The 55,505-nt window shown below is 68.0% G+C and carries 51 protein-coding genes (2 of these 51 only partly in view); 27 read left to right on the top strand and 24 right to left on the bottom strand.

Annotated elements, in window-relative coordinates; all coding sequences use genetic code 11:
• Positions 1–867, bottom strand: the 5' portion of a protein-coding gene (locus tag MLJ35_RS06280; protein ID WP_243383611.1) for a site-specific tyrosine recombinase XerD. Its footprint begins 69 nt before the window's first position; the window shows 867 of its 936 coding nt (coding positions 1–867); the start codon lies at positions 865–867; its stop codon lies off the left edge, out of view.
• Between the two features lie 138 nt (positions 868–1,005).
• On the opposite strand from MLJ35_RS06280, the gene acpP reads away from it, so the two are divergent.
• From acpP to uvrB, 3 genes are all read left to right on the top strand, one after another.
• Positions 1,006–1,245, top strand: coding sequence for an acyl carrier protein (gene acpP / locus MLJ35_RS06275; protein WP_243288255.1), 240 nt, complete (start codon positions 1,006–1,008; stop codon positions 1,243–1,245).
• A 77-nt stretch (positions 1,246–1,322) separates the two neighbouring features.
• On the top strand, positions 1,323–2,576 hold the full coding sequence (gene fabF / locus MLJ35_RS06270; protein ID WP_243383610.1) for a beta-ketoacyl-ACP synthase II: 1,254 nt from the start codon (positions 1,323–1,325) through the stop codon (positions 2,574–2,576).
• 92 nt (positions 2,577–2,668) lie between these two features.
• Entirely contained in the window at positions 2,669–4,720 is a 2,052-nt protein-coding gene (gene uvrB, locus MLJ35_RS06265) for an excinuclease ABC subunit UvrB (protein ID WP_243383609.1), read from the top strand.
• A 6-nt stretch (positions 4,721–4,726) separates the two neighbouring features.
• Here uvrB and MLJ35_RS06260 read toward each other — a convergent pair whose 3' ends face one another.
• Positions 4,727–7,273, bottom strand: a complete 2,547-nt coding sequence (locus MLJ35_RS06260) for a serine/threonine-protein kinase (RefSeq protein WP_275976394.1) — start codon at positions 7,271–7,273, stop codon at positions 4,727–4,729.
• A 65-nt stretch (positions 7,274–7,338) separates the two neighbouring features.
• Positions 7,339–8,721, bottom strand: a complete 1,383-nt coding sequence (locus MLJ35_RS06255; RefSeq protein WP_243383607.1) for an IgA Peptidase M64 — start codon at positions 8,719–8,721, stop codon at positions 7,339–7,341.
• A 46-nt stretch (positions 8,722–8,767) separates the two neighbouring features.
• Here MLJ35_RS06255 and MLJ35_RS06250 point away from each other — a divergent pair, with 46 nt between their 5' ends.
• Positions 8,768–9,067: a YhbY family RNA-binding protein gene (locus tag MLJ35_RS06250; protein ID WP_243383606.1), complete on the top strand. Its 300-nt coding sequence runs from the start codon at positions 8,768–8,770 to the stop codon at positions 9,065–9,067.
• A 48-nt stretch (positions 9,068–9,115) separates the two neighbouring features.
• Complete coding sequence (locus MLJ35_RS06245) at positions 9,116–11,221, top strand: FHA domain-containing protein (protein ID WP_243383605.1); 2,106 nt, start codon at positions 9,116–9,118, stop codon at positions 11,219–11,221.
• An 8-nt stretch (positions 11,222–11,229) separates the two neighbouring features.
• Here MLJ35_RS06245 and MLJ35_RS06240 read toward each other — a convergent pair whose 3' ends face one another.
• Positions 11,230–11,787: a 5-formyltetrahydrofolate cyclo-ligase gene (locus MLJ35_RS06240; protein ID WP_243383604.1), complete on the bottom strand. Its 558-nt coding sequence runs from the start codon at positions 11,785–11,787 to the stop codon at positions 11,230–11,232.
• 68 nt (positions 11,788–11,855) lie between these two features.
• On the opposite strand from MLJ35_RS06240, the gene MLJ35_RS06235 reads away from it, so the two are divergent.
• A complete protein-coding gene (locus MLJ35_RS06235) occupies positions 11,856–13,055 on the top strand; it encodes a phospholipase D-like domain-containing protein (protein WP_243383603.1) in 1,200 nt (399 codons plus the stop codon).
• A gap of 224 nt (positions 13,056–13,279) precedes the next feature.
• On the opposite strand, the gene mqnE is transcribed toward MLJ35_RS06235, so the two are convergent.
• The 6 genes from mqnE to MLJ35_RS06205 all read right to left on the bottom strand — a co-directional run bounded on the left by mqnE (position 13,280) and on the right by MLJ35_RS06205 (position 19,787).
• The gene (mqnE, locus tag MLJ35_RS06230) at positions 13,280–14,407 is read right to left on the bottom strand and encodes an aminofutalosine synthase MqnE (protein WP_243383602.1); all 1,128 of its coding nucleotides are present in this window, start codon (positions 14,405–14,407) and stop codon (positions 13,280–13,282) included.
• A 196-nt stretch (positions 14,408–14,603) separates the two neighbouring features.
• Entirely contained in the window at positions 14,604–15,620 is a 1,017-nt protein-coding gene (locus MLJ35_RS06225) for a quinone-dependent dihydroorotate dehydrogenase (RefSeq protein WP_243383601.1), read from the bottom strand.
• The gene (locus MLJ35_RS06220) at positions 15,620–15,976 is read right to left on the bottom strand and encodes a hypothetical protein (RefSeq protein ID WP_243383600.1); all 357 of its coding nucleotides are present in this window, start codon (positions 15,974–15,976) and stop codon (positions 15,620–15,622) included. The genes MLJ35_RS06225 and MLJ35_RS06220 overlap by 1 nt, the downstream gene beginning before the upstream one ends.
• Positions 15,977–15,983: 7 nt before the next feature.
• Positions 15,984–16,646, bottom strand: coding sequence for a CoA transferase subunit B (locus MLJ35_RS06215; RefSeq protein ID WP_243383599.1), 663 nt, complete (start codon positions 16,644–16,646; stop codon positions 15,984–15,986).
• Between the two features lie 46 nt (positions 16,647–16,692).
• Positions 16,693–17,985, bottom strand: coding sequence for a capsule assembly Wzi family protein (locus MLJ35_RS06210; protein WP_243383598.1), 1,293 nt, complete (start codon positions 17,983–17,985; stop codon positions 16,693–16,695).
• Positions 17,982–19,787, bottom strand: a complete 1,806-nt coding sequence (locus tag MLJ35_RS06205; protein ID WP_243383597.1) for a peptidylprolyl isomerase — start codon at positions 19,785–19,787, stop codon at positions 17,982–17,984. The genes MLJ35_RS06210 and MLJ35_RS06205 overlap by 4 nt, the downstream gene beginning before the upstream one ends.
• 135 nt (positions 19,788–19,922) lie before the next feature.
• On the opposite strand from MLJ35_RS06205, the gene MLJ35_RS06200 reads away from it, so the two are divergent.
• Positions 19,923–20,999 (top strand): class I SAM-dependent methyltransferase, encoded by a 1,077-nt coding sequence (locus MLJ35_RS06200; RefSeq protein ID WP_243383596.1) that lies wholly within the window; start codon positions 19,923–19,925, stop codon positions 20,997–20,999.
• Positions 21,000–21,005: 6 nt separating this feature from the next.
• On the opposite strand, the gene gmd is transcribed toward MLJ35_RS06200, so the two are convergent.
• Both gmd and MLJ35_RS06190 read right to left on the bottom strand, forming a co-directional pair.
• Positions 21,006–22,049: a GDP-mannose 4,6-dehydratase gene (gene gmd, locus MLJ35_RS06195; RefSeq protein ID WP_243383595.1), complete on the bottom strand. Its 1,044-nt coding sequence runs from the start codon at positions 22,047–22,049 to the stop codon at positions 21,006–21,008.
• Positions 22,050–22,120: 71 nt separating this feature from the next.
• Positions 22,121–22,990 (bottom strand): NAD-dependent epimerase/dehydratase family protein, encoded by an 870-nt coding sequence (locus MLJ35_RS06190; RefSeq protein ID WP_243383594.1) that lies wholly within the window; start codon positions 22,988–22,990, stop codon positions 22,121–22,123.
• A gap of 137 nt (positions 22,991–23,127) precedes the next feature.
• Here MLJ35_RS06190 and MLJ35_RS06185 point away from each other — a divergent pair, with 137 nt between their 5' ends.
• The 10 genes from MLJ35_RS06185 to MLJ35_RS06140 all read left to right on the top strand — a co-directional run bounded on the left by MLJ35_RS06185 (position 23,128) and on the right by MLJ35_RS06140 (position 33,619).
• The gene (locus MLJ35_RS06185; protein ID WP_243383593.1) at positions 23,128–24,354 is read left to right on the top strand and encodes a glycosyltransferase family 4 protein; all 1,227 of its coding nucleotides are present in this window, start codon (positions 23,128–23,130) and stop codon (positions 24,352–24,354) included.
• A gap of 27 nt (positions 24,355–24,381) precedes the next feature.
• Positions 24,382–25,506 (top strand): chorismate synthase, encoded by a 1,125-nt coding sequence (gene aroC / locus MLJ35_RS06180; RefSeq protein WP_243383592.1) that lies wholly within the window; start codon positions 24,382–24,384, stop codon positions 25,504–25,506.
• A gap of 84 nt (positions 25,507–25,590) precedes the next feature.
• On the top strand, positions 25,591–26,754 hold the full coding sequence (locus tag MLJ35_RS06175; protein ID WP_243383591.1) for an NAD(P)-binding domain-containing protein: 1,164 nt from the start codon (positions 25,591–25,593) through the stop codon (positions 26,752–26,754).
• Positions 26,751–27,629, top strand: a complete 879-nt coding sequence (gene hemC / locus MLJ35_RS06170; RefSeq protein ID WP_243383590.1) for a hydroxymethylbilane synthase — start codon at positions 26,751–26,753, stop codon at positions 27,627–27,629. Before MLJ35_RS06175 ends, hemC begins: the two co-directional genes overlap by 4 nt.
• On the top strand, positions 27,626–28,315 hold the full coding sequence (locus tag MLJ35_RS06165) for a uroporphyrinogen-III synthase (protein WP_243383589.1): 690 nt from the start codon (positions 27,626–27,628) through the stop codon (positions 28,313–28,315). Before hemC ends, MLJ35_RS06165 begins: the two co-directional genes overlap by 4 nt.
• Positions 28,309–29,286, top strand: a complete 978-nt coding sequence (hemB, locus tag MLJ35_RS06160) for a porphobilinogen synthase (protein WP_243383588.1) — start codon at positions 28,309–28,311, stop codon at positions 29,284–29,286. Before MLJ35_RS06165 ends, hemB begins: the two co-directional genes overlap by 7 nt.
• A complete protein-coding gene (gene hemL, locus MLJ35_RS06155; protein WP_243383587.1) occupies positions 29,283–30,539 on the top strand; it encodes a glutamate-1-semialdehyde 2,1-aminomutase in 1,257 nt (418 codons plus the stop codon). Before hemB ends, hemL begins: the two co-directional genes overlap by 4 nt.
• 71 nt (positions 30,540–30,610) lie before the next feature.
• Positions 30,611–31,600: a uroporphyrinogen decarboxylase gene (hemE, locus tag MLJ35_RS06150; RefSeq protein ID WP_243383586.1), complete on the top strand. Its 990-nt coding sequence runs from the start codon at positions 30,611–30,613 to the stop codon at positions 31,598–31,600.
• Positions 31,597–32,967 carry an oxygen-independent coproporphyrinogen III oxidase gene (gene hemN / locus MLJ35_RS06145; protein WP_243383585.1) on the top strand — a complete coding sequence of 457 codons (1,371 nt, stop codon included), beginning with the start codon at positions 31,597–31,599 and terminating at the stop codon, positions 32,965–32,967. The genes hemE and hemN overlap by 4 nt, the downstream gene beginning before the upstream one ends.
• Before the next feature lie 145 nt (positions 32,968–33,112).
• On the top strand, positions 33,113–33,619 hold the full coding sequence (locus tag MLJ35_RS06140; protein ID WP_243321727.1) for a protein-tyrosine phosphatase family protein: 507 nt from the start codon (positions 33,113–33,115) through the stop codon (positions 33,617–33,619).
• Between the two features lie 6 nt (positions 33,620–33,625).
• Here the strand turns inward: MLJ35_RS06140 and MLJ35_RS06135 are convergent, their stop codons facing one another.
• A complete protein-coding gene (locus MLJ35_RS06135) occupies positions 33,626–35,485 on the bottom strand; it encodes an AMP-dependent synthetase/ligase (protein WP_275976393.1) in 1,860 nt (619 codons plus the stop codon).
• Between MLJ35_RS06135 and MLJ35_RS06130 the strand changes: the two genes are divergently transcribed.
• Both MLJ35_RS06130 and MLJ35_RS06125 read left to right on the top strand, forming a co-directional pair.
• The gene (locus tag MLJ35_RS06130; RefSeq protein ID WP_243383583.1) at positions 35,484–36,404 is read left to right on the top strand and encodes a tyrosine-type recombinase/integrase; all 921 of its coding nucleotides are present in this window, start codon (positions 35,484–35,486) and stop codon (positions 36,402–36,404) included. The two genes, MLJ35_RS06135 and MLJ35_RS06130, sit on opposite strands and share 2 nt — an antisense overlap.
• A gap of 10 nt (positions 36,405–36,414) precedes the next feature.
• The gene (locus MLJ35_RS06125) at positions 36,415–37,101 is read left to right on the top strand and encodes a fumarylacetoacetate hydrolase family protein (RefSeq protein WP_243383582.1); all 687 of its coding nucleotides are present in this window, start codon (positions 36,415–36,417) and stop codon (positions 37,099–37,101) included.
• Positions 37,102–37,145: 44 nt separating this feature from the next.
• Here MLJ35_RS06125 and MLJ35_RS06120 read toward each other — a convergent pair whose 3' ends face one another.
• Together MLJ35_RS06120 and MLJ35_RS06115 are read right to left on the bottom strand one after the other, a co-directional pair.
• A complete protein-coding gene (locus MLJ35_RS06120) occupies positions 37,146–37,964 on the bottom strand; it encodes a DUF4388 domain-containing protein (protein ID WP_243383581.1) in 819 nt (272 codons plus the stop codon).
• A complete protein-coding gene (locus MLJ35_RS06115) occupies positions 37,961–38,689 on the bottom strand; it encodes a pyridoxine 5'-phosphate synthase (protein ID WP_243383580.1) in 729 nt (242 codons plus the stop codon). Before MLJ35_RS06115 ends, MLJ35_RS06120 begins: the two co-directional genes overlap by 4 nt.
• 116 nt (positions 38,690–38,805) lie before the next feature.
• Here MLJ35_RS06115 and MLJ35_RS06110 point away from each other — a divergent pair, with 116 nt between their 5' ends.
• Positions 38,806–39,588: a DODA-type extradiol aromatic ring-opening family dioxygenase gene (locus tag MLJ35_RS06110; RefSeq protein ID WP_243383579.1), complete on the top strand. Its 783-nt coding sequence runs from the start codon at positions 38,806–38,808 to the stop codon at positions 39,586–39,588.
• A 15-nt stretch (positions 39,589–39,603) separates the two neighbouring features.
• On the opposite strand, the gene MLJ35_RS06105 is transcribed toward MLJ35_RS06110, so the two are convergent.
• The 7 genes from MLJ35_RS06105 to MLJ35_RS06075 form a co-directional block, all read right to left on the bottom strand.
• A complete protein-coding gene (locus tag MLJ35_RS06105; protein ID WP_243383578.1) occupies positions 39,604–40,734 on the bottom strand; it encodes an ABC transporter permease in 1,131 nt (376 codons plus the stop codon).
• A 9-nt stretch (positions 40,735–40,743) separates the two neighbouring features.
• Complete coding sequence (locus MLJ35_RS06100; RefSeq protein WP_243383577.1) at positions 40,744–41,889, bottom strand: ABC transporter permease; 1,146 nt, start codon at positions 41,887–41,889, stop codon at positions 40,744–40,746.
• Positions 41,886–42,860, bottom strand: coding sequence for an ABC transporter ATP-binding protein (locus MLJ35_RS06095; RefSeq protein ID WP_243383576.1), 975 nt, complete (start codon positions 42,858–42,860; stop codon positions 41,886–41,888). Before MLJ35_RS06095 ends, MLJ35_RS06100 begins: the two co-directional genes overlap by 4 nt.
• Positions 42,857–43,777 (bottom strand): ABC transporter ATP-binding protein, encoded by a 921-nt coding sequence (locus tag MLJ35_RS06090; RefSeq protein WP_243383843.1) that lies wholly within the window; start codon positions 43,775–43,777, stop codon positions 42,857–42,859. The genes MLJ35_RS06095 and MLJ35_RS06090 overlap by 4 nt, the downstream gene beginning before the upstream one ends.
• Positions 43,777–44,769, bottom strand: coding sequence for an HlyD family secretion protein (locus tag MLJ35_RS06085; RefSeq protein WP_243383575.1), 993 nt, complete (start codon positions 44,767–44,769; stop codon positions 43,777–43,779). Before MLJ35_RS06085 ends, MLJ35_RS06090 begins: the two co-directional genes overlap by 1 nt.
• Positions 44,766–45,473 (bottom strand): TetR/AcrR family transcriptional regulator, encoded by a 708-nt coding sequence (locus tag MLJ35_RS06080; RefSeq protein ID WP_243383574.1) that lies wholly within the window; start codon positions 45,471–45,473, stop codon positions 44,766–44,768. Before MLJ35_RS06080 ends, MLJ35_RS06085 begins: the two co-directional genes overlap by 4 nt.
• Positions 45,474–45,613: 140 nt before the next feature.
• A complete protein-coding gene (locus MLJ35_RS06075; protein WP_243315126.1) occupies positions 45,614–45,898 on the bottom strand; it encodes a DNA-directed RNA polymerase subunit omega in 285 nt (94 codons plus the stop codon).
• An 85-nt stretch (positions 45,899–45,983) separates the two neighbouring features.
• On the opposite strand from MLJ35_RS06075, the gene coaBC reads away from it, so the two are divergent.
• The gene (gene coaBC, locus MLJ35_RS06070; RefSeq protein WP_243383573.1) at positions 45,984–47,192 is read left to right on the top strand and encodes a bifunctional phosphopantothenoylcysteine decarboxylase/phosphopantothenate--cysteine ligase CoaBC; all 1,209 of its coding nucleotides are present in this window, start codon (positions 45,984–45,986) and stop codon (positions 47,190–47,192) included.
• Between the two features lie 18 nt (positions 47,193–47,210).
• Here coaBC and MLJ35_RS06065 read toward each other — a convergent pair whose 3' ends face one another.
• A complete protein-coding gene (locus MLJ35_RS06065) occupies positions 47,211–47,540 on the bottom strand; it encodes a hypothetical protein (RefSeq protein WP_243383572.1) in 330 nt (109 codons plus the stop codon).
• A 293-nt stretch (positions 47,541–47,833) separates the two neighbouring features.
• Between MLJ35_RS06065 and accC the strand changes: the two genes are divergently transcribed.
• From accC to lspA, 6 genes are all read left to right on the top strand, one after another.
• Complete coding sequence (gene accC, locus MLJ35_RS06060) at positions 47,834–49,327, top strand: acetyl-CoA carboxylase biotin carboxylase subunit (RefSeq protein ID WP_275976392.1); 1,494 nt, start codon at positions 47,834–47,836, stop codon at positions 49,325–49,327.
• 15 nt (positions 49,328–49,342) lie between these two features.
• Complete coding sequence (locus tag MLJ35_RS06055) at positions 49,343–49,864, top strand: acyl-CoA carboxylase biotin carboxyl carrier protein subunit (protein ID WP_243383571.1); 522 nt, start codon at positions 49,343–49,345, stop codon at positions 49,862–49,864.
• Positions 49,865–50,411: 547 nt separating this feature from the next.
• Complete coding sequence (locus MLJ35_RS06050; RefSeq protein ID WP_243383570.1) at positions 50,412–51,506, top strand: OmpA family protein; 1,095 nt, start codon at positions 50,412–50,414, stop codon at positions 51,504–51,506.
• 57 nt (positions 51,507–51,563) lie between these two features.
• Positions 51,564–51,953, top strand: coding sequence for a large conductance mechanosensitive channel protein MscL (gene mscL, locus MLJ35_RS06045; RefSeq protein ID WP_243383569.1), 390 nt, complete (start codon positions 51,564–51,566; stop codon positions 51,951–51,953).
• Positions 51,954–52,147: 194 nt separating this feature from the next.
• The gene (gene ileS / locus MLJ35_RS06040) at positions 52,148–54,880 is read left to right on the top strand and encodes an isoleucine--tRNA ligase (protein ID WP_243383568.1); all 2,733 of its coding nucleotides are present in this window, start codon (positions 52,148–52,150) and stop codon (positions 54,878–54,880) included.
• The gene (gene lspA, locus MLJ35_RS06035) at positions 54,880–55,371 is read left to right on the top strand and encodes a signal peptidase II (protein WP_243321686.1); all 492 of its coding nucleotides are present in this window, start codon (positions 54,880–54,882) and stop codon (positions 55,369–55,371) included. Before ileS ends, lspA begins: the two co-directional genes overlap by 1 nt.
• Positions 55,372–55,477: 106 nt before the next feature.
• Here the strand turns inward: lspA and MLJ35_RS06030 are convergent, their stop codons facing one another.
• Positions 55,478–55,505 carry the 3' end of a DUF1028 domain-containing protein gene (locus MLJ35_RS06030; RefSeq protein ID WP_243383567.1) on the bottom strand. 944 nt of this gene lie beyond the right edge of the window, so the window shows 28 of its 972 coding nt (coding positions 945–972); its start codon lies off the right edge, out of view — the gene reads right to left on this strand; it ends in the stop codon at positions 55,478–55,480.

The following is a 55,505-nucleotide window of genomic DNA, read 5'->3' as shown; positions in this document are numbered from 1 at the left end:
GATTTGGGTCGTGCTGATGTCGGCGTGGCCGAGCATGGCCTGGACGGCCCGGAGGTCGGCGCCGTGGTCGAGGAGGTGCGTGGCGAACGCGTGGCGGAGCACGTGCGGGCTCACGGCCTCCGGGCGAAGGCCCGCGGCGCGCGCGTAGCCCTTCAGCAGGCGCCAGAGGTGCTGGCGCGTGAGTCCCTCGCCCCGCTGACCGACGAACAGTTCCACGCCTTTCGGCTTGAAGCCGGGGCGCAGCGCCAGCCAGGCGCGGATCCAGTGCTCCGCGCCCGCTCCGAAGGGGATCAGGCGCTCCTTCCGGCCCTTGCCCATGACCTTGAGGAAACCCTCGTCCAGGAACACGGACAGAGCCGGCAGCTCGGCCAGCTCAGACACGCGCAGGCCGGAGGCGTAGAGCAGCTCCAGCCAGGCGCGGTCCCGTACGCCCAGGGGGCTGGTGGTATCCGGCGCCTGAAGCAGCGCCTCCACCTGGCTTTCACCCAGGGTGCGGGGGAGGATGCGGGGAGGGCGGGGTGGCTTGACCACCGCCTCGGGGCCGACCCCCTCGCCGCCTTCCATGCGCAGGAAGGACAGGAAGGCGCGCAGGCTCGAACTCAGCCGGGCCAGGCTCCTGGGGGCCTTGCCCTCGGACTGCTGGCCCACCAGGAAGGCCGTGATGTGGTCCCGCGCGAGGTCTGTGGGGGAGACCTCGCGGCCGCAAGCCCAGGCGGCCAGGTGGTTCAGGTCCGAGAGGTAGCCCGAGGCCGTGTGAGGTGAGAGCCCCCGCTCCACCGCCAGGAAGGTGCGGAACTCCCGCAGGCGGGCGCCCCATCCCAGGGGCCATCCATGTTCGGGTTCCTCAAGGGTCTTGGGGCGGGGCATGGGTCCATCCTCCACGGCCCCGGCCCAGGCGCAATCTTTCTGCCGGCGCCGGGGAGGGATACGGGTGTCTTTACTCCGGGTTTGGACAATGTGTCGGGGGTGTGTTAGGGTTTCCAGGTTCGTTTGGAGGAGCCCACGATGGCTGATGTGCGTAAGAAGGTCATTGCGATCATTGCTGAGCAGCTGGCCAAGCCCGAAGATTCCATCTCCGAATCCAGCCACTTCGTGGACGACCTCGGCGCCGACAGCCTTGACACCGTCGAGATCATCATGGCCATCGAAGAGGCCTTCAGCCTCGAGATCCCCGAGAGCGAGCAGGAGAAGATCCGCACGGTGGGCGATGCCATCGCCTACATCGAGAAGCACGCGAAGGCCTGATCCATCGCGATCGTGACGTGCCGCAGCGCCCCCACGGCCCTGCGGCACGTTTGTTTTCCGTTCCAAGAGGTGAATCCATGACCAGGACCGTCCAGCGTCGCCGCGTCGTCATCACCGGCATGGGGACCATCAACCCCTGCGGCCTCACCGTGCCCGAAACCTGGGACAACCTGCTGGCGGGGAGAAGCGGCATCGGCCCCATCGACCGCTTCGATGTCACGGACTTCGCCTGCAAGATCGCAGGGCAGGTGAAGGGCTTCAACCCCGATCCCTTCATCGACAAGAAGGAACAGAAGAAGATGGACATCTTCATCCAGTACGCCCTGGGCGCGGCCCATGAGGCGTGGGTGGATGCGGGCTTCGACCAGGTGGAGCTCACCAAGGCCGAGCGGGAGGTGTTCGGGGCCTACATCGGCAGCGGCATCGGCGGCCTCAGCACCATCTGGGACGAGGCCAACGGCTACCGCGGCCCCCGCCGCACCAGCCCCTTCTTCATCCCCAGCCTCATCGTGAACATGGCCAGCGGCCAGGCCAGCATCAAGTACGGCCTGCAGGGGCCCAACAGTGCCGTGGCCACGGCCTGCGCCACGGGCGCCCACGCCATCGGCGACGCGGCCCGCCTCATCGCCTTCGGCTACGCGGATCGCATGATGGCCGGCGGCAGCGACTCCGTGGTGAACCAGCTCGGCGTGGGCGGCTTCGCCGCCATGCGGGCCCTCAGCACCCGCAACGACGAGCCTGAGCGCGCCTCCCGGCCCTTCGATGTGGACCGTGACGGCTTCGTCATGGCAGAGGGCGCCGGCATCGTCATCCTCGAGGAGTACGAGCTGGCCAAGGCCCGAGGCGCCAAGATCTACGCCGAGGTCGCCGGCTACGGCATGAGCGGCGACGCCAACCACATCACCAGCCCGGCCCCCGAGGGGGAGGGTGGCCAGCGGGTCATGCGCGCCGCCATCAAGGATGCGGACATCGCGCCCGAGGAAGTGGGCTATGTGAACATGCACGGCACCAGCACGCCCGTGGGAGACAAGCTGGAGTGCATGGCCATCCAGAAGGTCTTCGGCGACCACGCGAAGACGATCAAGGTGAGCAGCACCAAGTCCATGCACGGGCACCTGCTGGGCGCCGCCGGCGGCCTGGAGACCATCGTGGCCGTCATGGCCGTCAAGACCGGGAGGATCCCACCCACCATCAACGTGGACCACCAGGACCCAGAGTGCGACCTGGACGTGACCGCGAATGTGGCGGGCAAGCTGGATTCCGAATACGTCATGAACAACGGCTTCGGCTTCGGCGGCACCAACGGGTGCTTGATCCTGCGGAAGGTCTAAGAAAAACGAATCCACCACCAAGACACCAAGGCACCAAGAAAGGCTTTTCTTTTCTTGGTGTCTTGGTGCCTTGGTGGTTTGCTTTTTGATCTATGGCCAAGGCAATCCCCTTCAAGCTCGTGTCGCCCTACCAGCCCGCCGGGGACCAGCCGGAGGCCATTGCGCAGCTGGTGGCGGGGCTGGAGCGGGGGGACCGGGCCCAGACACTGCTGGGCGTGACGGGCTCGGGGAAGACCTACACCATGGCCTCGACCATCGCCAGGGCGGGGAGGCCGGCGCTCATCTTCGCGCCCAACAAGACGCTGGCCGCCCAGCTCTTCAGCGAGTTCAAGCAGTTCTTCCCCGAGAACGCCGTCGAGTACTTCGTCAGCTACTACGACTACTACCAGCCCGAGGCCTACGTGCCTGAGCGGGACCTGTTCATCGACAAGGACGCGAAGATCAACGAGGAGCTGGAGAAGCTTCGCCTCAGCGCCACCCGCTGCCTGCTGGAGCGCCGGGACACCATCGTCGTGGCCTCCGTCAGCTGCATCTATGGCTTGGGCGATCCCAGCTCGTACCTGAACCTTTCCGTGACCTTGAAGACGGGCCAGTCCATCGACCGCGCCATGCTGCTGCGGGATCTGGTGGCCATCCAGTACCAGCGCAACCACCTCAGCTTCGAGCCGGGCATCTTCCGCGTGCGGGGTGACGTGGTGGAGGTCTACCCGGCCTACGAGGACGTGGCCTACCGCATCGAGCTGTGGGGCGACGAGGTGGAGCGCCTCTCGAAGATCGATCCGCTGCGCGGCGTGGTCATCGAGAAGCTGGACGAGCTCACCATCTGGCCCAAGACCCACTACGTGACCCCCGAGGACAAGCTCAAGGCCGCCATCCGGGACATCAAGGACGAGCTGGAGGCCCGGGAAGAGGAATTCCGTGCCGCGGGCAAGATCGTGGAGCTCCAGCGCCTCCACCAGCGCGTCATCTACGACGTGGAGATGATGAAGGAGATGGGCCACTGCAGCGGCATCGAGAACTACAGCCGCTTCCTGGACGGCCGCCGGCCTGGCCAGCCGCCTCATACGCTGCTGGACTACTTCCCCGAGGACTTCATTGTCTTCATGGACGAGAGCCACGTGGCCACGGGCCAGCTCCACGGCATGTACAACGGTGACCGCTCCCGCAAAACCACATTGGTCGACTACGGCTTCCGCCTTCCATCTGCCCTCGACAACCGTCCGCTCAAATTCGAAGAATTTGAGAGCCGGGTCAAACAGGTGGTCTACGTCTCTGCCACCCCCGGCGACTACGAACTGCAGCAGAGCGGCGGCGCCTTTGTGGAGCAGGTGGTGCGCCCCACGGGCCTCGTCGATCCCATCGTCGAGGTGCGTCCCGTGGGCAGCCAGGTGGACGATCTGCTGGAGGAGATCCGCAAGACCGTGGCCCGGGACGAGCGGGTGCTGGTGACGGTGCTCACCAAGAAGCTGGCGGAGCAGCTCACGGCCTACTACCAGGAACTGGGCATCAAGGCCGAGTACCTGCACAGCGAGATCGACACCCTGGAGCGCGTGGAGCTGCTGAAGAACCTGCGCCGCGGCGTGTTCGACGTGCTCATCGGCATCAACCTCCTCCGTGAGGGCCTGGACCTGCCGGAGGTGAGCCTGGTGGCCATCCTGGACGCGGACAAGGAAGGCTTCCTCCGCAACACCCGCAGCCTCATCCAGACCATCGGCCGGGCGGCCCGCCATGTGAACGGCAAGGCCATTCTCTATGCGGATGTGATGACGGGTTCCATGAAGCAGGCCATCGGCGAGACCGAGCGGCGCCGCCAGAAGCAGCTGGCCCACAACGCCGCCCACGGCATCACGCCTGAGACGGTGAAGCGCAACCTGGACGACGTCATGGGCGAGGCCCTGGCCCGGGAGTTCATCAACGTCACCAAGGAGGAGCAGGCCGCCGAGGAGCCGCTGCTCTACTTGGAGGACAAGGCCTTCGAGCGCGAGGTGGCCAAGCTGGAGAAGCGCATGAAGGAGCTGGCCTCCCAGATGAAGTTCGAGGATGCGGCGGCCGTCCGCGACCGCATCCTGCACGCCCGGCGGGAGCGGCTGCTGGGCGCCGGGGATTCACCTTTGGCCATGGCTTCCGGACCCGTGGTGGAGTAGGGGCGTCTAGCGCAAGCCCTCGTAGAGGTAGAGCTCGGACAGCACCCTGCGGTAGGCGTAGGCGTATCCCCTGGCGTCCGGCGTGAGGAGGAAGTTGCTGACCGTCATCCCCGCAAGGTCTTCAGGGGCGATCTCCAGAAGCTTCTTCCGGGCCCCGGTGGTGAGGTCGAGGTGCGTTACGGTGCAGGGCATCTCGTGCAGGTCCACCACCCATAGTCCCTTGCCATCAGGCGCCCACCGCACCACGCGTTCCATGGCGTGGAGGCCCGGGATGGGTTGGGACTTGCCGTCGTCCAGGGAGAGGATCCGGTCCTCCTGCTCACTGAGGCGGGTGGTGATGCGGCGCCCGTCCGGGCTGATGGGCTGTCCGAAGAACTGGTACCCCGGCGCAGTCAGGGACTCCGCTGGCCGGCCGTCCAGGGGGATGGCGAAGAGCCGGGTTCCCTCGCCGGGGCGGTTGGCCTGGACGAGCAGGCGGCGGCCATCGGGGAACCAGCGCAAGCGGTGGATGGTCTCCAGGCCGGAGGAAGCGAGGGTCAGGACCTCCCCGGCTCCGGTCGGGAAGATCTGAATCTCGTTGCGGGCTCCCGGAGCGAGCGCCGCCACCCGGTGCCCATCGGGACTGAGGATGGGGTAGGCGCCCTTGGCCAGCCGCACCGCCGGGCTTCCATCCGTCTTCCTCAGGTAGATGTCGTACTGGATCCCCGAACCTTCACCCTGCTCGTTGAAGATGAGGGTGGACCCGTCCGCGGAGAGATCCTGCACCAGGGACCAGTCCAGCCACGAAAGCTCGCGTTCGCGGTCGGCACCGGGCCGCAGGCTCTGGATGCCCGTGCGCATCACCTCCTTGGCGAGGAGCACTCGGCGTCCGTCGCGGGAGATGTCATGGAGCGTGAGGGGGGCAGGCACATTCAGGACGAGCCTTGGTTCCCCTGACCCGACGGCATAGAGGCCCCTGGCCACGCCGTGCGTGGCGGCCGTGAACCAGACCTCGTTCCCCTTCCAGGCCAGCCCCTGGATGCTGGGCCAGGCCCCGGTCAGGGGATGGCGGTTTCCCTGCCGGTCCACCACGACCGGATAGCCCGCATCGTCGCCGGACACCGGATGCTCCAGGTAGGCGACCCGATCGCCCTTGGGCGAGACCCTGGGGTGGCTGATCCAGCCGGAGGATTCGGCGATGGGGTGTCCCAGCGGGAACTCGAGGCGGGCCTTGCCGTCCGCATTGCGGACCACCAGCAGCTCCGATCCATCCGGGCTCCAGTCCGCGGCCACCACCTGCTCCATCAGGGCTCGCGGGGCGCCTCCGGCCAGAGGAACCACCGCCAGGGTGCCCCGCCACATCCAGCTCTGGATGGGGCGGCTGCCCAGGGCGACTGCGAGCTCTCCGGTGCGGGAGAGGCCCAGGAGATCCGCCTCGGGCAGTTCAAGGGTGCGGCTCTCGGGGCTGTCGGGGCGGGTGGAGTGGACCATGAGCGGGCCGCCGGACCAGGCGGCGCTGTAGAGCACCTCCTGGCCATCGGGGCTCAGCCGAGCGTTCCGGATCAGCCCTTGCCGGAAGGTGAGCCGCTTGAACGTGGGCGGTTCCCGGTGGTCCAGGTGATGGCCGAGACCGAAGCCCAGGCCCCCCAGGACCAGGGCGAGGGCCACCCACCCCACCCGGCCCTGGAAGATGCGGGCCAGCCCCTGGAGCGTCACCCCCTTGCGTTGGAGGGCCGCCAGGCGGGATGCCAGCTGCTGGGCCGTGGGGAGGCGGTCTTCCGGATTCTTCTCCAGGCAATGCTTCAGGAGGTTGATGAGCTCGGGCGAATAGGGGCTGGGGGATGCGGTCCGCATCGGCGGCTCATCCTTGAGGATGGCGTTGAGGACCTCCACCGGCGACTCTCCCGAGAAGGCGCGGCGGCCGAACAGCATTTCGTACAGCAGGATGCCGCAGACGAAGAGGTCAGCCCTTGGATCCACCTCCCGCCCACGGATCTGCTCCGGAGCCATGTAGCCGACCGTGCCCATCATGGTCCCGACCTGGGTCTGGTGGCTCGTTTCGGGGCGCTGGATCAGGGTCTGCTCATCCAGAAGGGTCGGGAGCGCCTTCGAAAGGCCGAAGTCCAGGATCTTGAGGCGGCCCTCCTTGGTGATGAACAGGTTCCCCGGTTTCAGGTCCCGGTGGATGATCCCCCGTTCGTGGGTGGCCGCCAGCCCCAGGGCCAACTGGTGGGCCAGGTCCATGGCCTCATCCGGAGGGAGGGCGCCGCGCAGGAGGCGCTCATGGAGTGTCTCGCCCTCGAGGAGCTCCATGGCGATGTAGGGTGTCGGGCCATCCGTGTCCCAGCCGTAGATCGCCGGCAGGGCGGGGTGCTCGATGGCCGCCAGGGTCCGTGCCTCCTGCTGGAAGCGGGCCAGCCGCTCGTCAGCCTGGGCCGAGGCGTGGCCCAGTACCTTGAGGGCCACGGGGAACTGGGTTCGGGTATCCAGTGCACGATAGACCTGACCCATCCCGCCCAAGCCAAGGGGAGACTGGATCTCATAAGGGCCAAGCCGGGTTCCGGGCGGGAGCATGGGGGTGGGAAGATTGTGGCTTTGATTAAAGAGAAATCCAAGTCGAACTTCCAGGCCCGTGCCCGCTATTTTGCGTACTGCCGGATGACCCGCTCGATGGCGGCTCGGCACGCGGCACAGAACCCGACCTCGTCGCGCGTGAACATGAGGCAGTCCTCCTGGCTTCGGAAGTAGCCCTTGGCCTCGTAGTTGGCGCCTTCGAAGGCGCCCACCTTCCCGCTGTGGGCGTCGGTGCCCAGGAGCTTTGTCTCGAAGACCTTCTCCCGCGCGAAGAGCGCGTCCATCTCGGACTCGGGCTTGTTTGCGGCGCGGATGGCACGGCGCTCCGTCTGGTAGGCATGGCTGTGCGCTTCGAACTCACCCTTCTTCCAGGGGGTGGGCAGGGGCACGCCGTGGCTGAGGAGGGCACCCCACTTGGGTTGCTTCGGGTTGGCGGTGACATTGGGCTCCCAGGGCTCGGGCCGCTCGGGGCTGTTGGTGACGGCCACGTCGGAGGTGTAGTACTCGTCCGCCAGTCCTGCGAAGTGGTGGCCGAACTCGTGCACGAAGAGGTAGCCGATGGTGCTGTTGCCCGCGGAGGCCGTGCTGTAGAGGTTGTGGATGCCGCCGCCGCCGTAGGTCTCGGAGTTGGTGAGGATCTCCACGAATTCGTAGGGGGCCTGGGCCGCGATGTCGCGCCAGGTCCGGTTGTCGAAGGTCAGCACGTAGCGTTCACTGCCGAAGGCGTCATAGGTGGCGCCGAGCGGAGAGCGCTTGTGGACGCCGGTGGAAGGGCGGGAGATGCCGCTCTCCTTCGCGGGCGGGCAGAGGGCCCAGACGTTGAAGTCGTTGCGGTGCTCCTTGAAGGGTGTCTGCTGGAAGAGCAGCTCCATGACCTTGCGCGCCTGCTGCTCGAACTTGCCCCGCTCGGCGGCCGTGTAGCCGTCGCCCAGGATGAGGAAGTCCACTTCGTCCGCCGGATCGCCGGCCTTCTGGAGGGCGATGAGGGTACCGGCTTCGGGAGCCGGGGCCCGCTCGATGAGGGGGTCCTTCGGATCGAGGTCGAAGGTCCAGAGGGTCCGGAATACGTTTTTGGCATCCCGCTTCTTCACCTGGATGCGCACCGGCGCGTCGGGCTGGGGGAAGCGCAGGGATTCGGAGAAGCTCCGGCTGAGGGCCTTCGCCTCGTCCGTGGTCTCCCACTCGCCATAGATGCTGGCGAAGCCGCGTGAATAGAGGATCTTCCCCGTGGCCTTGTCGGCCACCTCAAAGCAGTACTTCCCGAGGTTGCTGTCGTCGACGGCCTTGGTGAGGTCGCCAGGCCAGGGCAGGGGCTCCAGCACCACGCGGTCCACCCCGAAGCGTTCCGAGGCCGCATCCCCGGTATGGCCGTAGTCCACCCGCAGGGTGCGGGGCGGGGCAGCCAGGCAGGCCAGGGCCGTGAGGGAGAACAGCAGGCGACGGATCATGGGGGCACCTCGCCTTCGAGGATAGACTGGTCCCCTGGAGTCACGAATGCTCACCTCGAAACAGCGCCAGTTCCTCAAGGCCGAGGCCCATCACCTGAAGCCCGTCATGCATGTGGGCAAGGGCGGGGTGTCGCCGGCCCAGGCCACGGAGCTGGACGTGATGGTGGACAGCCTCGAACTGGTGAAGATCAAGATCAACCAGAACAGCTTCGAGGACGAGGCCTCCGCGGCCGCGGCCCTCTGCGCCGCCGTGCCGGGGCTGGAGCATGTCTGGACCATCGGCCACACCATGCTGTTCTTCCGGCCGAGCCGGGCCCATGACACGCGGTATCCTTTGCCCACCTGATCCGAGCCCGACGCCCATCCACCCCAGGAGCCCGCCCGAGGAGTTCCGATGCCCTACTTGTCATGGATGGAGGGGAGCCAGCCCTTCCGGCATGCCGTGGTGGAGGACCTCTGCGTCCTGGGCCGGGATCCGCTGGGCTGCGGGCTGAGCCGGCCGGGACAGGGTACTGTCTCGCCGGTCCATGCCGTCCTCTCGAAGACCGAGGGTGCCTGGTGGGTGAAGGACCTGGGCTCCATCAGCGGCACCACCCTGAATGGACACGCGGTCGGTTCCGCGCCGGAGGGCCCTCTGCGCGATGGGGATGAGCTGGCGCTGGGTTCCTGGCGCCTCACCTTCACCCACGGCTTCCCGGGGCTGGACGGGACGACCTTCGCCGAGCACGTGGGGGACCTCTTCGACGAGATCCGCCTGCAATCGGACCGGCCGGCCTGGTACCTCGCGGAGCTGAAGCAGCTCTACGGCGCCACGGAGCGGCTGCTGGGGGAAGCCGATTCCAACACCCTGGGACGCGCCCTCCTCGAGGAATCCCTCCGCCTGACCTCGGCCGACCGAGGCCTGTTCGTCGCACGGCTCGAACCGGGCGGCTGGCGGGTGATCCACGCCGCTGGAGAGGCCACAGAGGAGCTTGCCCCCCCAGCGTCGGTGCTCGCCTACGTGGCCCGGGAGTGCACCTCCATCCTTTCGAACCAGCCCCTGGCGGACCCCAGGTTCGAGGAAGCCAGCGCGCTGGAAGACAGCCCCGGCTGCTTCCTCTGCGCGCCGCTGATGGAGGAAGGGCAGGCCTTCTCCGCCCTCTACCTCGAGCGCCAGCCTGGCGGAATTCCTTTCACCCGGCTCGATCTGGCCACCCTCCAGGCCTTCTCCCGCCGCGGCGTCCTCGTCCTGCGGCAGGCCCGTCTCCAGCGGAAGGCCGTCGAGCAGGCCGAGCAGCAGGGCGAGCTCCTGCGTCTCCGCAAGCAGATCCAGCAGGACTCGGAATGCCGGGACGAGCTGCTGGCGGCCATGGTCGGCTCGGTCCGCCGGATCCAGAGCTGGGTAAGGGAGCAACAGGATCCGGAAGGGGATACTCTCCGATTCCACCTGGAGCGCCTTGCTGCCCTGGTCGAGGAGGGACGGTGCCAGGACGATCCCAGGACGCCCGCGGCGACCGGGCAGTCGCTCGGGCTCGCCTCCCTGCAGGAGGACCTGGCGCTGCGGTGGCGCTCCCTGCTGGACCTCCGGGGCATCCGATGGAAGGCCGATCCTCCGCCCCAGGGCGCGGTGTGGTGGCTGGGCGGATCCCTGCTGCTGGCGCTGGACGGCCTGGTGGAACCCCTGGTCATGCAGCTGTCTCCCGGCGCGGAACTGACGGTCCGGTGGGGCCACGAACCCGGGCGCTACCTGCTGGGGATCCAGTTCTCGGCTGGACTCCAGGGGCCCTCGCCGGACGGTTGGAGCCAGCGGGTGCTGAAGGAATCAGGTATCCGCTGGCGCTGGGCGGACCGCCTGCTGGAGGTGCTCCTGCCGGAGGGACCAGAAGCCATGCCGGACGAGCCGATGCGGCCCCTGCTGGGCCTGGTCAGCGAGGACCTCGGGCTGGTGGGCCTGTTCCAGGCCGTGGCCGAGGCGGGAGACATGGGGCTCCTGCCGCTGGAATCCGAGCCCCCTCCGCCGCCCCTGCCGATCCACCGCTTCCTCGTCATCGACGCCAAGGGCACACCGGATGCCGAGGCGACCATCCGCGCCTACCGCCGTCATCCCGCCTTCGCCACCACGCCGATCCTCGTCGTCCGATGCGCCGAGGGGGATACGCCTGGCCTGATCGAGGCCGGCGCCACGGACTGGCTGGCCGATGGGTTCGGCTGGGAAGCACTGCACCAACGCCTGCGGGTGCTGCAGGGCCACACGGAACTCCGCCAAAGGGCCCTGGCGGCCGAGCGCCTGGAATCCTTCCGCCAGATGGCCGGCACCCTCAAGCACGAGATCAACAACCCGCTGGCGGTCATCTCGATGCAGGTGGAGATGCTCCAGCGGAAGTATCCGGAGGAGGCCAAGCTCGCCAAGATCGGCGAGATGGTCGATCGCATCCAGGGCCTGCTGCAGGTGCTCCAGAAGATGCGGGAGACGCCCACGGAGGGCTATGCGGATGGGTCAAGCATCCTGAAGCTGGGGTAGGGGAGCTGTCAGCTGTCAGCTGTCAGCTGTCGGAAGCCGCGTTCGCTGAGCAGGGCCTGCACGGGCCAGTCGTGGGGGTCCACAGGGATGGGCAGGTGCATCTGGGCCTCGAAGCCTACGCCCACGGTGAGGACCTCCTCCGGCAGCCTGGCGAGAAGGGCGTCGTAGAAGCCGCGGCCATAGCCGATGCGGTAGCCCTCGTCGTCGAAGGCGAGGCCTGGCACGAGCAGCAGCTGCACCGGCGGAAGGAAGTGCTGGGCCAGGGCCGGCTCGAGGAGGCCCCAGTGGCCTTTCTCCAGGGGTTCCGTGCCCCAGGCCAGCCGGGGAGGCTGGGTCGAGGCCACCCGGGGGAAGAACCAGAGCCAGTCCGGATGGGCTGCCACCGCGGGGCGCAGGTCGATCTCGGAGCCGAAGGGCCAGAACGCTCCCACGCGGGTCAGGCGGCGGTCGCGGCAGAAGCGGTCGAGCTGGGTGGCGATGGCGGCGGACCATCCGGCGCGGTCCGCCGCCGGCAGCGCGTCCCGGCGGGCCTTGAGGTGGGCGCGGTACTCGGCTTTGGTTTCCACGCCTTCACCTCACCAGACCGGCGCCCGCCCCGTCAACGGAGTATCCTCGCACCTGGAGCGATGCCGCCATGACCCCACGTTCCCTGCTGCTGACCCTCGCCGCCGGCTTGGCCCTCGGGGCCTTCCAGCCCGCCCGGGCGCAACCCGGAGACCAGAACCTGGCCACCACCACCCTGGTGCAGTCTGTTCCGGTCGAAACGGGCCTGGCGGATCCCACCTTGGCGTTCGCCAAGGATGCCTGGGTGGCGATGATCCGCGAGGCGAAGACCAGCGTGGATGCGGCGGAGTTCTACGTCACCAACCGTTCCGGCAGCGCCCTGGAGCCCGTGCTCGTGGAGCTGGAGAAGGCCGGGGCCCGTGGGGTGAAGATCCGCTTCCTGCTCTCGGCAAAGATGCTCGACCAGGATCCCGCCTCGGTGGCCCGGATCCGGAACATTCCCGGCGCGGAGGTGCGGAGCTTCGACCTGGCCGGCGTCTCCCGGGGCATCCTCCACGCCAAGTACTTCGTGGTGGATGGCCGCGAGGCGGCCCTGGGCAGCCAGAACTTCGACTGGCGGGCCCTCGAGCAGATCCATGAGCTGGGCGTCCGGACCACGGATCCCCGGATCGTCACCCGGCTCACGGAACTGTTCGCCCTTGACTGGGCCTTCGCCGGAAACCGGAAACTGCCGGACCTTCCGGGCCGGTCTGTCCCCGTCCTCCGGCCCGACACAGAGTTGGTGGCCAGCCCGCCCTTCCTCACCCCGAAAGACATCCGGCCCGCCATCGACGCCCTGGTGGAGCTGATCGGCCAGGCGAAGCAGAGCGTGCGGGTGCAGTTGCTCACCTATTCGCCCATCGCGGGACAGGACCGCTTCTGGCCGGTGCTGGACGATGCCCTGCGGGCCGCCGCGGTGCGGGGGGTCCATGTGCGCCTGATGGTGTCCGACTGGGTGTTGGGCGGCCGCGCCCTGCCGCACCTCAAGGCCCTGACACTGATCCCGAATCTGGAGGTGAGGGTGGTCTCCATTCCCGAGGCGAAGGAGGGACACATTCCCTTCGCCCGCACCATCCACAGCAAGTACCTGGTGGTGGACGGCATGCACCTAGCCCTGGGCACGAGCAACTGGGAGGAGAGCTACTTCACGGATTCGCGCAACGTCGAGCTCATCTTCCGGGACTCGCCCCTGGCCGCCCAGGCGGTGCGTATCCACGACCGACTCTGGAACAGCTCCTACGCCTTCCCGCTGGACCCGGCGAAGGTCTACGAGAAACGGAAGGTCGACTGAAAAGACACGGATCACCGCCAAGACACCTAGGCACCAAGAAAAGCAAAGCCTTTATGGGTGTCCATCTGTGCTCATCGGTGGCCGCTTATAGTCTTTCGCGGCGGGCTTTCGAGGCTATCCCGGAAAGAGGGAACACCGATGAACACTGATCAAAGCTGATGCTCACCGATGAAGACCAGAGACCTTCTTGTCTTTCTTGGTGCCTTGGCGGTGGATCTGATTCTTCAGGCCGTGGCGTAGGTGTTGTACAGGTTGTCGCGCTCCAGGGCCTCGAAGCCGGCTTCCTCGATGAGGCGCACCAGCTCGTCGCGGTGGAGGCCCTGGGGGGTCTTGGCGCCGGCGTCGTGGGCGATCTCCTCGGCGATGACGGTGCCGTCCACGTCGTCCGCCCCGTAGCTCAGGCCGGCTTGAGCCAGGCCCGGCGAGATCATCACCCAGTAGGCCTTGATGTGCGGGATGTTGTCGAGCAGCAGCCGGGCCACGGCGATCTCGCGCAGGTCCTGCGTCCCTGTGGTCTCGTGGATGACGTGCGTGGCGCTCAGCTCGTTGTCCTCGTTCTGGTAGGCCAGGGGGATGAAGGCCAGGAAGCCCTGGTAGCCCGCGGCCTGGGAGCGGTCCTGCAGATCCCGCAGCCGCAGCAGATGGTCCACCCGGTGTCGGGCCTCCTCGATGTGGCCGTAGAGCATGGTGCAGTTGGTGGGCAGGCCCTTGCGGTGGCACAGTGCCGCCGTGTCCAGCCACACCTGGGCGTCCTTCTTGCCGATGCAGATCTGCTCGCGCAACGCCTCGTCGAAGATCTCCGCGCCCCCGCCGGGGCAGCTCTCCAGGCCCGCGGCCATGCAGCGGTCCAGGAACGCCTCGGTGCTCAGGCCCGAGATGCGGGCGTAGTACTCCATCTCGATCATGGTGAAGACCTTGAGGTGGATGGACGGGAATCGCGCCTTGATCTTCGTGAACAGGTCCTCGAAGTAGTCGATCTTGAGCTTGGGATTGTGGCCCGAGGTCATGTGCAGCTCGCGGACACCGGCGTTCTCCGGCTTCTCCAGCTCGGCGATGATCTGCTCGGCCGAGAGGGCGTAGGCCCGGGGGTCGCCGGGCTTGGCCTGGAAGGCGCAGAACTGGCAGTGGGTGAAGCAGACGTTGGTGTAGGACAGCCGGCGGCTCATGACGTAGTAGGCGGCCCGCCCGTTCTTCTGGAGGCGCACGTGGTGGGCCATGGCGCCCACGCCCGTGAGATCCGGGGTCTCGTAGAGCAGCAGGCCGTCGTCATAGGTCAGGCGCTCGCCGCGCAGCACCTTGTCCGCCAGGGGCAGCAGGCGCGGGTCACGGATCTTCGAATGGAGTGACAACATCGAAACCTCGATCCATCAGTTTAGCGCCCCGGCAAGGAATCGGTCTTCTTCTGAAAAGGAACCATGGGAAAGCGGAGGAAAGCGGAAGGGCTGAGGAAAGCTGAGAAAAGCGGCCGGGGCACAAGGATCACGCCTTCCTCCGCTCTCCTCCACTTCTCCGCTTTCCTCCGCTTATCCAATTCCTGCCGGTTTTGGTTTATTCCAGCCCTTCGTGGATGCGGCGCACGAGGCTGGGGCCCTCGAAGATGAGGGCGCTGTAGATCTGGGCCAGGGCTGCACCGTCGTCCAGGGCGCCCTGCACGTCCTCTGCGGACCCCAGGCCGCCGCAGGCTACCAGGGGCAGGCGGCCGCGCAGGGCGGACAGGATGCGCTTCCGAACCTCCCGGGCCTTGGGCTTCAACGGCGCGCCGCTGAGGCCTCCGGCGCCCTTGGATTCCACCAGGGCCCGCAGGGGTTCGGCCACGACGCCGCGATCCAGCGTGGTGTTGGTGGCAATGAGCCCGGAGATGCCCGAGGCCACGGCCACCTCCACGATGGCATCCAGGTCCTCCGGGGCCAGATCCGGCGCCAGCTTCAGCAGCAGGGGCTGGCGCTCCAGGCCCATCACCTTGCGCAGGTCCAGCATGCCCACCAGCAGGGGCTTGAGGGCCTCCGGCGCCTGCAGGTTCCGCAGGCCCGGCGTGTTGGGGCTGCTCACGTTCAGCGCGATGTAGTCCACCTGCGGCGCGATCAGCCGGTAGGCCGCTCGGTAGTCGTCCAGAGCCTGAGCCTCGGGCGTCTCCTTGTTCTTGCCCAGGTTGCCGCCCACGATCAGGCCCGCCGGGCGGCGCTTCAACCGCGCGGCCACCACGTCCGCGCCCTCGCTGTTGAAGCCCATGCGGTTGAGGATCAGGCCCGATTCGGGAAAGCGGAACAGGCGGGGCTTCGGGTTCCCGGGTTGCGGGCGCGGCGTGACGGTGCCGATCTCCACATGGCCGAAGCCCAGGCCCTTCCAGAGGGGCAGCAGGGTGGCGCCCTTGTCGAGGCCCGCGGCCAGGCCCAGGGGGGTGGGGAAGTCGAGACCGAAGACCGTCCGGCGCAGGGCGGCGGGGTGCTCCGGCTGCGGCAGGCGCGGGAAGGCGCAGGCTCTCGCCCCCAGCCAGAACGCCAGGTTGTGCGCGGTTTCGGGATCAAGGCGGAAGATCAGCGGGCGCAGTGCCCGGTACAGATCCATCACTTCACCGTGACGGTGGCTGAAGCGAGGATGTCAGGGAAGTCCTCCCGGCGAACCTCCACATGGAAGACGCCCGGGGTGGCAGGAGCGGTGTAGAGGCCGGCGCCCGTGATGCTTCCTCCATCAGGCTCCACCACGCGCCATCCCACGGGCTGACGCATGTAGCGGACGCCCTCGGGGTAGTTGATCTCGGCCTGGAAGGCCTGGGTGGCCCCCTTCGCCAGGCTCACGGCCACGGGGCGTAGGCTCAGGGTCGGCTTGAAGGGCTCGGCGGGCTTGGCGGGCACGGTGTTTCCCGGGGCAGTGCAGGCGAAGGCCAGCAGGAGGGGGAGGAGGGGCAGGGCGCGCATCAGCATGGAAATCTCACACTCCGGTCATCTCGGTCACGCGGTCCATCACGAGGGGAGGCTCCGTCCGGGCCTGGACTTCCTCTCGAGTGACGCCCGGTGCCACCTCCACCAGGCGCAGGCCCTCGCGGCCGGGCACCACGTCGATGACGGCCAGGTCGGTGATGATGCGGTGGACGCAGCGCTGGCCCGTGAGGGGCAGGGTGCACTTGCGGAGGATCTTGGGCTCGCCGTCCTTGCTGGTGTGCTCCATCACGACGACCACCCGCTTGGCCGAGGCGACGAGGTCCATGGCGCCGCCCATGCCCTTGACCATCTTCCCTGGGATCATCCAGTTGGCGAGGTTGCCCTCCATGTCCACCTGCATCGCGCCCAGGATGCTGAGGTCGATCTTGCCGCCGCGGATCATGGCGAAGCTGTCGGCGCTGCTGAAGAAGCTGGCGCCCGGCGCCGTCGTCACGGTCTGCTTGCCGGCGTTGATGAGATCCGGGTCCACTTCCTCCGGGGTGGGGAAGGGGCCGATGCCCAGCAGGCCGTTCTCGCTCTGCAGGATGACCTCCATGCCCTCGGGGATCACATTGGCGATGAGGGTGGGGATGCCGATGCCCAGGTTCACGTAGTAGCCGTCGCGCAGTTCCTGCGCCGCGCGGCGGACGAGCTGATCGCGGGACAACGCCATGCGGACCTCGAGAAGGGGAACCAGGATAGCGCAGGCGGCCGGAGCCTCAGAAGACGCGGAAGCTCTGGAAGAGGGTGAACGTCCAGCCCCAGCGGGCGGAGGATCCCGGGACTTCGTCCCGCCGCGAGGCCAGCGAAGCGCCGACCCGGCCCGTGGGCGTACGCCACTGGGCCTCGCCCTGGAGGAACCAGAACCCCGGGGCGAGGGGAGAGGCCGATGTGCCCCTCACACCCCGCAGGCGCCCTTGGCCTTCGAGGAAGAGGGGCATGCCGAGCTCCACCGTCCGGGTGATGACCTCGCGACCGAAGGCGGTGCCCAGGGAGTCGCCGAAGGTCGAGGTGCCCGCGAGGTAGGCTGGCTGGGTGAAGGTCCCTGGATGATTGGACGGAGCGGCCCCGGCGTACTCGAGCCCGAAATCCCACCGGTCCCAGACCAGCTGGAACCCGCCCAGGGTGCGGGCCGGAGTCAACGTGAGGGCCCGGCTGTCCGGGGCGGCGCTCCGGGACAGATGAATGGCCGCGCCCCGGGCCCCCGCGAAACGGGCCAGGGCAGGAATCCGCACCTTCACCTCCGCCAGGCTCCAGGTCCGGGCGGACGAAGCGGGAGCCGCCCGGCCGGCAGAGTCCTCGCCGCCTTCCATCCGGACGGAGCCGAGGCTGGCCTCCAGCACCGGGCCGAAGGCCGCCCGGATCATGCCTCCGTAGAGCCAGGGCCGGCGCAGATCCAGCCCGCGTGCCTGGGCGGCGAGGCGGGCCTCACGATCGGAGATCCAATCGGGGATGGGGCGATCAGCTTCCAGCCGGCCGGCGAAGGCCTCGGCCTGACAGCGCCCGAAGGGCAGCGAAGCCTCGGGGGTGCTCCATGAGAGGCGGGGGAAGGGGCGCGCGGCATCGCCCAGCAGGTCGCCGCCATCGAACCCTGATCCCCAGGCCAACGGCTGCTGTTCCAGGGCCAGCCGCCATCCGGATTCCCACTGGTAGGCGATCGCGGCGCGGAGGAGGTGGCCGCGGGTCATCCCGCCGTCCCGCAGGACCAGGGCCGTGGCGGCCACGGACCAGCCTCCGCTGACGTAGCGGCCCTGGAGGCCCAGCCCCCAGCCCTGCACTGCCTGGCCCAGCCCCTCGCCCCCAACAAGCGGCACGTACCGGCCCTCCGATCCGGCCCCCCCCAGGCCCACTTCCAGGGATGGGAGGGCCAGCGGCGGAAGGGGCTCCTCGCCCGTGGTCCAGGTCCGTTGGGCCTGTCTCAGGGCGGTCGCGCCATCCTGCAGCACAGGGGCCTGGGCGCACAGGCCGGTTGCCAGGCCCATCACCGCGATGGGGAACGGCCAGTGCCTCACGGTTCCAGCACCCTGACGGACAGGATTCTCGCGCCCAGCTCGAGGTCATCGAGGATCTTCATGGCCGCGTCCAGGTCCTCCACCTCGCCCATCCGCGTGTATTTACCCGTGAGGTGGGGTGTGGCGTTGGTGGTGATGAAGAACTGGCTGCCGCCCGTGTCCTTGCCCGCGAGCGCCATGCCCACGCTGCCGGGGCCGTACCAATCGAGGCTGTCTTCGCAGCGGACGGTGTATCCTGGCCCGCCGTCCATGGTGTCGAAGGGCGAGCCCATCTGCACCACAAAGTCCGGAACCACCCGGGGCACCAGCCGGCCCTTGAAGTAACCCTTCCGGGCCAGCAGGACAAGGTTGGTGATGTTCATGGGGGCGACGGCAGGGTCGAGGCGGAGTGTGATGCTGCGCTTTCCGCTCAGGGAGATGCGGAGTCGGAGGGGCTTGCCGCGCTCGGCCAGGCGGATGGCTTCCCGGAGGATTGCGGTGTCGTTCGAGGTGGGTTTCGGGGCTCTGGGCCAGGGAGTGGCGGGATCCAGCTTCACGAGGGCCTGGTAGGCCTCCCAGCGGCAGGTCCAGTTGGGATGCTGCAGCCAGGGGCGAAGCCGGGCCTTCTGCTCCTCCAGGGGCAGCTTCCACCGGCCATAGCTCTGGATCAGCGTCTGCTGGGGCTCGAACTGGGTGTCGCTCCAGACTCGCCTGGTGAGGGCCTCCAGATCGGTGGGGGCCGATGGGAGGTCCTCGATGCCGGCGGCGCGGGCGGTTCCGTCCGATCCTGCGAGGAGACGCGCCCGGACAAGATCCGCCCGGACCGGGTTTTGGATCCGCAGGGCGGGGAGGAGGGTGCCCATCATCAGGGGGGTGGTGGCGCCGAAGGGAGCCTCCTGGTCCAGGAGCGTCCGCAGGCCGGGCAGGGGTGAATCGAGCTTGGCCAGGGCCTGGAATCCGTACCACTGGGCCAGGGGATGGGCCGCACAGGGCCAGGGGCCGCCTTCCGCGTTGAACGCCTCCGCGGGCGCAGGCCTGGGCACGCCCTCGGCCAGCCTGGAGAGGATGCCCACGCAGGCCACGTCCAGCGTCGCCTGGTCGGGACGGGCAAGGCCGAGCCTGGCCCAGGCTGGGGATTCTGGCGAGAGCGACGCGAACGCCGTCATCGCCAGGTCCCGGCGCTGAGGCCAGGGCGCGCGGTTCCACGCGTCCATCAGCGCCAGAATGCTCCCGGGCGTGGCAGGCACCGGCGGCAGGAGCTCCTTCTCCTTTCCGGCCATCACCAGCCGCAGCCGAGCCGCCTGGGCGCGGACGGGATCAACCTTGCCGGCCTTCTGGAGGGCGTCGAGGAAGGCTCGGAGGCCGGGGGAGATCTCCGCGCCGTTCAGGCGCGCCGTGGCGAGGGATGCCTCCAGGTGCAGGTGTCCGGGCCAGGTGGCGGCATCCTCGGCAACGAGGCCATCGAGGGCCATGAGGGCCTTCGGGCTCTTGAAGCGGTTCAGGAAGAACAGGGCGTCGAAGCGCTCCCGGGGCGTCCGGGCCTCCGCGGCCTTCGCCAGCCACACCGCCTCCGAGGGGTTGTCGAGTTCCGGCGGCAGCAGGGCTGGCGAGCCGGGAGCTCCGATGCGACGGATCGTCCGATCCAGGCGGGCCCGGTCCTGTGGCGCCAGGGTCCCTCTCTGCGCGTCCGCGAAAGCCAAGGGTTGCCTGGCCCATTCAGCCCGGATGGCGTCGCGGACGGTGAAGCGGGGGCCCTGGGCGAAGAGGGGCGACACCGCGAGCAGGCCGACTGCCAGGCGGGGAAGGGGGAGCGCAAGGGGCATGGGTGACTCCTCGTGGTCTCGTCGGAAAGTTGCCGGTGGCTCTAAGTCTATGCGAATCCTGGAATAGCCACTGCCGATGTCCAGGTTATGCTGGAGGGCCCACAGCCATGCCCGATCCAGATCTGGAGTTTCCGCATGTCCCACGTTGCCTCGACGGCCCGTCCAGAGAAGGTTCAAGGGGAGGCTCCGACCTGGTTGAAGGAGCTGGACGCGGCCTCCAGGCCGGTCCCCAAGAAGGGTTCCGGACTGGGCCGTTGGATCTGCCGCCTGGTGGCTCGGGCGGCCCTGCGTGGCGGACGGGATCTCGATGTGGACCAGCCCCGGTTCAACGCGGCCCTGGTCGAGGGACTCCGGCAGCTGTCGGCCACCGTGGATGAGCTGGTCTCCTTGCACCAAGCGGCCCTTCGGCAGCCGGATCATCCCATGGGGCTGCAGGAGGCGGTCCGCACCCTCCGGGAGGATCTCCGTGCGGTCCAGCAGCGGATGCCTTCTGCCATCTCCCAGGTGCGGGAGAGCCAGCCGGAAGGTCAGCGATTCGCCCCCTACTATCGGGCCTTCGAGGATGCCTTCCGCGGGAGCGAGGCGGTGATCGAGTCCCGGCTGGAGGTCTACCTGCCCCATGTCCGGAAGGCCTTCTCAGGTCTCCGGGATCCCCTGTGGCTCGACCTCGGCTGCGGCCGCGGGGAATGGCTCCGAGTCCTGGCCGGGGTCGGCGTCCGAGGCGTGGGCGTGGACGGCAATGCGGGCATGGCCGAGGCCGCCCGGGCCTCCGGCCTGGAGGTCCAAGTCGGGGACCTGATGGACCATCTCCGCGGCTGCGAGGCGGGAAGCGTGGATGGGCTCAGCGCCTTTCACGTGGTCGAGCACCTGCCTTTGGACCTGCTCGTGGAGCTGCTCCAGGAGGGATTGCGGGTGGTGAAACCCGGGGGTCTCCTCATCCTGGAAACGCCCAATCCCGAGAACCTGCAGGTGGGAGCCCATACCTTCTACCTTGACCCGACCCATCGCAGCCCGGTGCCGCCGGCCTTCCTGGCCTTCCTGGCAGCCCAGGTCGGATGGAGGCAGGGGGATATCCTCCGCCTGCAGGCGGACGAGCGCGACTTGGCTCGGGCGAAGCGAGCATGGCTGGGGAACAAGGCCCTCATGAAGGCCGCGGAGAGCCTGTTTGGGCCCAGGGACTATGCCCTGGTGGCGGTTCGTCCTCTGTCCTGAATTCCCTCAGCGGTACCCGGCGCGGGGCGCCTCGGCGTGGCCAGCTTCGCGGAGCACCTGCTCCTTCTCGGCCAGCTTGAGGTCCGAATCCACCATCATGGCCGCCAGGGCCCGGATGTCGCTCTTCGGCTCCCAGCCGAGGATGCGGAGGCTCTTGGACGGATCACCTTCCAGGTGGTCCACCTCGGCGGGTCGGAAGTAGCGGGGGTCGATTTCCACGTGCTTCTGCCAGTCCAGGTCCAGTCGCCCGAAGGTCAGCCCCAGGAAGTCGCGGATGCTGATGCTCTCGCCCGTGGCCACCACATAGTCATCGGGCGCATCCTGCTGGAGCATGCGCCACATGGCTTCCACGTAGTCTCCCGCGAAGCCCCAGTCCCGCTTCGCGTCCAGGTTGCCCAGGAAGAGCTTGTCCTGGAGCCCCAGCTTGATGCGCGTGGCTGCACGCGTGATCTTGCGGGTCACGAAGGTCTCGCCGCGCCGCGGGCTCTCGTGGTTGAACAGGATGCCGTTGCAGGCGAAGAGCCCGTAGCTCTCCCGGTGGTTGATCACCTGGTAGTGGGCGTAGACCTTGGCGCAGGCGTAGGGGCTGCGGGGCTCGAAGCGGGTGCCCTCGTGCTGCCGGGGCTTGGCGCTGCCGAACATCTCGGAGCTGCCGGCCTGGTAGAAGCGGATCTGCTTCTTCGTGTGCTTCATGTAGCTGCGGATGGCCTCCAGCAGCCGGATGACGCCCACGCCCACCACGTCCACGGTGTATTCGGGCTGGTCGAAGCTCACGCGCACGTGGCTCTGGGCGCCCAGGTTGTAGACCTCGTCGGGCTGGATCTCGTCCAGCAGGTTCCGCAGGGCTCCGGCGTCGGACAGGTCGCCGTAGTGCAGGAAGAACGAGGGATCCGGCGTCTCGCCTACGTGCAGGTGGTCGATGCGGTCCGTATTGAACAGGCTGGCCCGCCGCACCACGCCGTGGACCTGGTAGCCCTTCGACAGCAGCAGCTCGGCCAGGTAGCTGCCGTCCTGGCCAGTCACGCCGGTGATGAGTGCGGTCTTCTGCATGGGGCCCTCGAAGCGGAAACGTTCACTCTACCTTGCCGGATGGGAATGGAGAAATGGCAATGGGCGAAGATTCACCGGGCGCGGGCGATGGCCTGAAGTGTATCTTCGAGGCTGTGGGAGGGTCGCCAGCCTGTATCCGCCATCAGCCGCGAGGGGTCACCGACCAAGGTCTCCACCTCGAGGTTCGCGAACAGGGCCGGGCGGTCCTGGCCGCAGGCCTTCAATAGGCCGCGAACCAGCTCAGACACTCTGGTGGGTCGTCCAGAGCAAAGGTTCCAGATGGAGCCGCTGGGCGCATCGACCTCCAAGAGGCGCAAGTAGGCGTCCATGGCGTCCCGCCAATCGAGGAAATCGCGGATGTCGTCACGGCCCAGCATGCGAACGGGATTCTCACCGCGGCGGATGCGGTCCAGGAGCTCGGGCACCAGCAGGCCGGGAGCCATGCCCGGACCAAGCTGATTGAAAGGACGCACGATGAACACCTTCAGGGACTTCCGGTGCCTCAGGGCCCACGTCTCCCCTAAGTGCTTGGAGAGGGCGTAGGGGTGGGCGGATCCCAGCGGATCCGTCTCCTTGAGGGGATGGTCGCTCGGTGCGTAGACGAAGGCGCTGGAGGCGAAGATGGCGCGGCAACCCGGCGCGACCGCTGCCAGGTGGTCGAAGACCCGCGCGGTCATGCGCAGGTTGGCGAAGACTAGGTCCTGGGTCCAGGCCAGGCCGGGCACGGAGTAGGCCGCCAGGTGGAAGGCCGCCTCCCATGGGAGATCGCCAGGCAGCGGCAACGGGTCGTGGCCCAGCAGATCCACGGCCTTGCAGCAAAGTCCTGCCGCCTCCTCGCTTCGGGTCCGGTCCCAGGATTCGACCTCATGACCGGCATCCAGGAGGCGCGAAATAAGGGCCCGCCCCACGAATCCGGACCCTCCGACCACCAGAACTTTCATTTGTGTGGCTCCATCCCTACGGAAACGAATTCAAGGCGGCGGGGATCCGTCCTGCACCGCGCCATTCGAAAGGTGGGGAAATGCTAACATCAAGGTCTTTCGGCCCAAGGCGTGGGCGGATCATGGAGGGGAATTCGATGCGCCTTGGCGTGTTCCACCCAGCTTTCGAGACGGTCGGTGGCGCCGAGCTTCTGGTGGCGGCCCAGGCCCAGCATTTTCGGAGCCAGGGCGCCGCACCAGAGATCGTAACCCTCGGATTCGATGCCGACCGCTGGGGGAAGCGCCTTGCCGGAATCCCGGTGCATACGGTGGAGAAACGGCATTGGACGGACGCGTTCTACGGATGGTCCCGGATGGCCAAGCTGCGGCGCCGAGGGCTTCGCGCCGCCGCGGCCCTGAAGCCGTACGACCTGGTGATCGCCCACAACTTCCCCTCCAGCGCCATGCTCGGGGCCGCCCCCATCCGCGCCCGGAAGATCTGGCAATGCAATGAGCCCCCGCGTGGGATCTACTGTCGCGAGGCCAACCCGGCCCTGGTGGCCAGAGTCCTGGCCTCGGGAGGGCGAGGCCAGGAGGAAGCCACCATCGCTTTCGCGAAGCGTCTGGAGACGCATGATCGGGCCATGGAGGGGAACACTGACCTGAGGGCCCGCTACGACTACGATCTGGAGGCGGCGAAGGGTCTCGACCTCATTTACGCCATCAGCGAGTTCAGCCGCGACAATGCCCGGCGCATCTACGGCCGGTGCCGGGAGGAAGTGATCTATCCCATCGTGCGGTTTCCCGAAGGCGGCAGGAACCGCGCGGGCCTGGAACGCTCCGTGCGCCGGGTGCTGGTCCATTCCCGCCTGGAGGTGCTGAAGAACATCGATACCGTCATCCGGGGATTCGCCCTCTTCCAGGCTGCCAGCCCGGTTCCCTGCGAGCTTCACGTGGTGGGGACGGGCCCCCTCAAGGAACGGCTGGAACACCTGGCGGCCGCGAGTTGCAGGGCAGGGTCAGTCCGGTTCCATGGCTACCTCTCGGACGAGGATCTCCGCCGCGTCTACGAAGCCTGCGATGTCCTGGCCCTGCTGACGCTGGATGAGCCGTTCGGCATGGTCTATCCGGAGGCTGCGGCCAAGGGGCTCCTCATGGTGGGCCCGGATCATGGCGGCCCGCTGGAGATCCTGGATGGGGGCAGGCTCGGGTGGGTGGTCGACGCCTTCTCCCCGGATGCGCTGGCGGAGGCTCTGGCGCAGGTGTGGCATCTCGACGACGCCGAAGCGGACCGGCGCCGTGAAGCCGCCGACCAGGCCTGCCGGGCCCGGTACGGCATCGAGGCCGTGGGGCCCCAGCTCACGGCACTTTTATCGGAAGCCTGACCACGGCTGCCTGAATTAGACTGAGGGATGCTCTTCGATTCTCCCTCTTCCTTCGGCCGGACCTTCCGCATCCTCACCTTCGGCGAAAGCCACGGGGCGGCGGTGGGGGTGGTGATGGACGGCGTGAAGCCGGGGCTGCCGTTCGACCTGGAGGCCATCCAGAAGGAGCTGGATCGCCGCCGCCCAGGCCAATCGGACCTGGTGACGCCCCGGAACGAAGCGGACCGCGTGCAGGTGCTCAGCGGTGTCTTCGAGGGGCGCACCACGGGCCATCCCATCGCGCTGGTGGTGTTCAACGAGAATCAACGGAGCGGCGACTACAAGGCCATCTCGGACCTGTTCCGGCCCGGCCACGCGGATCTCACCTATGATCGCAAGTACGGGATCCGCGACCCCCGCGGCGGCGGGCGCAGCAGTGGCCGCGAGACCCTGGCCCGCGTCGCTGCCGGTGCCTGGGCCAGGCAGCAGCTTGCGGCCATGGGCGTGACGGTGCGCGGTTTCAACCGCGAGATCGCGGGTATCGCCGGGACCTCGGTGGATTGGACCTTCGTGGAATCGAATCCCCTCCGGGTGGCGGACCCTGCGACCTTTCCCGACCAGCGGGCCGCCGTGGAGTCCGCCCTGGCCGACGGCGACAGCGTGGGGGGCGTTTGCGAGGTGTGGATCGAGGGACTGCCCGTGGGGCTGGGCGACCCGGCCTTCGGCAAGCTGGACGGCCTGCTGGCCCTGGCCTGCATGTCCATCGGCGCTGTGAAGGGTGTGGAGCTGGGTGCCGGCTTCGAGAGTGCCCGCCGCCGCGGCAGCGAGAACAACGATCCACTGGGCCCCGACGGGCCGCTGAAGAACGACGCCGGCGGCACCCTGGGCGGCATCAGCACGGGCGCCCCGGTGGTGGTGCGCCTGGCCGTTAAGCCCACCAGCTCCATTTCGAAGACCCAGAAGACCATCGATCGCGACGGTCATGCCGCGGACATTTCGACCAAGGGACGCCACGACCCCTGCATCGCACCACGCATCGTGCCGGTGGCGGAAGCCATGTGCGCCCTGGTGGTCTACGATGCCTGGCTCACCCAGCAGGTGCTTCGGGAGGGCTCGGTGGCGCCGCTGGCGGAATGGGACTGGCAGGCCATCGAGGAACTGTTCCGGGGATGATCGTTGTGATGACCGCCACGTTCCTGGCGCCATGACGAACTGATGACCTTGCCCGCCCAGGGCCAATTGACAATCGGATCCGATATGGAACCCGTCCTCCTCAGTTTCCACGCTCCCATCCATGATCTGGAGCAGGTGGCCCAGCATGTGGTGCGGGATGGCGTGCCGGCCCGCCTGCGGGATTGGCAGCGTGCCACCGGCGCCCGCGAGCTGGTGTACCTGGCCACCTGCCAGCGGGTGCTCTGGATGGTGTGGGGCGGCGATCCCGCCGCGCTGGATCCGGGGCCGGGCGTGCGCCGCTATGAAGGCGAAGAGGCCTGGGTGCATCTCCTGGCCATGTCCGCCGGGCTTGAGTCCGCCAACCTGGGCGACCGCGAGATCCCCGGCCAGATGAAGGATGCCCTCGAGCAGGCCCGCCAGGTGGGCGTGGCCGGCGACGAGGCCCAGGCGGTGTTTGAGGACGTGATCCGCGAAGGCCAGCGCCTGCGGTCCCGCCTCGGCCTGGCCGACGGCAACGTGAGCGTGGCCACGGTGGCCCTCAAGCACCTCTGCGAGGGGCTTCCGGAGGGTTCGGCCATCGCCCTGGTGGGCGTGGGTCCCATGACCCAGTACCTGGCCGAGCGCCTGCCGGAGCGCGGCTTCAAGGTGTCGGTCGCCAATCGCACCAAGAGCAAGGCCCATGACCTGGCGGACCCCTTGGGGCTGGCGGTGGTGGACCTCCCCCTGCTCCAGCGCGATCCCGCTGGATTCCAGGCCATCGTGAGCGCCACGGCCGCGCCCGAGCCGATCTTCACGCTGGACGCCTGGCAGACCCTCAAGCGTCCGCTCCTCCGCATCCTTGACCTGGCTCTGCCGCCGGATTCCGAGCCCGGCCTGGAGCAGCTGCCCTGGGTCCACCGCGTGGACCTCTCGGCCTTCCTGGCCCAGACCGCCACGGCGCGGGCCCAGCGGGCCGAGGCCGCCACCAAGGCCGAAGCCTTCCTGGTGGGGGCCGCCGGTCGCCTGCGCCATCGTGCCCATGCGCGGGGCCACAAGCGCCACCTCGCCTCCGCCCAGGAGCGTCTGGATTCCGCCTGGGGCGCCCTGGAGGCCGAGGTGAAGGCCCTGGAGGATTCCATGCAGGGGCTGGACGAGAGCCAGCGCGAGGCCCTCAAGGAGATCCTGACCCGCGGCCGCACGCTGGCCTTCCGGGCCTTGATCCAGACCCAGCCCAAACCGGACCCGAACGGAGAGGCAGCCAAACCATGAAGCACGTCATCGTCGCCACCCGCGGATCCGCCCTGGCCGTGGGCCAGGCCGAGCCTCTGGTGAGGTTCCTCGAATCGAAGGGCTACGAAGTGTCCTGGCGGAAGTTCTCCACCTCCGGCGACCAGTGGCTCCAGGGCCCCCTGGACAAGCAGGTGGGGGGAGGCTTCTTCACCAAGGAGCTGGAGGACGCCATGGCCGCCGGCGCGGCCGATCTCCTCATCCACAGCCTGAAGGACGTCTCCCTCGAGCGCCCCGCGGGCATTGTCTCCGCCTGCATCCCCAAGCGGGAGGACCCCTCCGACTGGCTGGTGATGCGACCGGACGCCCCCGAGGATCTGACCATCGGCACCAGCGCTGTGCGGCGCGAGCGCGTCCTCAGCCAGCTCTTCCCCAAGGCTCGGTTCACCTGGATCCGCGGCAACGTCCAGACCCGCCTCCAGCGAGTGCGCGACGGCGTCCTGCGGGACGCGCCCATCCACGCCACGCTGCTGGCCGCCGCCGGCCTGAAGCGCCTGGGGCTCGACCTGTCCGGTCTCACTGTCCGTCCGCTGACGCCCGACGAGTTGCCTTCGGCGCCGGGGCAGGGGGCCCTCCTGGCCGAGGCCCGGGCCGACCGGCCTGATCTCGTGGAGGTCCTGGCCGAAGTCCACGATGCCATGACCGCCCGCTGCGTCACGCTGGAGCGCCAGGTGCTGGCGGGAATCGGTGGCGGCTGCCAGCAGCCCCTGGGTGCCCTCGCCATCCCGCAGGCGGACGGCACCCTGCTGCTTCGCGCGGCCTACGCACCGGCCGGGGAGCTCCGTCGTGCCGAGGCGCGAGGCACCAATGACGAGGCCTTGCTGAAGACCGTTCTCCAGGGCATCGGCCTGTCATGACCTCCACGGCCGCGCCCCGCCTGGCTCTGGCCAGGCCCGCCCAGCATCCGCTGGCGGACACGGTGCGCAAGGCCGGCTGGGAACCCGTGCCCTATGCCTTCACCAGCCTGAAGGTTATGGCCCAGGCCCTTCCGATGCCGTTCGAAGCGGCCCAGGCCTTCGTGGCCCTGAGCCCCGCCGGAGCCAAGGTCGCCTCCACTGTCCTTCCGGCCGGAACGGTCTGCCTCCTCCAGGGAGCCGGCACTGCCGAGGCCCTGGAGCGGGAGGACCTGGAGATCCACCTCCCCGCCGAGGCCCGGGCCGAGGCCCTGTGGGAGCTCCTTCGCACCCGGTTTCCCGAGGGCGGCGACTTCATCCTGGCCCGGGGGGAGCGGAGCCGCGAGTACCTGGAGGCGGCGACTCGGGGAAGCGCCTGGCGGATCCATCCCTGGATCACCCACCGCGAGGTGGCCCGAGACCCCTTCCCGCCGCTTCCGGACGTTGAAGGCGTGCTGGCCCTGAGCCCCTTCCAGGCGGAAATCCTCGCGCCCATCGCCCTCGGCGTGCAGCGCTTCGCCTGGGGCGAGGCCACCGCCGAGGCCTTCGCGCGGGCGGGCGCGCCCGCGCACGCCCACTGCGAGCCCAAGCCCAGCCTGCTCTGGGCCATGCTCGCGCAACATCTGAACAAGGAGGAGTCCCCATGCTGAACCGCTCCCGCCGCCTCCGCACCAGCGCGGCCATGCGCAACCTGGTCGCCGAGACCGACCTGCGCCCGCGCCACCTCATCCAGCCCCACTTCGTGATGCCCCAGGCTGGCAGCACCGAGATCGCCAGCATGCCGGGCATCGTCAACGCCGGCGTGGAGGAGACGGTTCGCCAGGTGGAGAAGGACCTGAAGAAGGGCATCGCCAGCGTTCTGCTCTTCGGCGTGCCGGACGACGCGTCCAAGACGCCCGATGCCCGCTACGCCTGCGACCACAACGGCGTGGTGCCCGTGGCCGTGAAGGCCCTCAAGAAGGCCTTTGGCTCCGATCTCATCGTCATGACCGATGTCTGCCTCTGCGGCTGCACCAGCCACGGCCACTGCGGCCTCGTGGACGAGAACGGCGTGGTCCGCAACGACGAGACCCTGCCCATCCTGGCGGAGATGGCCCTGCGCCATGCCGAGGCGGGCGCCGATGTGGCCTCCCCCAGCGACATGATGGACGGCCGGGCCGGCGCGATCCGCGCCATGCTGGACCAGCACGGCTACACCCAGACCAGCATCCTCTGCTACGCCATCAAGCACTCCGGCGCCTACTACGGTCCCTTCCGCGAGGCGGCCCACAGCAGCCCCAAGTTCGGCGACCGCAAGACCTACCAGATGGACCCCCGCAACGCCCGTGAAGGCCTGCGGGACGCCCTGTTCGACATCGACGAGGGCGCCGACATGCTGATGGTCAAGCCCGCCCTGCCGAACCTGGACCTCATCTGGCGCCTGCGCCAGGCCACCCTGGCGCCCATCTGCGCCTACCACGTGTCCAGCGAGTTCAGCAGCGTGAAGGCCGCCGACCGCCTGGGCTGGGTGAACGGCGACCAGCTGATGTACGAGCACCTCATCGCCATCCGGCGCGCCGGCGCCGACATGATCGTCACCTACGCCGGCCGCGAGGCCGTGGAGAAAGGCTGGATCTCGTGAGCAACGACACCCTCTTCCAGGAAGCCCTGACGCACTTCCCCGGCGGCGTATCCAGCCCCGTGCGCGCCTTCCGGGCCGTGGGCGGCACGCCCAAGTTCTTCAAGAAGGCCAGCGGCGCCTGGTTCGAGGACGAGGATGGCCAGAAGTTCCTCGACCTCTGCATGTCCTGGGGCCCGCTGATCCTGGGTCACGCCCACCCCGACATCCTGGCGGCCGTGACCGAGTCCATGCAGGAGGGGCTCACCTTCGGCGCCCCCAGCCGCCGTGAGCTCGCCCTGGCCCGCAAGATCAAGGAGATGGTGCCCTTCGTGGAGAAGATGCGCTTCGTGTCCTCGGGCACGGAAGCCGTCATGTCCGCCCTGCGCGCCGCCCGCGGCTTCACGGGCCGGGATCGCATCCTGAAGTTCGAGGGCTGCTACCACGGGCACAGCGACGGCCTGCTGGTGAAGGCCGGTTCGGGCCTCATCACCTTCGGTGCCCCCACCAGCGCCGGCGTGCCCAAGGGCATCGCCGAGCTGACCTCCGTGGTCACGCTCGACGACCTGGAAACCCTGGAGCGCACCTTCGCCGAGATCGGGAACGAGCTGGCCGCAGCCATCATCGAGCCCATCCCCGCCAACAACGGCCTGCTGCTCCAGCGTCCCGAGTTCCTCAAGCGGCTGCGCGAGCTCTGCACCAAGCACGGCGTGGTCCTCATCTTCGACGAAGTCATCAGCGGCTTCCGCGTGGCCCCCGGCGGCGCGGCGGAGCGCCTGGGCATCACGCCCGACCTGGCCACCTACGGCAAGATCATCGGCGGCGGCATGCCCGTGGGCCTCTACGGCGGCCGGAAGGACATCATGGGCGTCGTGGCGCCGGACGGCCCGGTCTACCAGGCGGGCACGCTGTCGGGCAATCCCGTGGCCATGGCCGCGGGCCTCGCCACCATGGAGAAGCTGACCCCGACCTTCTACGCCGGTCTGGAAGCCAATGCGGCCAAGTGGGCCGAGGCCTTCGAGGCCATTCCCGGCCTCCACTGCCCCCGCTACGGCAGCCTGCTCTGGCCCCTGTTCCAGGACGGCGTGCGCCGCAGCGACGCGGTGAAGGGCGAGGCCATCAGCAGCTTCAACCGCCTCCACAAGGCCCTGCTGGGCCAGGGCGTCTACCTGCCCCCCAGCGGCTACGAAGTGGCCTTCCTCGGCGCGGCCCACGGGGAGCCCGAGCTGGCCCACTTCAAGCAGGCTGTGGCCGCCGTGGCCAAGGAATTCGCCTGATTTCCGAAGGCGCCGGCCACTTCCCCGCGCGCCTCCCCTTGTTTCTGTGATGACATGTTCTTGGTGATGTGATGACCCAGCCCCTCCTCCGCGTCCTGAACGGCGAAGCCCTCGACAAGCCCCCGGTGTGGTTCATGCGCCAGGCCGGGCGCTTCCTGCCCGAGTACCGCGCCGTGCGGGCCAAGGCCACCTTCGAGCAGCTGCTCAACGACTCGGACCTGGCCGCGGAAGTGACGCTGCAGCCCATCCGCCGCTTCCCCCAGATCGACGGCGCCATCATCTTCAGCGACATCCTGGTGATTCTCGACGCCCTGGGCTGCGAAGTGACGATCCCGGAGGGCGGGCCCCGCATCGGGAAGACGCTGGACCAGATCGACCTCGACCGGCCCCTGGACGAGAAGGTGTTCGAGCCGGTCTGCGAGGCCATCCGCAAGGTGAAGAGGGAGCTGCCGGCCAAGGTGACCATGCTCGGCTTCGCTGGCGCGCCCTGGACCCTACTGGCCTACGGCATCGAAGGGAAGGGGAGCAAGTCCTGGTCGAAGGCCAAGGCCTTCCTGCACCAGGAGCCAGTGCTGGCCCGCAAGTGGCTGGACAAGCTGGCGGACGCCGCCGCCCGCCTGCTGAACCTGCATATCGAGGCTGGTGCCCAGGGCGTGCAGCTCTTCGACACCTGGGCGGGGGAGCTGGACGCCGACGACTACGCGACCTTCGCCCTGCCCTCTGTGGAGCGCACGCTCTCCCAAGTGAGCGCAGCCCCCACGCTGTTCTTCGCGCGCACCGGGTACCTGCCGGACAGCCTCAACCAGCTGCCCTGCAAGGGGCTGGCCGTGCCCTGGCAGGTGCCCATCACCGAGGCCCGCCGCCGCTTCCCCAAGATGGTGCTCCAGGGCAACCTCGATCCCATCGCGCTACTGGCCGGGGCGGACACCGCCAAGCGGAAGGCCCGGGCCATCGTGGACGCCATGAAGGGCCACCCCCACATCTTCAACCTCGGCCACGGACTCGTGCCTGAGACCGATCCCGCCGTGGTCGCGGCCGTCCTTGACGAGGTGAAGGCATGAACCAGCTCGCTGACCTCATTCGCCGCTACGACCGCCCCGGGCCGCGCTACACCGGCTACCCCATGCCGCCGGCCTGGTCCGACGACTTCCCGGAGCCCGAGGTCCTCTCGGCCCTGGAGCGCGCCGACGCCCGCAAGGACGAGGCCCTGTCGCTCTACCTGCACATCCCCTTCTGCCCGCGCCGCTGCGCCTACTGCGGCTGCAACGTGGTGGTGAGCCCCCAGTACGACCCCGTGGAGGCCTACCTCGCCGCGGTGACAAAGGAACTGGATCTCGTCTGCTCCCGCCTGAAGGACCGCCGCAAGGCCCTCCAGCTGCACTGGGGCGGCGGCACGCCCACGTACCTGAAGGCGGCCGACCTCACCCGCACCTTCAACCTGTTCAAGGAGCGCTTCGAGTTCCAGCCCGGGGCCGAGATCGCCATCGAGGTGGATCCCACCTTCCTGGAGCCCGATCAGCTCCCGACGCTCCGCAAGCTGGGCTTCAACCGGGTGTCCTTCGGGGTGCAGGACCTGGACGAGAACGTGCAGGCCCTCATCACCCGCGGCCAGACCTGGGACCATACGCTGACGGCCATGAAGCAGTGCCGGGACCTGGGCTTCGAAGGCGTGAACCTGGATCTGGTCTACGGCCTGCCCGGCCAGACCATGGACACCTTCCGCCGCACCCTGGAATCCACCCTCGAGCTGTCGCCGGACCGCATGGCCATCTACGGCTTCGCCTACCTGCCCAGCATCATGCCCTTCCAGCGGAGCATCCCCGCCGAGACGCTGCCCTCACCGGACCTGCGGCTGGACCTGCTGCTCCTGGCCTCGGACATCCTGGAGAAGGCGGGCTACGTGGCCATCGGCATGGACCACTTCGCCCACCCGAACGACCCCATGGCCAAGGCCGTGAACGAAGGCCGCCTCATCCGCAACTTCATGGGCTATGCCGTGGCCGCTGGCACGGACCTGGTGGGCTTCGGCCCCAGCGCCATCTCCAACGTGGCGGGCGTCTACTCCCAGAACGAGAAGATCCTCGCCAAGTGGGAGCGCAGCATCACGGATGGGCACCTGGCGGTCCACAAGGGCCACCGCCTTTCCGAGGACGATGAGCTGCGCCGCTGGGTCATCCACCACCTCATGGGCCACTTCGAGCTGCGCTGGGACGACCTGAGGGCCCGCTTCGGCGTGGACGGTCCTGCGCTCTTTGCCGATGCAGTGGAGCAGCTGAAGGAAGAGGTCCCCCAGGGCACCGTGGAGGTCCGGTCCGAAGGCGTCTTCATCACTCAGCTCGGCCGGCGCTTCGTGCGCAACTTGGTGCAGCCCTTCGATGCCTATCTGGCCAAGCTCAGCGCCAAGACGCCTTTTTCCAGGACGGTCTGAAGCTTTCCGTTGAATAGCCGACCCAAAGGCCTACATTAGAGGCTGTGGAGACCCGCCCGCCCGGGCTTTGGGTCGACGGCCAAAGGCCCCTCCGGTGGTCTCCGCGAACCGGCCTGGACGTCCAGGCGATCTCGCGGAGGGTTCCATGTTCCGGACCATGCTTCTCCTGCTCCCGGCGCTCGTGCTCCAGGCCGGAGAGTCGGCCATTCCCAATGCCGTGGAGGTGCGTTCGGGCGTCTTCGTCCTGAAGGGACCACCGAGTCCGGCGACCTGCGAAGCCATGAAGAAGGAGCACATCACCCACGTCATCGACCTCCGCCGGGACGATGAGCCTGATCTGGACTGCGAGTCCGAATCCTCCCGCCTGCAGGGTCTGGGAATCAACTACCTGAGGTATGCCATCAGCAAGACGCCCCCTGCCGGGGATTTCGATTTCCTGAGATCGGTGCTGAGGGACATGCCGAAGGGATCGAAGGTCGTCATCCACTGCAGCAATGGCAACCGTGCCGCTGCGGCTGTCTGTCCTTGGCTGGTGCTCGATAAGGGCATGCCCGTGGCCGAGGCGATGCGGATCGCCACCGAGGCGGGGATGAGGGCCCCCGAGACCCAGGAGGCCGTACGGCGGTATCTGGCCCGGCAGGGCCGGACCTGAGCCGGTTCAGATCCTGGGCTCCTGGTACATCGCCTCGATCTGCTTGGCGTACATCTCGTTGATGACGCGGCGCTTCACCTTCAGGGAAGGGGTGAGCTGACCGCCTTCGAGGGTCATCTCCTGGTCGAGGAGGGTCATCTTCTTGATGCGCTCGTAGTTCGAGAGGCGCTCGTTGATCCGCTCGACGCGGCTGCCGACCTTGGCGTACACCAGCGGGTTCTGGATGAGGTCGGCGTGGCTCTTGAAGGCGATCTTCTTGTAGCCGGCCCAGCGGGCCAGGCTGTCGAAGTTCGGCACGATGAGGACGCTGATGAAGTTCCGCTTGTCGCCGATGAGCACGGCCTGGGAGATGTACTTGTCCACCTTGAGCATGTTCTCGATGGGCTGGGGGGCCACCTTCTTGCCGCCGCTGGTGACGATGAGCTCCTTCTTCCGGTCCGTGATGTAGAGGCGCCCCTGGTCGTCGAGGTGTCCGATGTCGCCGGTGTGGAAGTACCCATCCGCGTCGATGGCCTCCCGCGTGGCCGCTTCGTTGTTCCAGTAGCCCACCATGATGTTCGGCCCCTGGCACAGGATCTCGCCGTCCTCCGCGATCTTCACGAAGGGACGCCCTTCCCAGTCCTGGTAGAGCGGCCTGCCCACGCAGCCGGGAATCACGTCGCCCAGGCGGTTCACAGTGATGACGGGGCTGGTCTCGGTCAGCCCGTACCCTTCGAGGATGGGCAGTCCGATGATCCAGAAGAACTCCATGATCTTGCCGCCCAGAGGCGCGCCGCCGCTGATGGCGATCTTCAGGCGCCCGCCGGTGCGCTGGCGGATCTTCTCGAAGACGACGGCCTTGGCGGTGCGGTACCACATGCCCTTCCAGGAAGGCGGTTCCTGGCCCTTCATGAGGTAGGGCACGGCCTGGCGACCCGCCAGCATGGCCCAGTGGAAGATCAGGCGCTTGATGAAGCTGCCCGCCGACACCGTGTCGTAGATCTTCGCGAAGATCTTCTCGTAAATGCGCGGGACCGAGGCCATGAGGGTGGGGCGGACCTCGAGCATGTCGGCCGCCACGGTGGCGACGCTCTCGGCGTAGTAGATGGAGGCGCCTGCATGGAACCACAGGAAGTGGCCGGCCATGCGCTCGAAGATGTGGGTGAGGGGCAGGAAGCTCAGGGCCCGCTCGCCCTCCCCGATGTTGCTCACGGTGGCGCGGGAGGCGAGGACGTTGGATACCAGGTTGCCGTGGGTGAGCATGGCGCCCTTGGGATCCCCGGTGGTGCCGGAGGTGTAGATGAGGGTGAGGATGTCCGAGGGCTTCCGCTGCTCGCCCCATGCGCGGACCTCGGGACGGCGGGCCTCCATGGCCTCTCCTTCACGCAGGAGGTCGGACCACAGGAACAGGGTGCGACCCGTGTCCGCGGGCAGCTCGCCGTCGATCAGGACCGCGGCCTCGAGGCGGGGAAGCTCGGTCCAGCGGCTCAGCACCTTGTCCAGCTGCTCGCGGGTGGAGCAGAGGGCCCAGCGGGCCTCGCTGTCCTTGAGGATGAAGGCGGCCTGTTCGGCGTTCAGGGTTGCGTAGATGGTGACGTCCGGGATGCCCTGGATGGCGCAGGCGAAGTCCGCGATGGCCCACTCCGGGCGGTTCTCCGACAGGAAGGCCACCCGGTCCCCGGCCTTGAGGCCATGGGCTGCCATGGCCAGCGCCAGCCGCTCAACCCTCGCCACCACCTCCGCGTGGGAGATGGGCACGTAGACCCCGTTCTGCTTGGACGCCAAGGCATCCGGGAGGTTCCTCTCCGCCGCGGCATAGAAAAGCTGGGCAATGGTCTCTACTGGCTGCGCCACAATGACTCCAGACACTTGGGGATGTGTGGACATGGTAGCAGGGAAGGGCGCGGCACCGCTGGGAGAGGGCATCCAGGCCTTCCACCTGGAGCAGCGCGCCCGGGGCGTGTCGCCGCACACCGCTCGCGCCCAGGTGGGCGACCTGGACAAGCTGCTGGACCACGCGGTCCGCTGCCAGTGGGGTGGCTGGGAGGTGAGCCCGCGCACGGTGCGGGGCTTCGCGCTGGAGCTGGGGGACCGGGGCCTGGATCCCGCCAGCCAGGCCCGCATCCTCTCCACGGCCCGCGCCTTCTTCCGCTGGTTGTGGGAGACCCGGCGCATTCCCAAGAACCCCGCCTCGGGCCTGCGGAATCCCAAGCAGCCCAAGCGGCTGCCCGCCTTCCTCACGGAGGGCGAGAGCCAGGCCCTGCTGGACCTCCCGCCAGCGGTGGATTTCCCATCGGCGCGGCTGGGATGCCTGCTGGAGCTGCTGTACGCCTCGGGCCTGCGCGTCTCAGAGCTGGTGGGCCTGGACCTTCAGGACCTGCTCATGGAGCAGCGGACGTTGCGGGTGCTGGGCAAGGGGCGCAAGGAGCGCCTGGTGCCCTACCACGCGCAGGCGGCGGCCATCCTGGATGCCTACCTGGGGTTAAGGTCCGCCTTCCTCGCGCAGAAGGAACTGCCCCCATGTCCGGCCCTCTTCCTCAACCAGCGGGGCGGCAGGCTCACGCCCACCAGCGTGCGGGCCCTGCTGCGGTCGGCCCTCGAGGCGGCGGCCGTGCGGTCACGGGTGAGTCCCCATGCCCTTCGGCACAGCTTCGCCACTCACCTGCTGAACCGCGGGATGGACCTGCGCGCCATCCAGGAACTGCTGGGCCACGCGAGCCTGAGCACCACCCAGCGCTACACTCATCTGGGCCTGGAAGAGCTGGCCCGTACTTACGAGAAGGCCCATCCCAGGGCCAAAGGCTAGGAGCAATCCCATGGCGTTCGTCATCCCCACCCTCCCCCGACCGGCCCTGCCCGTGACCGGCACCGACGCGCGGTTCCCGGTGCGGCGGATCTACTGCGTGGGGAGGAACTACGCGGACCATGCGCGGGAGATGGGCGGCGACCCCACCCGCGAACCACCCTTCTTCTTCGGGAAACCCGCGGATGCCGTGGTGCCGCTCGGAGGCGACATCGTCTACCCCCCCCTCACCTCCAACCTGCATCACGAAGTGGAGCTGGTGGTGGCCCTGGGTGGCGGCGGACGGGACATCCCCGCGGAGAAGGCCCTCGCTTGCGTCTACGGCTATGCCGTGGGCATCGACCTCACCCGCCGGGACCTCCAGGCCAGGTTCAAGGACAAGGGCCAGCCCTGGGAGATGGCCAAGGGCTTCGACCAGTCGGCGCCCGTGTCCGAGGTGATGCCGGCCTCGCGCTGCGGCCATCCCACCACCGGCGCCATCTGGCTGGCCGTGGACGGCGTCGACCGCCAGCGCGGCGACCTGGCCCAGATGACCTGGAATGTGGCGGAGGTGATCGCCCACCTCTCAGCCTATGTGGCCCTGGCGGCCGGCGATCTCATCTTCACGGGCACGCCGTCGGGCGTGGGTGCGCTGGTGCGCGGGAACCGCGTGACCTGCGGCATCGAGGGTGTCGGCGACCTGGAGATCGTCCTGGTCTGACCCCCGGTTCTCCGGCGCCCGGGCCGACGTTCAGGGCGTGGGCTTCACGGCGCCGGCCGCACCTTCACATGGGCGCCCTCGGAGAGCCCCCAGGCCTGCATCAGCTCCCGGGGAATGGCCACGTGCTTCTCGGCGAGCCCGGGCATGAACTCCACCCGCTCCACGGCGGGCCCCTTGGGCCAGATGACCCTCAGGTTGCTGACACCGTGGCGGTAGGGGCCGAGGACGGTCCACCAGCCTTCCATGGCGGCGGGGAGCCCGAGGTGATCGCCTTTCTTGAACAGGCCAGTCTTCAGCTCGGCGACGGTGACATGGGCGTCCGGCTCCAGCACTTCGAGGCGGCCCGCCTCCTTGAGCAGGGAGGCCGCCTGCAGCACGGTCACATCGTTCTGCCCCGTGGCGGCCATGATGTCCTGGAAGTCGCGGTAGCCGTCGAAGAAGGGCATGACCCGGCGATCCTCGGCGAACACCTTGATGCCTTCGAGGAGCTGGGGCGGACGCAGGGTGGGCCAGGGCACCGCCGTGAGCCTGGGGAAGATGCCATGAAGGCGCCGGCGGCTGTCCTGGAGACGCGCGGAGTCCATGAGCAGATCCGGCACCGTGCGGCGGATCGAGGCCGGAGCCTGGATCTGGGTGGCGAGGAACTCGAAGTGGCCGGTCACCCATTCCAGGATCTCGAAAGCGGCCGTCTCGCCCCGCGCCGCCACGGTCTCGGCGTGGATCACCTCGCCATTGGAGAAGTAGAGCACGCCGCTGACCTTCCCCGAGGTGACCTGGAGCATGCCCGTCTTCCGATTGGCGTGCAGGAGCTGCGCCACATCGGTGAGGGAAATGCTCTCCAGGGTACCGCGGAGATTGCTCAAGGCCTGGCCTCCGCCATGGCGGCCAGCATCTCCTCCACGGACCGTTCCAGTCCCACGAGCACCGCCCGTCCGATGAGGCTGTGGCCGATGTTCAGTTCCTCGATCTCGGGGATCGCGGCGATGGGTCCCACGTTCTGGAGGTTCAGGCCGTGCCCGGCGAGGATGCGCAGGCCCAGCCGGCTGCCCAGGCGGGCCGCGTCGCGGATCCGGCCCAGTTCCAGCGTCGGGTCGGAATCCATGGGCAGGTCGCTGTAGATCCCCGTGTTCAGCTCCACCGCGTCGGCCTCCAGCTTGGCTGCCATCTTCACCTGGTCCAGCACAGGATCCACGAACAGGCTCACATGGATCCCCGCGCTGCGGAGCTCCCGCATGACCGGGCGCAGCATGCCCTGGAGGAAGATGGCGTCCAGGCCTCCCTGGGTGGTGAGTTCCTCGCGACTTTCGGGCACCAGGGTCATCCAGGACGGCCGGATGGGGACCACCGCTTCCAGGGTTTCCGGCGTCGCGGCGCATTCCACGTTCAGGGGGATGGCGAGGACTTCCTTCAGGACGCGGAGGTCACGGTCCTGGATGTGGCGGCGATCGCTTCGGAGATGCACGGTGATGCCGTGGGCTCCGGCGCTCTGGGCCAGCAGGGCCGCCGCCACGGGTTCGGGTTCGTGGCCGCCGCGGGCCTGCCTGAGGGTGGCCACATGGTCGATATTCACGCCAAGCCTGAGGTTCAATGCGGGCTCCAGTAGCTGATGCCTCTTAGCTTACCCTCCAATCGGCCACAGAAAGGCCGAGCGTGAATTTCAAAAAAAGGAGTTGAAACATTCAATTTGGAGACCATGCTTGTTCCATGGCAAACTCCCCGCTTCTCCCCACCCTGTTCCTCGCCCACGGATCACCCATGCTGGCCCTGGAAGGCGACGCCTGGGGCAGGGCCGTATCCGCCCTCGCCCTCCGGCTGCCGCCCTTGAGGGGCATTCTCGTCTGTTCCGCCCACTGGGAGGCGGCGGGGCCGATGCGGCTCTCCTCTTCGAAGAGGCCGGGCGTCATGCATGATTTCGGCGGCTTCCCGGAGGAGCTCTACAGCCTCGACTATCCGGCACCGGGATCTCCCGAACTGGCCGCCGAGGCTGCCAACCTCCTGAACGCCGCGGGCCTGGAGGCGGAGCTCGACGACCACCGTCCCCTGGATCACGGCACCTGGGTGCCCCTGCGGTACTTGGCCCCCGGCGCGGAGGTTCCCGTCGTGCAGCTCTCGCTGCCTCGGCCCCGGACCCCGGAAAGGCTCCTGGCCGCGGGCCGGGCTCTGGCTCCCCTGCGGCGATCCGGCGTGCTGATCCTGGGCAGCGGGGGTGTGGTGCACAACCTCCGCCGCCTGGATTGGCAGGATGCTTCCGCGCCGCAGCCCTGGGGCCTGGCCTTCCAGGCCTGGGTGCGCGCCCGCCTGGAAGCCGGGGACCTCGAGGCCCTCGCGGACTGGCGGAAGGCACCCGGAGCGGCGGAATCCGTGCCCACCTCCGAGCATCTGGATCCCTTGTTCGTGGCCGTCGGCGCGGCCCGGTCCTCGCCCGAGCCGGTCTTCGAAGGCTGGCAGCTGGGCAGTCTCAGCCTGGAGAGCTACCTGTTCGCCTGAAGGCGGCGGCAGACCTCAGCCCATGGTCTTCCTGAAGCGTCCGGCGGCCAGCAGCAGCATGATGGTTCCGAGGGCGGTCAGGGCCAGCATCTGGGGCCAGAGCACCTCCAGGCCCAGCCCCTTCAGGAACACGCCCCGGATGATCACGAGGTAGTACCGCAGGGGATTCAGGTAGGTGAGCAGCTGCACCACCCTGGGCATGTTGGCGATGGGATAGACGAAACCCGAGAGCATGAAGGCGGGCAGCATGAAGAAGAACGCCGTCATCATGGCCTGCTGTTGGGTGGAACTCACGGTGGAGATGAAGAGGCCCACGCCGAGGGTGCTCAACAGGTACAGACCCGTGCCGAGGAACAGGATCGGCGGGAAGCCGAGCATGGGAACGCGGAACCAGAAGACGGTGATGAGGGCGATGAGGGCGACGTCGGCGAAGCCGATGACCGCGAAGGGGATGGTCTTGCCCAGGATGAACTCCAGCCGTCCGATGGGTGTGACCATGATCTGCTCCATGGTGCCCACCTCCCGCTCCCGCACGATGGACATGCTGGAGAGGATGATCGAGAGCACGGCCACGAGCATGGCCAGGACGCCTGGCACGAAGTAGTTGCGGCTGTCCAGGTTGGCATTGAACCAGGCGCGGGAGGCCAGGGCCACGGGTTCGGCGTCCAGGCGCACGCCGGCTGTGCGGGCGAAGCGCTGCTCCAGGAGCGATTGGTTGAAGTCGGCAGAGACCCTGGACGCGTAGCTCAGCGCCACGCTGGCCGTGTTGGAATCCGAGCCGTCCAGGAGGAACTGGGCCTTGGCACTGCCGCCCCCAGTCAGGGTCTCCGCGAAGCCCCGGTTGAGCCGAAGCACGGCCTTCGCCTCGCCTGAATCCAGCACCTGCTGGATCTCCGGTTCCGAGGTGATCCGCCGCACGACATCGAAGCACCCCGAGCCCTCGAAGCGGGCGATGAGGTCGCGGGTGGCGGGCGTGCGGTCCAGGTCGTAGACGGCCATGGGCACGTGGCGCACGTCCGTGTTCACTGCATAGCCGATGATGATGATCTGGGCCACGGGCATGACGAACAGAACGGCCCGCATCCTCGGATTCCTGAGGACCTGGATGAACTCCTTGACGAGCATGTGACGGAGGCGTTCGAGCATGGTCGATTCCTAGGCCAGGCGCTTCTTGAAGCTGCGGATGGCGGAGAGGAGCATCAGGGCGCCGAAAGCGACCATCAGCAGGCACTCGGGCCACAGCTGCGCGAGCCCGGTCCCTTTGAGGTAGAGGCCCCGGAGGAAGGCCACGAAATAGCGGGCGGGGATGAGGTAGGTCACCACCTGCAGGGCCTTGGGCATGTTGGCGATGTCGAACATGAAACCCGAGAGCAGGAAGGCCGGGAGGAAGGTCGCCACGAAGGCGAACTGGCTGGCCAGGAGCTGGGATTTGGCCTTGGCGCTGATGAGGATGCCCAGGGAGAGCGCTCCCACCAGGTAGACCGCGGAGACGCCGAACAAGAGGAGTAGGCTGCCGCGGATGGGCACGTCGAACAGGAAACGACCGGCCAGCACAGAAAGAAGCATGTCCACCATGCCGATGGCGAAGTAGGGCGCCAGCTTCCCCAGGATCAGCTCGCTCCCGCGGAGCGGCGTAGAGATGAGCTGCTCCATCGTGCCCGTCTCCCATTCCCGCGCCACCGTGAGCGAGGTGAGGAGCGCCGCGATGAGCATCATGATCACGGCGATGAGCCCGGGCACGATGAAGATCCGGGATTCCATGTCCGTGTTGAACCACGCGCGGAACCGGAGGTCCAGGGGCAGGGCGGGGGGGTGGCCCGTGAGTCGCCGGGCCTTCTCCACCAGGAGTTCCTGGGAGTAGTTCCGCACGATGGCATCGGCATAGGAGAGGGCCAGGGTCGTGGTGTTGGCGTCGCTGCCGTCGGTCAGCACCTGGACCTGGACCTTCCGGCCGGAAGCGACCCGGCGCCCGAACTCGACGGGGAGCACCACCGCCATCATCGTCCGGCCCCGGGCGAGGCTGTCTTCCACTTCCCCGTAGGAGCCCGGCCTCGCCATGACGGAGAAGTAGCGTGACCCCTCGAAGCGGGCCACCAGCTCCCGGCTCTGGGGCGTCCGGCTCTGGTCCCAGATCGCCAGGGGAACCCGGTCCAGGTCCGTGGTCAGGGCATACCCGAAGATCATCAGCATGATCATGGGCAGCACGATGGCGATGCCCAGGGCGCGCGGATCCCGGAGGACGTGGATGAACTCCTTGCGCGCCACGGCGCCGAGCCGGCGGAGGTTGAGGGCGCCGCTCATGCCTTGAACTCCTTCTGCGCGCCGTCGGCGCGATCCCGGGCCTCGATGAGGGAGACGAAGACATCCTCCAGGGAGGGCGTGATGCGCTCCACGGCCCCCACCTGGAAGCCCCCCTCCTCGAGGGTCCGACGGAGGCGGGGCGCGAGGGCCTCGGCATCTTCCGACATGAGGTGGATGTCGCGCCCGAACAGGGCCGCGTCCCGGACGCCTTCCACCGTCGCGGCCACGCCCAGGGCTTCGTGGGGGCGGTCGCAGGCGACGCGCAGCACCTGGTCGGCCATGAGGCCGCCCTTCATCTCGCCCGGCGTCCCCAGGGCCACGAGCTCGCCCCGGTAGATAAGGGCGAGGCGGTCGCAGTACTCGGCCTCCTCCATGTAGTGGGTGGTGACGAAGACCGTGACCCCCTCGCTGGCCATCTGGTAGATGAGGTCCCAGAAGGAGCGGCGGCTCAGGGGATCGACCCCCGAGGTGGGCTCGTCCAGGAAGAGCACCCGGGGCTCGTGGAGGAGGGCGCAGCCCAGGGACAGCCGCTGCTTCCAGCCGCCCGGCAGCAGGCCCGTGCGGGTACGGCGGTGGTCCTGGAGGTGGGCCATGTCCAGAACCCACGCCTTCCGCTCGGCCTTCTTCTCCGCGGGCACCCGGTAGATGCCGCTGAAGAAGTCGATGTTCTCCTCCACCGTGAGGTCGTCGTACAGGCTGAACTTCTGGCTCATGTAGCCGATGCTGCGCTTGATCTCCTCGCGCTGGGTCCGGATGTCGAAACCCGCCACCGTGCCCTGGCCGCCGGAGGGCTCCAGGAGCCCGCAGAGCATGCGGATGGTGGTGGACTTGCCGGCACCGTTGGGCCCCAGGAAGCCGAAGATCTCCCCCCGGCGCACGTCGAGGCTGACGCGGTTGACGGCCACGAAGTCTCCGAAGCGCCGCTCCAGGTCGCGCAGCGTGACGGCGAAGGTGTCCTGCGCGGCGCTCATGCGGCACCGCTGGGCAAAGCCGAAGTGAAGATGTCCTCGAGGGTGGGCTCGATCACCTCCACGCCATGGCAGGCGAGCCCCTCCGCGCCCAGGAGCGCCTCCACGGCGGCACGTCCGCGATCCGCATCTTCGGCCAGGACATGGATGCGGTCTCCGAAGAGAGCCACACTTCCGATCTTCCCGGCGCGCAGGAGTGCCGCGGCCCGCCGGGGCGACTCGCAGCGGACCTCGAGGAGCGAGCCTTTCAGGAGGCTTTTCACGCCGTCCACGGTGTCGCAGGCCATGAGCCGGCCCTGGTGGAGCAGGCCGATGCGGTTGCAGCGCTCCGCTTCGTCCAGGTAGGCCGTGGAGACGAAGATCGTCACGCGCTCCTGCTGGAGCTGGTAGAGGATTCGCCAGAAGTCCCGGCGGGAGACCGGGTCGACTCCGTTCGTCGGCTCGTCCAGGAAGAGCACCCTGGGCGTGTGGATGAGGGCGCAGGCGAGCCCGAGCTTCTGCTTCATGCCCCCGGAGAGGTTGCCTGCCAGGCGGCGCCGGAAGGGGGTGAGGTTGCTGAAGGCCAGGAGCCGCTCGAGGCGCTCGCTCCGGCCCGCCTTGGGGACTTCATAGAGATCGGCGTAGAAGTCGATGTTCTCCTGCACCGTGAGGTCCGGGTACAGGCCGAAGCGCTGGGCCATGTATCCGATGCGGTCCTTGATCGCCTCCGCATCCCGGACCGCGTGCAGTCCATCCACCCACGCCTCGCCTGAGCTAGGCTCGAGGATGCCGGTCAGCAGGCGCATGGTGGTCGTCTTGCCCGCGCCGTCCGGTCCGACGAGCCCGAAGATCTCCCCTTCCTCCACGGCCAGGCTCAGCTGGTCGAGGGCCACGAGGTCCCCGAATCGGCGCGTGAGCGCCTGGGTCCGGACGGTCTCCATCACCGGCCGTCCAGGGCGATCTCGGCGTCCACGGGCATGCCGGGCTTGAGCTCCATCGCCGGGTTGGGGATGTCGATCTTGATGCGGTAGACCAGTTTCGTGCGCTCCTTGCGGGTCTGGACGGTCTTGGGCGTGAACTCGGCTTCGGAGGCGATGAAGGCCACCCGGCCCTCGTAGCGCTTCCCGGGGAAGGAGTCGGACGTGACGAACGCCTTCTGGCCCACCTTCACGCGGCCCAGGTCGGTCTCTTCCACGTAGGCGCGCAGCCAGACCTGCCCCAGGTCCGCCATGGTCACCACGGCGGTACCTGGTGAGACGTATTCCATGGGTTCGATGTTCTTGGAGAGGATCACCCCCGCGCTGGGAGCCGTGAGGGTGGCGTAGCCCAACTGGGTCTGGGCCAGAGCCAGGGCCTGCTGGGCCTGGTCGTAGCGGGCGCGGGCCTGGTCGATGTCTTCCTTCCGGGGGCCCTTCCGCACGAGGGTGTACTGCTGATCGGCCTGCTGGACCTTGCCCCGGGCGGCCTCAAGGGCGGCCCGGCTGGCCTCGTAGTCGCGCACCGAGAGGATGCCCTTCTGCTGGAGGTCGCGGATGCGCGCCTCGTCGGGCTCCAGCCTCTTGAGGTCCGCCTGGGCCTGCTCCAGGGCGGCCTTGGACGAGGCGATCTCCTCCTTGCGGGATCCGGCCAGCATGGCGTCCAGGGCCGCCTTGGCCGTGGCCGCATCCGCCCGGCGCATGGCCACCTGCTGCTCCAGGTCCCGGGCGTCGAGCCGGGCCAGCAGCTGGCCGGCCTGCACCACCTGGCCCTCGTCCACGGGACGCTCGATCACTTTCCCGGCCACCCGAAAGCTGGCCTCCACCTGGATGACTTCGATGTTTCCCGAGAGCTTGAGGCGGCTCTCCTGATGATTCCCGCAGCCGGTGGCCAGGAAGGCCGCTCCGCCGAGGAGAACCATCATGGCGATGGGAAGATGCCGGTCTGTCGGTCTCATGGATGGGTCTCCTTGGTGGCGATGGGATCTGCCGCGAGTTCCGGCAGGGGCGGCAAGGGGGCGAGCGGGTCCCGGGCGATGCCCCGCCAATACAGGTCGAACCAGACGTGCAGCCCGGTCTCCACGGCCTGGTCATGGGGCAGGCCCATGAGACGGGGGAGCACGGTGGGCAGCAGGTCGAGGATCTCGAGGTGCATCCTCGCGAGAAAGAAGGTGCCCAGCAGGGTATGGAGGTCCGCTCGCAGGTCCCCTCGCGAGATGCCCTGGTCGAGGATGCTTCGGATGGCCATCACGATGGGGCGGATCCGCACCTCGATGAGGCTCGAGAGCCCCTCGGCGCCACGCACGATCTCTCCCCGGATGAGGGAGCGGATCGCCGGATCGGCCTTGAGGTGCCGGTGGTAGATCCGGACGACCTCCCAGAGCCTGAGGGCGGTGGAGCGCGGATCCCCGGGCTCTGCCACCACCTCGAGCTCCTGGAGGATGGGGGGGAAGCGACGGGCCAGCAGGGCGGTGAACATGGCCTCCTTGCTGTCGAAGTGGTAGTAGATCAGGGCCGGGTCGCAGCCGGCCTGCTTGGCGATGGCCCGCAGGCTGGCCGCCCGCAGGCCGTCCCGGGCGAAGACTTCCTGGGCCGCATCCAGGATCCGGTCCGGGTCCATTCGAATGGGTTTGGGTCCGCGGGGGCGAGGGGCATGGGGCATGGGGATCCAATTCAACGAATGTTGAATCATGCGATCCGCGGTCAGGATCTGGCAAGACTTATTTCATCGAATGTGGAAATCGCGAGGGTACATGATCAAGCCCCCAGAGGACCCGGGGGCTTGATCGCGAGCTCTGGTGGCTATTCGCCGGAGATGGGAACCACCGTGGTGTCCTCGATGGTGATGATCTCGGGCTCCTCGAAGGCGATGCGGTTCTCTTCGACCTCGGCCATGGCCACCTGGCCCCAGAACGACGCGAGCTTGGGAGCGTCCTGGGCCTGACCGTGCTTGTTCACGGGCACGACCACCTCGACCTTGGGGAAGGCGCCTCGCTGGAGCTGATCGCAACGCTTGCCGGCCACGACGACAAAGCGGTACTTGTTGGCGATTTCTTCCGGGACACGGACGATGGTGCGCTGGGTCATGGGCCACTCCGAACCAGGAAGCATAACACCTGTGGCGCCATGGATCAACGAGCGTGGAGTAGCATGGAGCGTTCCAGGAGCCCCGATGCAGATCATCCTCGGCATCCCGGGCGGCATCGCCGCCTACAAGTCAGCTGATCTGGCGCGGTTGCTGACCAACCAGGGCCATCGGGTCCGCTGCATCCTCACCGAGGCCGGGGCCCGGTTCATCACGCCGCTGACCCTCAGCAGCCTCACAGGGGAGCCCTGCTACGGGGCGAATCCGGACCAGGGCGAGTGGCGCGCCAATCCGAGCATCGAGCACATCGAGCTGGCCCGCTGGGCGGACATCATGGCCGTGGTGCCGGCCACCGCCGACCTCATCGGGAAGGCCGCCAACGGACTGGCCTCGGACCTGCTCAGCACGGTGCTGCTGGCTACGAGGGCCCCCGTCCTCTGGGCTCCGGCCATGAACACGGGCATGTGGTCCCACCCCGCCGTCCAGGCCAACCTCTCCCGCCTGCGCTCCTTCGGCCACGCGGTGGTGGACCCGGACGATGGCCTTCTGGCCTGCGGCGAGGAGGGATCGGGCAAGCTCGCCCAGGTGGACGCCATCGCGGAAGCCATCCTGATGCATGGCGCCGCCAAGCTCCGCAGCCTGAACGGGAAGAGAGTCCTCATCACTGCCGGGCCGACCCGCGAAGATCTGGATCCGGTGCGAACCCTGACCAACCGCAGCACCGGCGCCATGGGGATCGAGCTGGCCAGGGCCTTCCGCGATGCGGGCGCGCAGGTCCAGCTGGTGCTGGGCGGGGATCTGCCGGCGCCTTGGGGGGTGGAGACGGCCCGGGTCCGCAGCGCGCAGGAGATGCTGGCCGCTTGCCAGGCCCGGTGGTCCGGGGCGGATGGCCTGGTGGGGGCCGCGGCGGTGGCCGATCAGCGGCCGGAGACCTTCGCGCCCGAAAAGGTGAAGAAGGGGGAGGGGCCTGAAAACCTGGTCCTGGTCCGCACGCCGGACATTCTGGCCACCCTGTCGGCCGCCCGTCGGCCCGGCCAGTGGATCCTCGGGTTCGCCGCGGAAAGCGAGAACCACCTCGCCCATGCCGCAGCCAAACTGCAGAAGAAGCAGCTGGATGGCGTGCTGGTGAACGATGTCCAGGGAGGGCGGGCCTTCGGGGACCAGACCAATACCCTGACCCCCGTCACCGCCCAGGGTCCCCAGGCTCCCATCGGCCCCCTGTCCAAGGATGCCTTGGCCCGGGCCGTGGTGCAGTGGTGGAACTTCCAGATCGAGGGTCGGGGAACAGTTCAATAGCCCTGACCCGGCCCCACCTCAGAGGGCAGGATCCATCCAGGGAAGCACCTCGCTGGGCCGTCCGGCGACCTCGCCCAGCCGTACGGCCACGACCACGATCCACCCGGGGGGGCGGTGGAGGGATTTCAGGTCCAGGGCCAGCGCTTCGCCAGGCCCCGGCAGGTCCGGGCGCCGGCGCTCCAGCACCACCTCGCCCCGGCTGAAGACCTCATCAGCGGTGGGCTTGGTCAGGCCGAGGGGCAGGTAGAGCACCCGCAGGGACTCAACCCCTGCCAGTGGAACGCCGTTCACGTCGGTGGAAGGCAGCACCAGCCGGATCTTCCGGAGCCCCTCCAGCCGCGCTTCCATGGTTTGGGCCGCGGCCCGGGGCCTGGGGATGGGATCACCCTTGCGTCCGCACCGGACTGTCAGGAGTCCGAGCGTGATGGCAAGCAGCGGGTTTGCTAGTCTGAAGAATCGCATCGCCCACCATCATGCCCGAAGACGAGGCCCATCCATGCCCGTGACAAAGATCCTCATTGCCATCAGAGGGGACGATGACCCCTCCGCGATCGAGCGGAGCGAGGGAAAGGGAGCGGAGCGATCGGGGTCAGGTCCCCGCGCAGGCCTGCGATTCGATTCCAACAAGCGAGGTTGAGCCGATGCCCGTGACCAAGATCCTGATTGCGAACCGCGGGGAAATCGCCGTGAGAGTGATCCGCACCTGCCGGGAGATGGGCATTCCCACGGTGGCCGTGTACTCCGAAGCCGATCGTGGCGCCCTGCACGTGCGCATGGCGGACGAGGCCTACTTCATCGGCCCCGCCGCGGCCCGGGAGAGCTACCTGGTGCTGGAGAAGATCCTGGATGTCTGCAAGCGCAGCGGCGCCGACGCGGTGCACCCGGGCTACGGATTCCTCTCCGAGAACGCCGAGGCTGCCCGGGCTTTCGAGGCCGCCGGTATCACCTTCATCGGCCCCCGTCCCGAGTGCATCGTGAGCATGGGGTCCAAGACCGCCGCCCGCGAGGTGGCCATCGCCGCGGGCTGCCCCGTGGTGCCGGGCATCCAGGAGACCATGGCGGACGAGGAGCTGCTCGTCGCCGCGCAGAAGATCGGCTTCCCGGTGATGCTCAAAGCCGCCATGGGCGGCGGCGGCAAGGGCATGCGCCTGGTCCACAAGCCCGAGGAGTTCGCCAGCTCCCTGGCCCGGGCCCGGGGCGAGGCCCTTTCCAGCTTCGGCGACGACTCGGTCTACGTGGAGAAGGCCATCGTCCAGCCGCGCCACATCGAGATCCAGGTCTTTTCCGACAAGCATGGCAATCATGTCTACCTGCATGAGCGGGAGTGCTCCGTCCAGCGACGCCATCAGAAGGTCATCGAGGAGGCGCCGAGTCCCCATGTGACCCCGGAGATGAGGAAGGCCATGGGCGAGGCGGCCCTGAAGGTGGCCCGGGCTGTGAACTACGTGGGCGCCGGCACCGTGGAGTTCCTGGCGGATGCCGACCGCAACTTCTACTTCCTGGAGATGAACACCCGCCTGCAGGTGGAGCACCCGGTCACCGAATGGATCACGGGGCTCGACCTGGTGAAGTGGCAGATCCTCGTGGCCCGGGGCGAGAAGCTGCCCATGACCCAGGAGGAGATCCCCCTCAACGGCTGGGCCATCGAGTGCCGCGTCTACGCCGAAGACCCCGACAAGAACTTCATGCCCAGCCCCGGGAAGATCACCTTCCTGCGCACGCCCAGCGGGCGCAACGTGCGGGACGACGGGGGCGTGTACGAGGGTGCCGAGGTGCCCATGTTCTACGACCCCATGATCAGCAAGCTGAGCACCTGGGGGCCCACGCGCCTGGAGGCCATCGAGCGCATGCGGGCGGCCCTGGGGGAGTACCGCATCGGTGGCATCCGGCACAACATCGCCTTCCACGAGACCCTCATGGAGCACGAGCCCTTCCGGCAGGGCGCTCTGCACACGGGGATGCTCGACAAGCCCTTCTGGAAGCGGAAGGGGCAGGGGCCCGACCTGAAGTTCGCCGTGGCGGCGGCTCTCATCCATGAGCTCGAGACGGAACAGCGCCGCGCCGCCCAGCCCGCGGCCTGCGGCGAAGGACGCCCGGATGCCTGGAAGCACTGGGGCCGGTTCAACCGCCTGTAGCCGAGGAGGCCACCCATGAAACGAACCCTGATCCTCGGCAAGGAATCCCATGAGGTCGAGCTCGTCCACCAGGACGGCGCCACCACGCTGGTCTGGGAAGGCCAGAGCCACCCCATCGACATCATCGAGCTCGAGCCGGGCTGCTACTCGATCATCCTGGAAGGACGCTCCGTGGAGGTCCGGCTGGACCAGGCCAAGTCGCCCGATCCGGACACCCACGCCTACCGGGCCATGCTCTACGACGGGGCCTACGAGTTCGCCCTGGTGGACCCCCGCCGGGCCCTCCTGTCCGGCGGCGGCGGCGCAGGGGCCGCCGGTGGCCTGCTGGTGGCCCCGATGCCCGGCAAGATCGTGAAGCTTCTCGTGAACCCGGGCGATCTCGTCCAGGAAGGCCAGACCCTCCTCGTCATGGAAGCGATGAAGATGCAGAACGAGCTGAAGGCCAGCACGAGCGGGACCGTCGCGACCGTGCATGTGCAGGAGGGCGCCACCGTGGAAACGGGGGCCTCTCTGGTAACCGTGTCGCCCGAGGCTTGAACGGGAGGTCTCGCGTATCGCCATGGGCGATACCGAGAAAACGAGGCAGGGAACACCCATCCGCTTGGGCGGGAGGTCTCGCGTATCGCCATGGGCGATACCGAGAAAACGAGGCAGGGGACACCCTTCCGCTTGGGCGGGAGGTCTCGCGTATCGCCATGGGCGATACCGAGAAAACGAGGCAGGGAACACCCTTCCGCTTGGGCGGGAGGTCTCGCGTATCGCCATGGGCGATACCGAGAGGATGCAGAACGAGCTGAGGGCAAGCATGAGCGGTACCGCCGCCACGCCGGTCTTCACCCTGGGGCCTACCCCAGGGTGACAAAGGTGGTCGATGCGGCCCGCCTGCTTAAATTTCAGGGCATATTTGGCCGACCGATTCGCTTGAGGAGAATGAATGGAAACGGTTATTTCATATCGTGGCGTGATACATCAATGGCACTCAAAACGTCTGTAAAAAAGGATCTAGATTCTTTTTTTGTTGATGTAAGAGAAACTTCGAGACTAGGTTTATGGCGTGATGCGAATCACCAATTGCGGAGGTAGCATGAAAAAAGCGCTCCTTTTCTTGCTGGCCGGGTCGGCAATCACCCTGTCGGCCCAAGAGGGTCAGGCCTGGGTCATGGGTCACCTGGGCCAGACGATCTTCGAGAATGACGCCAGCCTCAAGGACAAGATGCACTACGGGCTTGGCGTGGGCCACTGGTACACCAACCGGTGGGGCCTCGACCTGCGGGCCCTCCAGAACGATCTGCAGCTCGATCCCAATCCCCTCGGCATCGGCTCTGCCAAGCAGACCCACCTGCTGGCTTCGGGCCTCTTCAACTTCCGCCCCGGCGCGGAGAACTGGTATCCCTACGCGGCCCTGGGCATCGGCGGAACCAACGTCGAGTCTCCCTACTCCGGCAAGGGCGAGGCCACGACCCGCTTCAACTACCACGGCGGCCTCGGCGTGATGGGCAAGCTGGCCGAGCACTTCATGATGGATATCAGCGCCAAGGCGGTCCGCGTGGAGCTGCCCGAGTCCCGCACCGAGTACCTGGCGACCTTGGGCCTTGGCTACACCTGGGGCGGCGGCAAGAAGGCCGCTCCCATGCCGCCTCCGCCCCCCCCGCCGCCGGCGCCCGAACCGAAGCCCGAGCCGAAGCCTGAACCCGTGGCTCCGCCGCCGCCTCCTCCCCCGGCCCCCGAGCCGCCCAAGGAAGTGGCCAAGCCCGTGCCGCCTCCGCCGGCCAAGATCGTCCTCGACGAGGCCGTGCTGCACTTCGCCAACGGCAAGGCCGATCTGGGGCCTGACGCCACCGCCGCCATCCGCAAGGTGGCCGACGGACTGAAGGCCTATCCGGGCGAATACAGTCTGGAAGTCAGCGGCCACACCTCCTCTACGGGCAGCAAGGCCGTGAACAAGGCCCTGGCCAAGCGCCGGGCCGACGCCGTGGCCAAGGTGCTGGTGGATTCCGGCATCCCCGCCGCCAAGGTCACCACCGTGGGCGTGGGCCCCGACAAGCCCATCGCCGACAACAAGACCAAGGAAGGCCAGGCCAAGAACCGCCGCGTCGAGATCGACGTGAAGGTGAAGGACGCCAAGGCCGAGGTTCGCCAGATCACCACGGAAACCGTGGAGTCCGCCCCTAAGAAGTAGCCTATTGAAGGGCGGGGGCCTTGCGGTCCCCGCCCCTTTTTGTCTTGGAGGAACGAGATGTCCCTGAAAGACGAATTCAAGGCCTTCATCATGAAGGGGAACGTGGTCGACCTGGCCATCGCCGTGGTTGTGGGCGGTGCCTTCGGCAAGATCGTCACCGCCTTCGTGGACGGGTTGGTCATGCCCCTGGTGAGCTATGTGCTGCCCGCCAACATCAAATGGGAGGAGTGGATCCTCGGCAAGTTCCGCATCGGATCGGTGCTCGGCGCCACCATCAACTTCCTGATCATCGCCCTGGTGGTCTTCCTCGTCCTGGTCAAGTTCCTGGGCAGGTTCATGAAGAAGGAGGAGGCACCAGCTGTCCCCACCACCAAGGAATGCCCGGCCTGCCTGGAGCAGGTGCCCCTCAAGGCCACCCGCTGCAAGCACTGCACCAGCCAGCTCTGACGGATCCCCCCTAGCCATTCCCGAGGGCCCGGTTTCCGGGCCCTTTTCCTTGTGATCGCAGGGCTTCCCGTGGTGAACTGGAGGTTCAACCTCAGGGGCGCTCGGGTGCGCCCCTCCGACGCACGAGGGCGCCGATGAGCGAGCAGGCTCCGGTAAAAAAGTATTCAGTCTTCCTTCCCAAGACCGATTTTCCGATGAAGGCTGACCTGCCGCAGCGCGAGCCGAAGCGCCTGGAGCGCTGGAAGGCCGAGGGCCTGTACGCCCGCATCGAGGCCAAGCGCAAGGCCGACAACGCGGCCGGGAAGGGCAGAGGGCGCGAGATCCTCCACGACGGTCCGCCCTACGCCAACGGCGCCATCCACATGGGCCACGCCCTGAACAAGATCCTCAAGGACGTGGTGGTGAAGTCCCGGTGGATGGAGGGCTACGAGTCGCCCTACGTGCCCGGCTGGGATTGCCACGGCCTGCCTATCGAGCACGCGGTGGAGAAGGACCTGGGTCCCAAGCGCCGTGAACTGAGCCGCGCCGAGTTCCTGCAGAAGTGCCGCGCCTACGCCCAGAAGTGGATCGACACCCAGCGCACGGCCTTCCAGCGCCTGGGCGTGCTGGGTGCGTGGGAGCAGCCCTACGTGACCATGGATCCCCGCTACGAGGCGGAGACCGTGCGCCACTTGGCCAAGCTCTTCGAGAGCGGCTCCGTCACCCGCAAGCTCAAAGTGGTCCATTGGAGCTACGGTGCTCGCACCGCGCTGGCCGAGGCCGAGGTCGAGTACGCGGACAAGACCAGCCCCGCCATCACTGTCGCCTTCCCGGTGACGGACGCGGCGGCAAAGCACATGGAACTGCCCACCCCGCTGTTCCTGCCCATCTGGACCACCACGCCCTGGACCCTGCCCAGCAACCTGGCGGTGGCCATGCACCCGGACCTGGAGTACGCCGTGGTCCGTGCGGACGGTCGCCATTACATCGTGGCGGTGACCCTTCGGGACGACTTCGCCAAGAAGCTCGGGATGCCGCTGCACACGGTGGAGATCCGCAAGGGGAAGGAATTCCAGACCCTGGTGGCGCGCCATCCCTGGATCGACCGCGACAGCCCCGTCCTGCTGGGCGACCACGTCACCGCCGACACGGGCACGGGTCTGGTGCACACGGCCCCGGATCACGGCGTGGACGACTTCAACCTGGCCCACCACCTGGGCCTGCTCCAGCTCGTGGGTCCCGATGGCAAGTTCCTGCCGGCCGTGAATGATCCCGAGCTGGAGGGGAAGAACATCTTCGACTGCAACCCTCTGGTGGTGGAGAAGCTCCGCCGCATCGGGGCGCTGATCCACGAGGAGACGCTGACCCACAGCTACCCCCACTGCTGGCGAACCAGGACGCCCATCCTCTTCCGCGCCACCGAGCAGTGGTTCATCACCATGGATTCCGAGCTCAACGGGAAGGGCCGCAGCCTGCGGGAACTGGGGCTCGAAGGCGTGGAACAGACCCAGTGGGTGCCCGCCCAGGGCCAGAACCGGATCTACGCCATGATCTCCGGTCGCCCCGACTGGTGCATCAGCCGGCAGCGCGCCTGGGGCACGCCCATCACCGTGCTGCGCTGCGAGGCCTGCGGCGAGCCGCTGGTGGCTGACAGCATCTTCGAGACCGCCGCGGCCGCCATCGAGCAGGGCGGGATCGAGGCCTGGGCCAACCTACCCGTGGAAGGGCTCGTGCCTGCAGGAAGCACGTGCAAGTGCGGATCCACAACGTTCCAGAAAGAAACGGACATCCTGGATGTCTGGATCGATTCCGGCGTCAGCGCTTCCGTGGTGTGCGAATCGCATCCCGAGCTGAATCGCGGGGACTACGGCGACTTCATCTACCTTGAGGGCTCGGACCAGCACCGGGGCTGGTTCCACAGCTCCCTGCTGTTCAACCTGGCGGCCACGGGCACCAAGCCCTACAAGCAGGTAGTCACCCACGGCTTCGTGCTGGATGGCAAGGGCCAGAAGATGTCCAAGAGCCTGGGCAACGTCATCACGCCCGAGGAGATCCTCAAGACCCTGGGCGCCGACATCCTCCGCTGGTGGGCCGCCAGCAGCGACTACAGCGAGGACATCCGCATCTCCAAGGAGATCCTCGACCGTAGCGCCGACGCCTATCGGAAGACCCGCAACACCCTGCGCTTCCTCCTGGGGGCGCTGGCGGACTTCGACCCGGCCCGGGACGCGGTGCCGGACGCGGAACTGGCTCCTTTGGACCGCTGGGTGCTGGCCGCCTTCGGACGGATGGCCCGGGAGGTTCGCGACGCCTACACCCGCTTCGAGTTCCACCGCGCCACGCAGGCACTGCTGGGGTTCTGCCAGCTGGAGCTGTCAGGCCGCTACTTCGAGATCATCAAGGACCGCCTGTACTGCGACGCGCTGGATTCCCCACGGCGTCGGAGCTGTCGCCAAGCCTGCTGGGCACTGGCCAAGGGGCTCAGCAGCTTGCTGGCTCCGGTCATGAGCTACACCGCCGACGAAGCCTGGGAGCAGATCCCCGGGTGCGAAGGCAGTGTGCACGAGCAGCGATTCCCGGAGGCCGACGGCAGCACCGCTGACCCCACGTGGGAGAAGCTCTGGTCGGTGCGGGAGGCCGTGCAGGCCGCCATGGAGCCCCACCGTGCCGCGAAGACCGTCGGCACGAGCCTGGACGCCGCGGTGGCGATCACCCTGGGCAGCCAGGCGGACTGGGACCTCCTGGAGAGTCTCGGCGAGCCGCTCGACGACCTCCTCGTCGTGTCTTCCCTCACCCGGGTCGCAGCTGCGGGCGCCGCCACTCCGCTCGTCACGGTCACCGCCAATGACGGCGAGAAGTGCCCCCGCTGCTGGAACCGCAAGGGCGGTCATGGCAAGGGGGAGGACTCGGCCCTCTGCGTGCGCTGCGCCACCGTGGTGGGGGCCTGATGCGCCGCCTGCTCTGGCTGCTGCTTCCCGCTTCGATTCTCGCCGCGGACCTGGGCTCCAAAGCCTGGATCTTAGGCCTTCTGAAGGAAGGCGAGTCCCTGCCGGTCATCAAGGGGTTCTTCTACCTGACGCTTAATTTCAACCGCGGCGCCATCTTCGGCAGCCTGACCTGGATGCCGGAAACGGCCCGGTTCGCGGTGTTCGGCCTTGCGGGCGTGGCGGCCCTGGTCTATTTCGGCAAGCACTTCCTGACGGAGGCGACACCCACCTGGGATCGCGTGGCCCTGGGCTTCATCCTCGGCGGCGCCCTGGGCAACGGCGTCGACCGGCTGGTGAGGGGTGCCGTGGTCGATTTTCTCGACTTCATCTTCGGCACGTGGCACTACTGGACCTTCAACGTGGCTGACAGCTTCATCCTGGTAGGAGCCGTCCTCTACGGCGTGCGGATGCTGCGGGCGCCGAAGCCAGCCCACCCCCAGGCCAACGGATAAAGGACCTCCACGAAGGGCACGAAGGAGTGACAAGCACACGGAGGGAGGTCCTTCGCGTGCTTGCTTTCTTTTCGGGCCCTTCTTGGGGGCCTTCTTCTTCAAGGGCCTATTGAGCTTCAATGGCCTTCAGCAGG

Source organism: Geothrix alkalitolerans (assembly GCF_022808885.1).
Classification (GTDB): domain Bacteria; phylum Acidobacteriota; class Holophagae; order Holophagales; family Holophagaceae; genus Geothrix; species Geothrix alkalitolerans.
The sequence above is the reverse complement of the archived record's forward strand: the minus strand, read 5'-3'. Positions and strand labels throughout refer to the sequence as shown.

What these genes read in the sequence shown, in the direction of transcription:
- gmd (WP_243383595.1), bottom strand. Translation starts at nt 22,049, where the DNA reads ATGCAGAAGACCGCACTCATCACCGGCGTGACTGGCCAGGACGGCAGC.
- MLJ35_RS06185 (WP_243383593.1), top strand. Translation starts at nt 23,128, where the DNA reads ATGCGCCTTGGCGTGTTCCACCCAGCTTTCGAGACGGTCGGTGGCGCC.
- acpP (WP_243288255.1), top strand. Translation starts at nt 1,006, where the DNA reads ATGGCTGATGTGCGTAAGAAGGTCATTGCGATCATTGCTGAGCAGCTG.
- MLJ35_RS06165 (WP_243383589.1), top strand. Translation starts at nt 27,626, where the DNA reads ATGACCTCCACGGCCGCGCCCCGCCTGGCTCTGGCCAGGCCCGCCCAG.
- aroC (WP_243383592.1), top strand. Translation starts at nt 24,382, where the DNA reads ATGCTCTTCGATTCTCCCTCTTCCTTCGGCCGGACCTTCCGCATCCTC.
- MLJ35_RS06100 (WP_243383577.1), bottom strand. Translation starts at nt 41,889, where the DNA reads ATGAGCGGCGCCCTCAACCTCCGCCGGCTCGGCGCCGTGGCGCGCAAG.
- MLJ35_RS06090 (WP_243383843.1), bottom strand. Translation starts at nt 43,777, where the DNA reads ATGGAGACCGTCCGGACCCAGGCGCTCACGCGCCGATTCGGGGACCTC.
- MLJ35_RS06245 (WP_243383605.1), top strand. Translation starts at nt 9,116, where the DNA reads ATGCCCTACTTGTCATGGATGGAGGGGAGCCAGCCCTTCCGGCATGCC.
- hemN (WP_243383585.1), top strand. Translation starts at nt 31,597, where the DNA reads ATGAACCAGCTCGCTGACCTCATTCGCCGCTACGACCGCCCCGGGCCG.
- MLJ35_RS06140 (WP_243321727.1), top strand. Translation starts at nt 33,113, where the DNA reads ATGTTCCGGACCATGCTTCTCCTGCTCCCGGCGCTCGTGCTCCAGGCC.
- MLJ35_RS06085 (WP_243383575.1), bottom strand. Translation starts at nt 44,769, where the DNA reads ATGAGACCGACAGACCGGCATCTTCCCATCGCCATGATGGTTCTCCTC.
- MLJ35_RS06175 (WP_243383591.1), top strand. Translation starts at nt 25,591, where the DNA reads ATGGAACCCGTCCTCCTCAGTTTCCACGCTCCCATCCATGATCTGGAG.
- MLJ35_RS06200 (WP_243383596.1), top strand. Translation starts at nt 19,923, where the DNA reads ATGTCCCACGTTGCCTCGACGGCCCGTCCAGAGAAGGTTCAAGGGGAG.
- MLJ35_RS06260 (WP_275976394.1), bottom strand. Translation starts at nt 7,273, where the DNA reads ATGCTCCCGCCCGGAACCCGGCTTGGCCCTTATGAGATCCAGTCTCCC.
- mqnE (WP_243383602.1), bottom strand. Translation starts at nt 14,407, where the DNA reads ATGTTGTCACTCCATTCGAAGATCCGTGACCCGCGCCTGCTGCCCCTG.
- fabF (WP_243383610.1), top strand. Translation starts at nt 1,323, where the DNA reads ATGACCAGGACCGTCCAGCGTCGCCGCGTCGTCATCACCGGCATGGGG.
- MLJ35_RS06225 (WP_243383601.1), bottom strand. Translation starts at nt 15,620, where the DNA reads ATGGATCTGTACCGGGCACTGCGCCCGCTGATCTTCCGCCTTGATCCC.
- MLJ35_RS06130 (WP_243383583.1), top strand. Translation starts at nt 35,484, where the DNA reads ATGGTAGCAGGGAAGGGCGCGGCACCGCTGGGAGAGGGCATCCAGGCC.
- mscL (WP_243383569.1), top strand. Translation starts at nt 51,564, where the DNA reads ATGTCCCTGAAAGACGAATTCAAGGCCTTCATCATGAAGGGGAACGTG.
- MLJ35_RS06190 (WP_243383594.1), bottom strand. Translation starts at nt 22,990, where the DNA reads ATGAAAGTTCTGGTGGTCGGAGGGTCCGGATTCGTGGGGCGGGCCCTT.
- accC (WP_275976392.1), top strand. Translation starts at nt 47,834, where the DNA reads ATGCCCGTGACCAAGATCCTGATTGCGAACCGCGGGGAAATCGCCGTG.
- MLJ35_RS06220 (WP_243383600.1), bottom strand. Translation starts at nt 15,976, where the DNA reads ATGCTGATGCGCGCCCTGCCCCTCCTCCCCCTCCTGCTGGCCTTCGCC.
- lspA (WP_243321686.1), top strand. Translation starts at nt 54,880, where the DNA reads ATGCGCCGCCTGCTCTGGCTGCTGCTTCCCGCTTCGATTCTCGCCGCG.
- MLJ35_RS06055 (WP_243383571.1), top strand. Translation starts at nt 49,343, where the DNA reads ATGAAACGAACCCTGATCCTCGGCAAGGAATCCCATGAGGTCGAGCTC.
- MLJ35_RS06255 (WP_243383607.1), bottom strand. Translation starts at nt 8,721, where the DNA reads ATGATCCGTCGCCTGCTGTTCTCCCTCACGGCCCTGGCCTGCCTGGCT.
- ileS (WP_243383568.1), top strand. Translation starts at nt 52,148, where the DNA reads ATGAAGGCTGACCTGCCGCAGCGCGAGCCGAAGCGCCTGGAGCGCTGG.
- hemB (WP_243383588.1), top strand. Translation starts at nt 28,309, where the DNA reads ATGCTGAACCGCTCCCGCCGCCTCCGCACCAGCGCGGCCATGCGCAAC.
- MLJ35_RS06250 (WP_243383606.1), top strand. Translation starts at nt 8,768, where the DNA reads ATGCTCACCTCGAAACAGCGCCAGTTCCTCAAGGCCGAGGCCCATCAC.
- MLJ35_RS06050 (WP_243383570.1), top strand. Translation starts at nt 50,412, where the DNA reads ATGAAAAAAGCGCTCCTTTTCTTGCTGGCCGGGTCGGCAATCACCCTG.
- MLJ35_RS06215 (WP_243383599.1), bottom strand. Translation starts at nt 16,646, where the DNA reads ATGGCGTTGTCCCGCGATCAGCTCGTCCGCCGCGCGGCGCAGGAACTG.
- hemC (WP_243383590.1), top strand. Translation starts at nt 26,751, where the DNA reads ATGAAGCACGTCATCGTCGCCACCCGCGGATCCGCCCTGGCCGTGGGC.
- MLJ35_RS06095 (WP_243383576.1), bottom strand. Translation starts at nt 42,860, where the DNA reads ATGAGCGCCGCGCAGGACACCTTCGCCGTCACGCTGCGCGACCTGGAG.
- MLJ35_RS06110 (WP_243383579.1), top strand. Translation starts at nt 38,806, where the DNA reads ATGGCAAACTCCCCGCTTCTCCCCACCCTGTTCCTCGCCCACGGATCA.
- MLJ35_RS06205 (WP_243383597.1), bottom strand. Translation starts at nt 19,787, where the DNA reads ATGCCCCTTGCGCTCCCCCTTCCCCGCCTGGCAGTCGGCCTGCTCGCG.
- coaBC (WP_243383573.1), top strand. Translation starts at nt 45,984, where the DNA reads ATGCAGATCATCCTCGGCATCCCGGGCGGCATCGCCGCCTACAAGTCA.
- MLJ35_RS06235 (WP_243383603.1), top strand. Translation starts at nt 11,856, where the DNA reads ATGACCCCACGTTCCCTGCTGCTGACCCTCGCCGCCGGCTTGGCCCTC.
- MLJ35_RS06075 (WP_243315126.1), bottom strand. Translation starts at nt 45,898, where the DNA reads ATGACCCAGCGCACCATCGTCCGTGTCCCGGAAGAAATCGCCAACAAG.
- MLJ35_RS06105 (WP_243383578.1), bottom strand. Translation starts at nt 40,734, where the DNA reads ATGCTCGAACGCCTCCGTCACATGCTCGTCAAGGAGTTCATCCAGGTC.
- MLJ35_RS06080 (WP_243383574.1), bottom strand. Translation starts at nt 45,473, where the DNA reads ATGCCCCATGCCCCTCGCCCCCGCGGACCCAAACCCATTCGAATGGAC.
- uvrB (WP_243383609.1), top strand. Translation starts at nt 2,669, where the DNA reads ATGGCCAAGGCAATCCCCTTCAAGCTCGTGTCGCCCTACCAGCCCGCC.
- MLJ35_RS06125 (WP_243383582.1), top strand. Translation starts at nt 36,415, where the DNA reads ATGGCGTTCGTCATCCCCACCCTCCCCCGACCGGCCCTGCCCGTGACC.
- hemE (WP_243383586.1), top strand. Translation starts at nt 30,611, where the DNA reads ATGACCCAGCCCCTCCTCCGCGTCCTGAACGGCGAAGCCCTCGACAAG.
- MLJ35_RS06135 (WP_275976393.1), bottom strand. Translation starts at nt 35,485, where the DNA reads ATGTCCACACATCCCCAAGTGTCTGGAGTCATTGTGGCGCAGCCAGTA.
- MLJ35_RS06065 (WP_243383572.1), bottom strand. Translation starts at nt 47,540, where the DNA reads ATGGAAGCGCGGCTGGAGGGGCTCCGGAAGATCCGGCTGGTGCTGCCT.